Source organism: Actinophytocola sp., assembly GCF_035634895.1.
Taxonomy (GTDB): Bacteria; Actinomycetota; Actinomycetes; order Mycobacteriales; family Pseudonocardiaceae; genus Actinophytocola.
Map to the genome: position 1 here is coordinate 1 of NZ_DASQCC010000194.1, position 57671 is coordinate 57671.

At 70.6% G+C, this 57671-nt stretch carries 50 protein-coding genes (1 of these 50 running past the window's edge); 13 read left to right on the plus strand and 37 right to left on the minus strand.

All coding sequences use genetic code 11. The annotated features are described in order from the left end of the window. The 7 genes from VET29_RS29310 to VET29_RS29340 form a co-directional block, all read right to left on the minus strand. On the minus strand, positions 1 to 679 hold a 679-nt coding region (locus VET29_RS29310; RefSeq protein ID WP_324926335.1), incomplete at its 3' end, for a hypothetical protein. Further along, on the minus strand, positions 676 to 1038 hold the full coding sequence (locus VET29_RS29315; RefSeq protein WP_324926337.1) for a hypothetical protein: 363 nt from the start codon (positions 1036 to 1038) through the stop codon (positions 676 to 678). The genes VET29_RS29310 and VET29_RS29315, both read right to left, overlap by 4 nt. A gap of 67 nt (positions 1039 to 1105) precedes the next feature. Then, complete coding sequence (locus tag VET29_RS29320) at positions 1106 to 1972, minus strand: aldehyde dehydrogenase family protein (protein ID WP_324926339.1); 867 nt, start codon at positions 1970 to 1972, stop codon at positions 1106 to 1108. Then, positions 1965 to 3392 (minus strand): aldehyde dehydrogenase family protein, encoded by a 1428-nt coding sequence (locus tag VET29_RS29325; protein ID WP_324926342.1) that lies wholly within the window; start codon positions 3390 to 3392, stop codon positions 1965 to 1967. Before VET29_RS29325 ends, VET29_RS29320 begins: the two co-directional genes overlap by 8 nt. Continuing rightward, positions 3393 to 4361 carry a deoxyribose-phosphate aldolase gene (gene deoC / locus VET29_RS29330; RefSeq protein WP_324926344.1) on the minus strand — a complete coding sequence of 323 codons (969 nt, stop codon included), beginning with the start codon at positions 4359 to 4361 and terminating at the stop codon, positions 3393 to 3395. 354 nt (positions 4362 to 4715) lie between these two features. After that, complete coding sequence (locus VET29_RS29335; protein ID WP_324926469.1) at positions 4716 to 5561, minus strand: alpha/beta fold hydrolase; 846 nt, start codon at positions 5559 to 5561, stop codon at positions 4716 to 4718. Between the two features lie 85 nt (positions 5562 to 5646). Then, the gene (locus VET29_RS29340; RefSeq protein ID WP_324926346.1) at positions 5647 to 6306 is read right to left on the minus strand and encodes a DUF1707 SHOCT-like domain-containing protein; all 660 of its coding nucleotides are present in this window, start codon (positions 6304 to 6306) and stop codon (positions 5647 to 5649) included. Positions 6307 to 6329: 23 nt separating this feature from the next. Between VET29_RS29340 and VET29_RS29345 the strand changes: the two genes are divergently transcribed. The 5 genes from VET29_RS29345 to VET29_RS29365 all read left to right on the plus strand — a co-directional run bounded on the left by VET29_RS29345 (position 6330) and on the right by VET29_RS29365 (position 8945). Continuing rightward, on the plus strand, positions 6330 to 7130 hold the full coding sequence (locus VET29_RS29345; protein WP_324926348.1) for a methyltransferase domain-containing protein: 801 nt from the start codon (positions 6330 to 6332) through the stop codon (positions 7128 to 7130). 14 nt (positions 7131 to 7144) lie between these two features. After that, on the plus strand, positions 7145 to 7768 hold the full coding sequence (gene upp, locus VET29_RS29350; protein WP_324926350.1) for a uracil phosphoribosyltransferase: 624 nt from the start codon (positions 7145 to 7147) through the stop codon (positions 7766 to 7768). Between the two features lie 45 nt (positions 7769 to 7813). Then, positions 7814 to 8020, plus strand: coding sequence for a CopG family transcriptional regulator (locus tag VET29_RS29355; protein WP_324926352.1), 207 nt, complete (start codon positions 7814 to 7816; stop codon positions 8018 to 8020). 78 nt (positions 8021 to 8098) lie between these two features. Then, entirely contained in the window at positions 8099 to 8488 is a 390-nt protein-coding gene (locus VET29_RS29360; RefSeq protein WP_414636651.1) for a type II toxin-antitoxin system death-on-curing family toxin, read from the plus strand. A gap of 55 nt (positions 8489 to 8543) precedes the next feature. Then, positions 8544 to 8945 carry a MerR family transcriptional regulator gene (locus VET29_RS29365; protein WP_324926354.1) on the plus strand — a complete coding sequence of 134 codons (402 nt, stop codon included), beginning with the start codon at positions 8544 to 8546 and terminating at the stop codon, positions 8943 to 8945. Here the strand turns inward: VET29_RS29365 and VET29_RS29370 are convergent. From VET29_RS29370 to VET29_RS29385, 4 genes are read right to left on the minus strand one after another with little or no spacing between them, the layout of a single operon-like run. Further along, complete coding sequence (locus tag VET29_RS29370; protein ID WP_324926356.1) at positions 8942 to 9394, minus strand: flavodoxin family protein; 453 nt, start codon at positions 9392 to 9394, stop codon at positions 8942 to 8944. The two genes, VET29_RS29365 and VET29_RS29370, sit on opposite strands and share 4 nt — an antisense overlap. A gap of 19 nt (positions 9395 to 9413) precedes the next feature. Continuing rightward, positions 9414 to 11027, minus strand: a complete 1614-nt coding sequence (locus VET29_RS29375; RefSeq protein ID WP_324926358.1) for a phospho-sugar mutase — start codon at positions 11025 to 11027, stop codon at positions 9414 to 9416. Beyond that, positions 11024 to 11812: a purine-nucleoside phosphorylase gene (locus tag VET29_RS29380; protein ID WP_324926360.1), complete on the minus strand. Its 789-nt coding sequence runs from the start codon at positions 11810 to 11812 to the stop codon at positions 11024 to 11026. Before VET29_RS29380 ends, VET29_RS29375 begins: the two co-directional genes overlap by 4 nt. A 44-nt stretch (positions 11813 to 11856) precedes the next feature. Then, on the minus strand, positions 11857 to 13707 hold the full coding sequence (locus VET29_RS29385; protein WP_324926362.1) for a serine/threonine-protein kinase: 1851 nt from the start codon (positions 13705 to 13707) through the stop codon (positions 11857 to 11859). A gap of 83 nt (positions 13708 to 13790) precedes the next feature. Between VET29_RS29385 and VET29_RS29390 the strand changes: the two genes are divergently transcribed. From VET29_RS29390 to VET29_RS29415, 6 genes are all read left to right on the plus strand, one after another. Next, positions 13791 to 15239 (plus strand): methylmalonyl-CoA mutase subunit beta, encoded by a 1449-nt coding sequence (locus tag VET29_RS29390; protein ID WP_324926364.1) that lies wholly within the window; start codon positions 13791 to 13793, stop codon positions 15237 to 15239. 3 nt (positions 15240 to 15242) lie between these two features. Beyond that, complete coding sequence (scpA, locus tag VET29_RS29395; RefSeq protein ID WP_324926366.1) at positions 15243 to 17417, plus strand: methylmalonyl-CoA mutase; 2175 nt, start codon at positions 15243 to 15245, stop codon at positions 17415 to 17417. Next, the gene (gene meaB, locus VET29_RS29400) at positions 17417 to 18400 is read left to right on the plus strand and encodes a methylmalonyl Co-A mutase-associated GTPase MeaB (RefSeq protein WP_324926368.1); all 984 of its coding nucleotides are present in this window, start codon (positions 17417 to 17419) and stop codon (positions 18398 to 18400) included. Before scpA ends, meaB begins: the two co-directional genes overlap by 1 nt. 89 nt (positions 18401 to 18489) lie before the next feature. Next, a complete protein-coding gene (locus VET29_RS29405; protein ID WP_324926473.1) occupies positions 18490 to 19413 on the plus strand; it encodes a DUF6183 family protein in 924 nt (307 codons plus the stop codon). Positions 19414 to 19440: 27 nt separating this feature from the next. After that, positions 19441 to 19755 carry a hypothetical protein gene (locus VET29_RS29410; RefSeq protein ID WP_324926370.1) on the plus strand — a complete coding sequence of 105 codons (315 nt, stop codon included), beginning with the start codon at positions 19441 to 19443 and terminating at the stop codon, positions 19753 to 19755. 169 nt (positions 19756 to 19924) lie between these two features. Next, positions 19925 to 21196: a M20 family metallopeptidase gene (locus tag VET29_RS29415; RefSeq protein WP_324926372.1), complete on the plus strand. Its 1272-nt coding sequence runs from the start codon at positions 19925 to 19927 to the stop codon at positions 21194 to 21196. A 48-nt stretch (positions 21197 to 21244) separates the two neighbouring features. Here VET29_RS29415 and VET29_RS29420 read toward each other — a convergent pair whose 3' ends face one another. From VET29_RS29420 to VET29_RS29540, 25 genes are all read right to left on the minus strand, one after another. Continuing rightward, positions 21245 to 22513 (minus strand): thymidine phosphorylase, encoded by a 1269-nt coding sequence (locus VET29_RS29420; protein ID WP_324926374.1) that lies wholly within the window; start codon positions 22511 to 22513, stop codon positions 21245 to 21247. A 4-nt stretch (positions 22514 to 22517) separates the two neighbouring features. Beyond that, entirely contained in the window at positions 22518 to 22901 is a 384-nt protein-coding gene (locus tag VET29_RS29425) for a cytidine deaminase (protein WP_324926376.1), read from the minus strand. Between the two features lie 91 nt (positions 22902 to 22992). Continuing rightward, the gene (locus tag VET29_RS29430; protein WP_324926475.1) at positions 22993 to 24261 is read right to left on the minus strand and encodes an ABC transporter permease; all 1269 of its coding nucleotides are present in this window, start codon (positions 24259 to 24261) and stop codon (positions 22993 to 22995) included. A 79-nt stretch (positions 24262 to 24340) separates the two neighbouring features. After that, positions 24341 to 25426 carry an ABC transporter permease gene (locus VET29_RS29435; protein ID WP_324926378.1) on the minus strand — a complete coding sequence of 362 codons (1086 nt, stop codon included), beginning with the start codon at positions 25424 to 25426 and terminating at the stop codon, positions 24341 to 24343. Beyond that, on the minus strand, positions 25423 to 26982 hold the full coding sequence (locus VET29_RS29440) for an ABC transporter ATP-binding protein (RefSeq protein ID WP_324926380.1): 1560 nt from the start codon (positions 26980 to 26982) through the stop codon (positions 25423 to 25425). The genes VET29_RS29435 and VET29_RS29440 overlap by 4 nt, the downstream gene beginning before the upstream one ends. Before the next feature lie 73 nt (positions 26983 to 27055). After that, on the minus strand, positions 27056 to 28210 hold the full coding sequence (locus VET29_RS29445; RefSeq protein ID WP_324926382.1) for a BMP family ABC transporter substrate-binding protein: 1155 nt from the start codon (positions 28208 to 28210) through the stop codon (positions 27056 to 27058). Positions 28211 to 28648: 438 nt separating this feature from the next. After that, the gene (locus VET29_RS29450; RefSeq protein WP_324926384.1) at positions 28649 to 29821 is read right to left on the minus strand and encodes a saccharopine dehydrogenase family protein; all 1173 of its coding nucleotides are present in this window, start codon (positions 29819 to 29821) and stop codon (positions 28649 to 28651) included. A gap of 555 nt (positions 29822 to 30376) precedes the next feature. Continuing rightward, positions 30377 to 30727, minus strand: a complete 351-nt coding sequence (locus tag VET29_RS29455; protein WP_324926386.1) for a hypothetical protein — start codon at positions 30725 to 30727, stop codon at positions 30377 to 30379. Positions 30728 to 31114: 387 nt separating this feature from the next. Beyond that, on the minus strand, positions 31115 to 32512 hold the full coding sequence (gene xylB / locus VET29_RS29460; protein ID WP_324926388.1) for a xylulokinase: 1398 nt from the start codon (positions 32510 to 32512) through the stop codon (positions 31115 to 31117). Between the two features lie 63 nt (positions 32513 to 32575). Beyond that, positions 32576 to 33454 carry a sugar phosphate isomerase/epimerase family protein gene (locus tag VET29_RS29465; protein ID WP_414636652.1) on the minus strand — a complete coding sequence of 293 codons (879 nt, stop codon included), beginning with the start codon at positions 33452 to 33454 and terminating at the stop codon, positions 32576 to 32578. A 388-nt stretch (positions 33455 to 33842) separates the two neighbouring features. After that, the gene (locus VET29_RS29470) at positions 33843 to 34847 is read right to left on the minus strand and encodes a sugar phosphate isomerase/epimerase family protein (protein ID WP_324926390.1); all 1005 of its coding nucleotides are present in this window, start codon (positions 34845 to 34847) and stop codon (positions 33843 to 33845) included. Beyond that, a complete protein-coding gene (locus tag VET29_RS29475) occupies positions 34844 to 36247 on the minus strand; it encodes an alkaline phosphatase family protein (protein WP_324926392.1) in 1404 nt (467 codons plus the stop codon). Before VET29_RS29475 ends, VET29_RS29470 begins: the two co-directional genes overlap by 4 nt. Positions 36248 to 36305: 58 nt before the next feature. Next, the gene (gene eboE / locus VET29_RS29480; RefSeq protein ID WP_324926394.1) at positions 36306 to 37439 is read right to left on the minus strand and encodes a metabolite traffic protein EboE; all 1134 of its coding nucleotides are present in this window, start codon (positions 37437 to 37439) and stop codon (positions 36306 to 36308) included. Continuing rightward, the gene (locus tag VET29_RS29485; protein WP_324926396.1) at positions 37436 to 38302 is read right to left on the minus strand and encodes a TatD family hydrolase; all 867 of its coding nucleotides are present in this window, start codon (positions 38300 to 38302) and stop codon (positions 37436 to 37438) included. The genes eboE and VET29_RS29485 overlap by 4 nt, the downstream gene beginning before the upstream one ends. After that, positions 38299 to 39783 (minus strand): EboA domain-containing protein, encoded by a 1485-nt coding sequence (locus VET29_RS29490; protein ID WP_324926398.1) that lies wholly within the window; start codon positions 39781 to 39783, stop codon positions 38299 to 38301. Before VET29_RS29490 ends, VET29_RS29485 begins: the two co-directional genes overlap by 4 nt. Beyond that, a complete protein-coding gene (locus VET29_RS29495; RefSeq protein WP_324926401.1) occupies positions 39780 to 40622 on the minus strand; it encodes an SCO3242 family prenyltransferase in 843 nt (280 codons plus the stop codon). Before VET29_RS29495 ends, VET29_RS29490 begins: the two co-directional genes overlap by 4 nt. Continuing rightward, entirely contained in the window at positions 40619 to 41920 is a 1302-nt protein-coding gene (locus VET29_RS29500) for an inositol-3-phosphate synthase (protein ID WP_324926402.1), read from the minus strand. Before VET29_RS29500 ends, VET29_RS29495 begins: the two co-directional genes overlap by 4 nt. A gap of 80 nt (positions 41921 to 42000) precedes the next feature. Continuing rightward, positions 42001 to 46506, minus strand: coding sequence for a ThuA domain-containing protein (locus VET29_RS29505; protein WP_324926479.1), 4506 nt, complete (start codon positions 46504 to 46506; stop codon positions 42001 to 42003). 228 nt (positions 46507 to 46734) lie between these two features. Next, positions 46735 to 47892, minus strand: coding sequence for a xylose isomerase (gene xylA / locus VET29_RS29510; protein WP_324926404.1), 1158 nt, complete (start codon positions 47890 to 47892; stop codon positions 46735 to 46737). Continuing rightward, positions 47889 to 49043, minus strand: a complete 1155-nt coding sequence (locus tag VET29_RS29515; RefSeq protein WP_324926406.1) for a Gfo/Idh/MocA family oxidoreductase — start codon at positions 49041 to 49043, stop codon at positions 47889 to 47891. Before VET29_RS29515 ends, xylA begins: the two co-directional genes overlap by 4 nt. 57 nt (positions 49044 to 49100) lie before the next feature. Continuing rightward, positions 49101 to 50150: a substrate-binding domain-containing protein gene (locus VET29_RS29520; RefSeq protein ID WP_324926409.1), complete on the minus strand. Its 1050-nt coding sequence runs from the start codon at positions 50148 to 50150 to the stop codon at positions 49101 to 49103. Positions 50151 to 50212: 62 nt separating this feature from the next. After that, entirely contained in the window at positions 50213 to 51178 is a 966-nt protein-coding gene (locus tag VET29_RS29525; RefSeq protein WP_324926481.1) for an ABC transporter permease, read from the minus strand. A gap of 50 nt (positions 51179 to 51228) precedes the next feature. Then, positions 51229 to 52761 carry a sugar ABC transporter ATP-binding protein gene (locus tag VET29_RS29530; RefSeq protein WP_324926411.1) on the minus strand — a complete coding sequence of 511 codons (1533 nt, stop codon included), beginning with the start codon at positions 52759 to 52761 and terminating at the stop codon, positions 51229 to 51231. Positions 52762 to 52775: 14 nt separating this feature from the next. Then, positions 52776 to 54002, minus strand: coding sequence for an ROK family protein (locus VET29_RS29535; protein WP_324926413.1), 1227 nt, complete (start codon positions 54000 to 54002; stop codon positions 52776 to 52778). Between the two features lie 453 nt (positions 54003 to 54455). Then, entirely contained in the window at positions 54456 to 55571 is a 1116-nt protein-coding gene (locus tag VET29_RS29540) for an ROK family transcriptional regulator (protein ID WP_324926483.1), read from the minus strand. A gap of 205 nt (positions 55572 to 55776) precedes the next feature. Here VET29_RS29540 and VET29_RS29545 point away from each other — a divergent pair, with 205 nt between their 5' ends. Together VET29_RS29545 and VET29_RS29550 are read left to right on the plus strand one after the other, a co-directional pair. After that, positions 55777 to 55974 carry a YegP family protein gene (locus VET29_RS29545; protein ID WP_324926415.1) on the plus strand — a complete coding sequence of 66 codons (198 nt, stop codon included), beginning with the start codon at positions 55777 to 55779 and terminating at the stop codon, positions 55972 to 55974. A 396-nt stretch (positions 55975 to 56370) separates the two neighbouring features. Continuing rightward, positions 56371 to 57408, plus strand: coding sequence for a D-alanyl-D-alanine carboxypeptidase family protein (locus VET29_RS29550; protein ID WP_324926417.1), 1038 nt, complete (start codon positions 56371 to 56373; stop codon positions 57406 to 57408). Positions 57409 to 57445: 37 nt separating this feature from the next. Here VET29_RS29550 and yhjD read toward each other — a convergent pair whose 3' ends face one another. Beyond that, positions 57446 to 57671, minus strand: the 3' end of a protein-coding gene (gene yhjD, locus VET29_RS29555; RefSeq protein ID WP_324926419.1) for an inner membrane protein YhjD. It continues 770 nt past the right edge of the window; the window shows 226 of its 996 coding nt (coding positions 771-996); its start codon lies beyond the right edge, outside the window; the stop codon is at positions 57446 to 57448.

Sequence of the window (57671 nt, forward strand, 5' to 3'; positions counted from 1 at the left end):
TCTTCGTGACGGCACCACCACCGCCGCCGCCCCCGCTGTAGCCGCCGCCCCCGCCACCACCGCCGTGGCCACCACCGCCGCCGCCGGAGTTGTACGCGGCGGGTGGGGCGTCGTGGCTGGGCTGGGCGCCGGCCGGCGTGGTCGCGCCACTGCTGTTGATCTTGTCGACGACCCCGGTCAGCTGGGTCATCACGGCCTCGAGGTTGGTGCTGCTCTCGCCGCTGACCTGTGCGCCCAGCCGGATCAGCTCGGAGATCTTGGCCTGTGCGCCCGCGTTGTCACCGGCCGCCCGCAGCGCCGAGGCGGCCGACAGCAGCTCGGCCGCCTTGTCCATGAAGTTGTCGATCAGCTGCTGGTTGCTGTTCTGGCCGACCTTCAGGATGCCGGCGGCCTCGGTCACCGCGGACTGCACCTGGGCGCTGTACTCGCTGATGTCCTTGGCGGAGTTGGTCATCGCCTGCGCGTCGGCGGCCTGCCGGTCGGCCGAGCCGCCGGTCCAGCCCTCCTGCAGGTTGCGGTTCTGCGCGCCGCTGTCGGTCTGGTAGGTGTACAGCGCGTTCTGGACGTTGCCGTGCGCCTGGCCGACGTCGTAGATCGCGCCGTCGTCGGTCGCGAGCTGGTACTGCGCGTCGGCGGCGGGCTGGACGAGCGGCGTGACCAGCGAGGCGGTCGTGGTCATGTGATCTCACCCAGCGCCCGGCGCAGGTTGCGGTCGTGGTCGTCCTCGAGGTTCTTGTAGTTCGTCCACGTGTTGGCGACCGCGTCGGTCATGTCGGCCGTGTTGCCGGCGAGGCCGTGGACCCGGTCGAGCTGGCTCCGCGACGCGTTGCGGATGGCCGAGGACAACCCGACGTCGTTGCCCACGCGGGAGAACGCGTGGTCGTGCAGCGTCGTGTGCCCGCCGAGGTTCGTGCGCGTCACGGTGTGCAGGTCGTCGGCGAGCGGCCGGTGTCCCCTGGTGAAGCTCGCGAACGAGGTCTCGTCCGCGTCGTAGCCAGGTGGCGGTGGCGGCAACGATGGCTCGTCGTGCTTGGTCATCCGTATCCCCTCCTGCTTAGAGCAAAGGGTAGGTCAAGCAAACCGGACCTGGGGCGAATTCGGCAGATCAGACCCCTATCGGATGCCAGACCGTCTTGGTTTCCAGGAAGGCACGCAGCCGGGACACGTCCGGCTGAACGGTCCAGTCCGGCTCGGCGCCCTTCGCCCGCAGGACCCGCTTGACCGTGTCCGCGGCGGCGCCCTCCAGCTCGGCACGCATGGACTCGGGCGCGCCGGCCAGGTCCAGCGCGTTGACGTCGGCGTGTGAGGCCAGCCACGGAGCCAGCTCGGCGGTGCGGCCGGTGACGATGTTGACGACACCGCCCGGCACGTCGGAGGTCGCGAGCACCTCGGACAGCGTGATCGCCGGCAGCGGCCGGTCCTGGCTCGTGACGACCACCGCCGTGTTGCCGGTCGCGATCACCGGCGCCAGCACGCTCACCAGGCCCAGCAAGGAAGAGGCCTGCGGCGCGAGCACACCGACCACACCCGTCGGCTCCGGCACGGAGAACGAGAAGTACGGCCCCGCGACGGGGTTCGAGGCGCCCAGCACCGAGGCGACCTTGTCCGGCCAGCCCGCGTACCAGACCCAGCGGTCGATCGCGGCGTCCACTGTGGACTGTGCCTTCTTGGCCGCGACCCCTTCACTGGCCGCGGTTTCGGCGACGAACTGCTCGCGCCGGCCCTCCAGCAGCTCCGCCACCCGGTACAGCACCTGGCCGCGGTTGTAGGCGGTCGCGCCGGACCAGCCGGGAAAAGCCTTGCGTGCGGCCACGACCGCGTCCCGGACGTCCTTGCGGGAGCCCTGCGCGGCGTTGGCGAGGAACGTGCCCCTGGCGTCCTTCACCGGGTAGCTGCGGCCGGACTCCGAACGCGGGAACGCGCCGCCGATGTAGAGCTTGTAGGTCTTGGCGACGGAGAGTCGGTCAGACATCGAGGTATGCCTCCAGTCCCGCGCGGCCACCCTCGCGGCCGAAGCCGGACTCCTGGTAGCCGCCGAACGGCGCGGTCGGGTCGAACCGGTTGAAAGTGTTGGCCCACACCACGCCCGCGCGGAGCTTGTCGGCCATCCAGAGAATCCGCGAGCCCTTGTCGGTCCAGATGCCCGCGGACAGCCCGTAGGGCGTGTTGTTGGCCTTGGCGACGGCCTCGTCCGGCGTGCGGAACGTGAGCACGGACAGCACCGGCCCGAAGATCTCCTCGCGGGCGATCCGCATGGCCTGGCTGACACCGGAGAAGACGGTCGGCGCGAAGTAGAAACCCTTCTCCGGCAACGGACACGGGCTCACCCACTTCTCGGCGCCCTCCTGCTCGCCCGCCTCGACCAGCGACGTGATCCTGGCGAGCTGCTCACCCGAGTTGATGGCGCCGACGTCGGTGTTCTTGTCGAGCGGGTCGCCGACGCGCAGGGTCGAGATCCGCGCGTGCAGCTTCTCGACCACCTCGTCGGCAACGGACTCCTGGACCAGCAGCCGCGAGCCGGCACAGCAGACGTGGCCCTGGTTGAAGAAGATGCCGTTGACGATGCCCTCGACGGCCTGGTCGAGCGGCGCGTCGTCGAACACCACGTTGGCGGCCTTGCCACCCAGCTCCAGCGTCAGCTTCCTGCCCCGCCCCGCGAGTGAGCGCTGGATGAGCTTGCCGACCTCGGTCGAGCCGGTGAACGCGACCTTGTCGATGCCGTTGTGGCTCACCAGCTCCGCGCCCACATCGCCGGCGCCGGGCAGGATGTTGACCACACCGGGCGGCAGCTCGGCCTGCTGGATGATTTCGGCCAGCACCAGCGCGGTCAGCGGGGTCGTCTCCGCCGGCTTCAGTACGACCGTGTTGCCGCAGGCCAGGGCCGGCGCGATCTTCCAGGCGGCCATGAGCAGCGGGAAGTTCCACGGGATGACCTGGCCGGCCACACCCAGCGGCCTGGGGTCCGGGCCGAGGCCGGCGTAGGCGAGCTTGTCGGCCCAACCCGCGTGGTAGAAGAAGTGCGCCGAGGCGGTCGGCACGTCGACGTCGCGGGACTCCTTGATCGGCTTGCCGTTGTCGAGGCTCTCCAGGACGGCCAGCTCACGCGCGCGCTCGGCGATCATGCGGGCGATCCGGTAGATGTACTTGGCGCGCTCGGCGCCCGGCATCCTGCCCCACACGCGGTCGTAGGCGCGCCGGGCGGCCTTGACGGCGGCGTCGACGTCCTCCCTACCGGCCGTGCTGACCTCGGCCAGCACCTCCTCGGTGGCCGGGTTGACGGTCTTCAGCGGCTCACCGGCGCCCTCGACGAACTCACCGTCGACGAACATCCGGTAGCTGGGCTTGAGGTTCGCGATGTCCCGGGACTCCGGCGCCGGGGCGTACTCCCACATTCAGTCCACCGTCACATAGTCAGGGCCGCTGTAGTGGCCGTCGAGCTGGGCGCGGCGCTGCATGAGCAGGTCGTTGAGCAGGCTGGACGCGCCGAAGCGGAACAGTGAGTTGGTGAGCCAGTCCTCACCGGCGACCTCGTGCACGGCGACCAGGTAGCGGATGGCGTCCTTGGTGTTGCGGATGCCGCCGGCCGGTTTGACGCCGCGGTGCTCGCCGGTCTGGGTGTGCCAGTCGCGGACCGCCTGGAGCATCACGTGTGTGACGGGCAGCGTGGCGGCGGGGCTGACCTTGCCGGTCGAGGTCTTGATGAAGTCGCCGCCGGCCAGCAGGGCGAGCCAGGAGGCGCGGCGGACGTTGTCGTAGGTGGACAGCTCGCCGGTCTCCAGGATGACCTTGAGGTGGGTGTCGCCGCAGGCCTGCTTGATCGTGACGATCTCGTCGAACACCCGGCCGTACTGCCCGGAGAGGAACGCGCCGCGGTCGATGACCATGTCGACCTCGGTGGCGCCGCTCTCGACGGCCAGCTCGGTGTCGGCGATCTTGATCTTGATACTGGACCGCCCGCTGGGGAACGCCGTGGCCACGCTGGCGATGCCGACGCCCGTCCCCCGCAGTTCCTCGGCGGCCGTCGCCACCATGTCCGGGTAGACACAGACGGCGGCGACCCTGGGTACCTCGGGCCGCTCGGGGTCGGGGCGGCGGGCCTTGGCACAGAGGGACCGGACCTTGCCGGCGGTGTCCGCGCCTTCGAGCGTGGTGAGGTCCACCATGCTGACCGCGGTGTCGATGGCCCACAGCTTGGCGGCCTTCTTGATGCTCCGGGTGGCCAGGCCGGCCGCCCGCTGCTCGACGCCGACCTGGTCGACACCGGGCAGGCCGTGGAGGAACCGCCGCAGGGCGGACTCGTCCCTGGTCGCGTCGGCGAGCGCGGGCGGTAACCCGGTGCTCGTCGTTGAGGGTGCTGCCATGCGCCCGAGTCTAGGGACCTCACAAGCCCCACGTTCAACCATCGCGAGTCGCGCGTTCACACATACCGAGTCCCGCGTTCGCACATACCGAGTTGCGGTTTCGTGCAGACGGGACATGCACGAAACCGCAACTCACTGTGTTTGAACGCAGGACTCAGTGTGTTGAACGCAGGGTTCGGTGTGTTGAACGCAGGGTTCGGTGTGTTGAACCGCGACTCGGTGTGTTTGAACGTGCGGTTCGGTGTGGTTGAACGCGGGACTCGCACTGTTTGAGCGCGGGGTTCGGTGTGGTTGAACGCGGGACTCGCGGTGGTTGAACGCGGGACTCGCGCGGGGGGTGCGGGTGGGGGTGGGTTAGGAGCCTGAGGAGGTGGGGACCTCGGTTGGGCCGGTGCGGAGGAGGGTGCGCCAGTGGTCTGGGTCGTGTTCGGCGGGTGGGGTGGTGGTGATGAAGTCGTTCAGCAGGGTGATGAAGCGGGGTGGGTCGGTTTGGTGGGGGAAGTGGCCGGCGCCGTCGAAGATCTCCAGTCGGCTGCCGGGCATCGCTTCGTGGGCCTTGTGGGCGTGGGCGGGTGGGACGATCCGGTCGGCGGAGCCCCAGACCAGCAGTGTCGGGATGGCGCGGGTCAGGTAGCAGCGGTCGAGCATGGTCACCACCTGGCCGCGGACGTCGACGACGGACCGCAGCGTCCGGAGGAACGCCGTCCGGGCCGCGGGGTCCCGCAGGGCGGCGTACCGCTCCCGGGCGTACCTCGCGTCCGGGCCGAAGTCCAGCATCGGCAGCAGCGACGGCACGCCGGGCAGGTGGGTGAGCAGCGACAGCGCGAGGTCGGCGCCGGGTACGGACGCCATCCGCAGCAACGGGTGCACGTCGCGGCCGATACCGCCGCTCGCCACCAGCACCAGCCGCGCGCAGCGCTCGGGGAACTGGTAGGCGAACTGCATGGCCACGCCGCCGCCGAGTGAGTGACCGACGACTGTCACCCGGTCGATGTCGAGGACGCCGAGGAGGTCACGCATCCCGCACGCGTACGCCGCCGCGGCGTAGTCGGCGCGGGGCTTGTCCGAGCCGCCGTGGCCGAGCAGGTCCGGCGCGATGACTGTGTACCGCTTCGCCAGCTCCGGCAGCAGGTGCGCCCAGGTGCCGGAGTGGTCGCTGATCCCGTGCACGAGCAGCAACGCTGGACCGCTGCCGAGCATCCGGTACGCCCGGCGGTAGCCGTGGATGACGCGGTACCGCAGCTCTGCCACCCACGCATTCTGACGTGGGCAGATGACGCTGGCGTTACTCTTCCAGCTCCTTGGCTTTCCTCTTGCGGTGCTTGACGTCGACGCCGCCCCACACGGCGAGGCCGGTGATCCGCACGAGTGGCGCGCCCGGGATCGGCTGGCCCTGGTTGCGCGCGTGGTTCTCGAAGGCGCCCATGAAGCCGACGCCGTTGACCTGGACGGTGATGTCGTCCGGCACGTAGATGTCGATGCCACCCATGAAGGCGAACGCCTGGATGGTCGTCTCGGCCTCCTCGAACCGGGCCTGCGTGAGGTCGATCTCGATGCCACCCATCAGGGCGAACGACGTGAACGTCGGCGGGACCGTCCAGATGCCCTTGCGCTCCGTGCCCGCCATGATCGCGACCGCGCCGGTCGACGTGCCGCGGCCGCCGATCCGGTTGGACGGCGCGGGCAGGGGCGCCGGTGCGCTGCCCGCCGGCGGCGGCGCGAGTGGCAACCGCATGATCTGGTTGCCGACCGGCAGGTCCCGCAGCAGCGGCTCGAGGTCGCCGAACGTCTTCGCGGCGTAGACCTTGTCGAGCCGTTCCTCCAGCTCGTTGACCGTGAGCCGGCCCTCCGCCATGGCGGTGTTCAACACCTGCGCGACACGCTCGCGGTCGTCGTTGGACACCCGCATCTCCCGCGGGTCTGGCACGGCTGGCGGTTCACTCACGCGGGTGAGGTTATCGTGCGCACATGCCTGACGGTCCCCGGCACGACCATTTGTCCACCGGCGACCTCGCCAAGGCCGACGTGGAAATCCAAATCGCCGCGCTGGACCGCCAGTCGCGGTTGCCCGGAATTCCCCGGTTGCGCGCGTGGTCGCTCGCGGTGCTCGGATTGAAGCCCGGCGAACGGGTTCTCGACATCGGTTCAGGGACCGGTGAACACGCACGGTTACTGGCCGAGGCGGTCGGCGAGACCGGTGAGGCCACCGGCGTCGACCCGAACGAGGGCATGCGCGCGGAGGCGGCCCGGCGTGCACCCCGTGCCCGGTTCGTCCCCGGCGACGCCTACGAACTGCCGTTTCCCGATGGTTCACTGGACGCGGTGACCTGCGAGCGCCTGTTCCAGCACCTGCACGACCCCGACCGGGCGGCCCGCGAGATTGGCCGGGTGCTGCGCCCCGGTGGACGGACAGTGATCACCGACACCGACTGGGGCACCGCGATCATCCATCCCGGCGATCCGGACATCGCACGCGTCGTCACCGAGGCCATGCGGGGCGGCATCGCCAACCCGTTCGCCGCGCGGCGGCTGGCCGGTCACGTCAAGCGGGCCGGGCTGACCATCGACGACGTCGGATCGCAGGCGCTGGTCCAGTCCCCCTCGGCGGCGACCGGGCCGCTGGTGCGGATGCTGGGCCGGATGGCCGTGGACCGCGGGGTGGTCGACGCCGAGGGGTGCGAGCAGTTCCTCGCCGACCTGGCGGCCGCCGCGGAGAGCGGTGACTTTCACATGTCGGTGACGATGTTCGCGGTACTGGCCCACAGGTAATACCGTTCGGGCCCATGGATGTGCTGACCGTCGATCACCCGCTCGCCAAGTCGCGGTTGACCGTCATGCGGGACGCCCGCACCGACAACGCCGTGTTCCGCGCGGCGCTGCACGAGCTGACCGTCATGCTGATCTACGAGGCGACGCGGAACGCGCCGGTGCGCACGGAGCGCATCCACACGCCGGTCGCGCGCACCGAGGGCTACTGGCTGGCGAACCCGCCGCTGCTGGTGCCGGTGCTGCGTGCCGGGCTGGGCATGGCCGACCAGGCGCACAAGCTGATCCCCGAGGCGCAGATGGGATTCGTCGGCCTGGCCCGCAACGAGGAGACGCTGGAGCCGACGCCGTACATGGAGTCGCTGCCGGCCGACCTCGCCGGGCGCCCGGTGTTCGTGCTCGACCCGATGCTCGCGACCGGCGGGTCCATGGAGTACACGATCCGGCTGCTCACCGGCCGGGGCGCGACGGACGTGACCGCGGTGTGCGCGCTTGCGGCGCCCGAGGGCATCAAGCACCTTGCCGAGTCCGGCCTGCCGGTACGGCTGGTGACGGCCGCCGTGGACGAACGGCTGAACGACTCCGGCTACATCGTGCCCGGGTTGGGTGATGCCGGTGACCGGCAGTACGGCGCCGTGTGAGTGCGACGCTACCGATCTTTGGTATCAGAATGGTACCGTCGATTCATGGCGATGACTCTGCGGCTGACCGACGAGGAAAACGATCATCTCTCCGCGCTCGCCGAGGCGGAGGGCCGATCAAAACAGGACATCATGAAACTGGCACTCGCCGACCGGTGGTCGCGCCTGCAGAAGGAGCAGCAACTGGGTGAGGTGCTGTCCCGGGTTCTGCCGCGCTACCAAGGATTGCTGAAGCGGATCGGCACCGCCTGAATTGGTCGTCCGTAATTCTCTCGGCTTGCAATCTGTAATTTGACGAAAACCGTCGCTGCCGTCTGGCATGATTCTGCGGTGATCATGTACTTGGACGCCAGCGACCTGCTCGTGCTCGCTGCTGCCGTCACCGGTGGTGATCTGGTGGTGCGTGATCTCGGGCTGCTCGACGCCGCGGCGCACCGGCCGCGGGCGACGGTACTCGGCGTGCAGGCGTACGAGACCCTGTGGCTGAAGGCTGCCGCGCTGCTCGACTCCATCGTGTGCACCCGCCCCCTGGTCGAGGGAAACTGGCGACTCGGTTGGGTGGCGGCCGTCACCATCTGCGACATGAACGGCTGGTGGATCGACGCCGACGAGGACGAGGCGTTGGAGCTGGTCCGCGAGGTGGGACGGGGCAACGTCGGCGTGCCGGAGATGGCCCAGCATCTCGAGGAGTGGGCTCACCCCAAAGAGAGCGACATGTGAGCGACCGGTCGACACGGCTTGACCTGGAGTGCGCTCCAGCTTCTACGGTCGAGGGGTGACTTATGCGATCGCCGAGGCAGCCCATCGCAGTGGGTTGTCGATCGACACACTCCGTTACTACGAGCGAATCCAACTGATCGACCCACCGGCCCGCGACTCCGGCGGCCGCCGCGCGTACTCCGACGACGACCTGACCTGGCTGGGGTTCCTGACCAAGCTGCGCATGACCGGGATGCCCATCCGGATGATGCGGGAGTACGCGAAGCTGCGGCACCAGGGCATGGCCAGCGCCGGGCGGCGTAAGCAGATCCTGGTGGAGCAGCGGACGGAGGTACTCAGCCGGATCACCGAGCTGAACTCCTGCCTGGAGGTGCTGAACTACAAGATCGCCAACTACGAGCAGTGCGAGCGGAACATCGTCACCGAGGACCACGTGGTAGCCGCGGCCACGGCCTAGGCCATGAGGCCGGCGGCGACCGTGGCGCCGAGCTCCCAGCAGGCCTGGAGGTCCGGCCTGCTCGGCTCGCCCGTCACCGACACCACCCCGGTCGCCTTCACCCAGCCGAGCCCGGTGGTGACCGACTCGATGCCGCGGACCGCGCCGGCCGTGTCGTCGTTGCCGTGCACGTACAGGCCGAACGGGCGGCCGCGCGTCGCGTCCAGGCACGGGTAGTACGCGAGGTCGAAGAACACCTTCAGCGCCCCGGACATCATGCCCAGGTTGGCCGGGGTGCCGAGGAGGTAGCCGTCCGCCGCCAGGGCGTCCGGCACCGTGGCGGCCAACGCCGGGCGGCGCACGACCTCGACGCCGTGGATCTCGGGATCGGTCGCGCCGGCCAGCACCGCCTCGAACATGGCCTGGCAGGACGGGGACGGGGTGTGATGCACGATCAACAACCTGGGCACGGTGGGACACTAATGGGCCCTACAACAGGGCCAGCACCTCGTCGCGCAGTGCGGAAAGCCGGGTCTGCGCCTCCGCGCGTGCCGGGGCCAGGTCGCCCGTCACCGGGGTGACCACCTCCAGGTACGCCTTCACCTTCGGTTCCGTGCCCGACGGGCGGACCACCACCCGCACCCCCTCGCCACGCAGGCGGACGATGTCCGGGGCCGGGTTGTCCTGCGTCACCGCCACGCCCGCCAGCGTCGCCGGGGGCGCGGAACGCAGCCTGGCCACCACCGGCGCCGCCGCCGAGGCGTCGTCGAACCGCAGGGACACCTGGTCGGTCAGGTGCACGCCGTGTGCCACCGACAGCTCGTCCAGCACGTCGAGCAGCGTGCGGCCCGCCGCCTTCAGCGTCGCCGCCAGGTCGCAGGCCAGTACCGCCGCGGAGATGCCGTCCTTGTCCCGCACGAAGTCCGGATCCACCGACAGGCCCAGCGCCTCCTCGTACGCGAACACCAGCCCCTCGCCCGCCCGCATCAGCCACTTGAAGCCCGTCAGCGTCTCCACGTGCCGAGCGCCGTGCGCGGCCGCCACGAGCGACAGCAGCGACGACGACACGACCGTCGACGCCACCAAGGAGTTCACCTTGTCCACAGTGGACAGGATGTGGTTGCCGAGCAGCACACCGGTCTCGTCGCCGCGGAGCATGCGCCAGCCGCCGGAGTCGCGCACGCCCACCGCGCAGCGGTCCGCGTCGGGGTCCAGGGCGATGGCCAGGTCGGCGTCCACCTCGGCCGCCAGCGCGAGCAGCAGGTCCGCCGCGCCGGGCTCCTCCGGGTTGGGGAACGCGACCGTCGGGAAGCCGGGGTCCGGCTCGGCCTGTTCGGGGACCAGCCGCACATCGGTGAAACCCGCGGCCCGCAACGCTTCCAGCGCCGTCTCGCCGCCGACGCCGTGCATCGGGGTCAGCACGACGCGGAGGTCGCGTGCGGTCCCGCGGGGCAGGGTCGCGATCCGCGTCACGTAGTCGGACACGACGTCCAGCGGCAGCGCGCCCGGCGCCACCGGCACCGACAGTGCCGGTGGCGCCGCCCGGATCGCCGTCTCGATCAGGCCGTCGTCCGGCGGCACGATCTGGGCGCCGTCCGCCGCGTAGACCTTGTAGCCGTTGTCGGCCGGCGGGTTGTGCGACGCCGTGATCTGGATGCCCGCGACCGCGTCGAGCGCGCGGACGTGGAACGCCGTCACGGGGGTCGGCAGCGGGCCGGGCATCGTGCGGACGACGAACCCCGCGGCGGTCAGCACCTCGGCGGCGGCCTTCGCGAACTCCGCCGAGCCGTGCCGGGCGTCGCGGCCCACGATCACCGTGCCGCCCGCGTGGCCGGTGAACCTCAGCCACTCGGCGACACCGTGCGTGGCACGGACGACCACCGCGCGGTTCATGCCGTTGGACCCCGCGCGGACCGGGCCACGCAGGCCGGCGGTGCCGAACGTGAGCGTGCCGTTCATCCGGTCGGTCAGCTCGTCGACCGCGGCCGGGTCACCCCCCATGGCACGGGCGGTGATCTGCTGTAACTCGGTCCGCGTCGCCGTGTCCGGGTCGTCGGCGATCCAGCGGAACGCGCGGTCACGCAGCTCGGAGGACAGGCTCACAGGCGCTCCACCAGAGCCCGGAGGAGCACGCCCATGCGGGACGCGGACGCGCGGCCTGCCTCGAGGACCTCCTCGTGGTTCAGCGGCTCGCCCGTGACCCCGGCCGCCAGGTTCGTGACCAGGGACAGGCCGAACACCTCGACCCCGGCCGCCCGGGCGGCGATCGCCTCCAGGACCGTCGACATGCCGACCAGGTCGGCACCCATGGTCCGGAGCATGCGGATCTCGGCGGGGGTCTCGAAGTGCGGGCCGGGCAGCCCGGCGTACACGCCCTCGACCAGGGTCGGGTCGATCTCCCGCGCCAGCGTGCGCAGGCGCGGCGAGTACAGGTCGGTCAGGTCGACGAACTGCGCGCCGACCAGCGGTGACGTCGCGGTGAGGTTCAGGTGGTCGCTGATCAGGACCGGCTGGCCGACCGACACCCCGTCACGCAGGCAGCCGGCGGCGTTGGTGAGCACGACCGTGCGGCAGCCGGCCGCGGCGGCCGTCCGCACGCCGTGCACGACCGCGCCGACGCCGCGGCCCTCGTACAGGTGCGTGCGGCCGAGCAGGACCAGCGCGCGCTTGTCGCCGACCAGGAGCGACCGGGCCGTGCCGCCGTGCCCGGCGACGGTCGGCGTGGTGAACCCCGGCAGGTCGGCCACCGGCAGCTCGAACTCCGCCGCGCCCAGCTCGTCCGCGGCCGGTCGCCAGCCCGACCCGAGCACGACCGCGACATCGTGCGAGTCGACGCCGGTCTGCTTCGCGATGAGCGCGGCCGCGTCGACGGCTTGATCCTGAGTCACGCCGCGAGCTTACGTCCCACCCCCGACAGCGGACGCTCCCGTGGTCAGCCGGTGACCTGGAAGCCCCCGGCGATGCGGTTGAACAGGGTCTCGCCGGAGTCCTGCTGTTCGATGGGCACGGTCACCGACACCACCCACAGGTCGTTGGCGTACGGGATCAGGTGCGCGAACGTCGCGCGGCTCAGGTCGTGGGCGGCCGGGTCGTCCGGCGCGACGTCGTGCGCGGGGACCGTGGTGCGGTAGCTCACCTCCAGCGCCGGCTCCTTCGGCGCGACGGGGACGTTCGCGAGGTCCGCGATCTGCCGCTCGTACACGACCTCGGTCCCGCGCGACGACCTGAGCCGGGCGACGTACTCCCGGATGTCGTGGCCCATGTAGTAGTTGGCCAGCCGCTCCACGGTCAGCACCTGGGTGCCGTTCTGCGACAGGTAGTAGGCCCGCGTGCTGTTCGCGAAGTCCGTGTCGTGGACCAGCTCGACGAAGTGCTGCCAGCTCTCCGGCACTGGGATCGTGAAGCCGCCGGACTGGTCGCCCTCGGCGGTCTCCGCGCTGCCGGTCCTGGGGATCAGCTCCTCGCTCGTCTCCTCCGTCGTCTCGTTGGTCTGCGAGCTGACCGGCCGTGTGGACGGCGGCAGCAGCGGCTTCCCGCCGACGTACCGGGCCAGCGCGAACCCGCCACCCGCGGCCGCGAAGAAGAACAGCACCGCCAGGAACGCCACGGTCCCGGTGACCACCGCACCCCGCCCGCGCCTGACCTTCGGCTGGACGGGAGCGTCGAACGGCAGCGGGCCGGGCGTCTGCGCGAGCGCCGGACCGGACGACCCGGTGCCGGACGGCGGCGCCGTGCCCAGTGCCGCGGCCAGTCCCGGCGGCAGGGAGCCCGGGCCGGCGGCGAGTGGCGCGCCCGGCCCCGACGGCAGCGAACCCGGGTCGGCCGAGAACGGGGCCGGTTCACGCTCGTCCTCGGTCAGGTCCGGGGCGTCGTCGGTGACCTCCGCGCCGTGGGCGTTCGCGGCGGCGCCGACCGCGGCGTCCACCCTGGCCAGCTCCTCCTCGGAGAAGAGCGGCGTGTGCGGCGGTGGCAGCAGGTGGTGCACCCGGCCACGCACCTCCTGGAGCGTGACCCGCTCGGCCGGCTCCTTGACCATCAGCGCGGCCACGACCTCGCCGAGCGAGCCGCCCCTCGACGTTCGCGGTACCTCGCCGTTGACGACCTGGTTGACCGTCGCGAGCACGGTCCCGTTCACGTCGTACGGCGGCCGGCCCTCGATCGCCGCGAACAGCGTCGCGCCGAGGCCCCACAGGTCGGCGGCCGGGGTGACCTCGCGGCCCGCGGCGACCTCCGGTGCGATGTAGGCGGGTGAGCCGAGCATGATGCCGGTGCTGGTCAGCGTCCGCTCGGCCACGTTCCTGGCGATGCCGAAGTCGGTGAGCTTGACGCGCCCGTCCGCGCCGATGAGCACGTTGCCGGGCTTGACGTCACGGTGCGTGATGCCGACGTGGTGCGCGGCCGCCAGCCCGGCGGCGACCGCGTCGGCGATGGCCGCGACCTTGGCCTCGGGCAGCGGGCCGAGCACGTCGATGTACACGGCCAGGCTGTGCGCCAGCATGTACTCCATGACGACGAACGGCTCGCCGTCCATGCGGGCGACGTCGTGCAGGGTTACCACGTTCGGGTGCGAGAGGGCGGCGATGGCGCGGGCCTCGCGCAGGGTCCGCTCCCGCAGCTCGGCCGCCTGGTCGTCGGGCATGCCGGGCGGGAGGAGGACCTCCTTCACCGCGACCGGCCGGCGCAGGAACTCGTCGAACGCCTCCCAGACCGTGCCCATGGCGCCCTGGCCGAGCCGCCGGCGCAACCGGTAGCGCCCGGCGACTACCCGCTCCCCACTGGACACCCGGCCATTGTGCCGGTCCAGGCGACCAGCCTCACACTCGCGTGCCCTGGCGATCAGGTGCGGCCGCCGTAGCATCGATGGGTATGACTTCTGCGGACCAGCTGAAGCTGGCATCGGATTTCGATCCGGCGACCCGAAACCGCTGGCAGACGCTGGTGGAGAAGGTACTGCGCCGGTCAGGGGCCGACGTGGACGGCCACGACGGTCCGGTCGAGGAGATGCTCGCGAGCCCGACGTACGACGGATTCTCGGTAGAGCCGCTCTACACCGCCGACGACACCGTAACCGACGCCGGCTTCCCCGGGGTGTCGCCGTTCATCCGTGGCTCGCGGGCGGACGGCGCCATCGCGGGCGGCTGGGACATCCGGCAGCGGCACGCCCATCCCGACCCCGCCGTCACGCGGCAGGCCGTGCTCACCGACCTGGAGCACGGCGTCACGTCGCTGTGGCTCGTGGTCGGTGAGCACGGTGTGCCACTCGACGCCCTGCCGGACGTGCTGACGGAGGTGTACCTCGACCTGGCCCCGGTCACGCTCGACGCGGGCGCGGACACCGCCGCCGCGGCCCGCGTGCTCCTGGACCTCCACGAGGACAAGGGAATCCAGGCCAGCGCGGTACGCGGCAACCTCGGCGCCGACCCGCTCGGGCTGCGGGCCAGGACCGGCAGGCCCCACGAGGTCGACGGCGTCGTCGAGCCGGCCAGGATGGCCGAGCGGTACGAGAAGCTGCGCTCGGTCGTCGTGGACGCCCTGCCCTACCACGAGGCCGGCTCGTCGGACGGGCAGGAGCTCGGCTTCGCACTGGCGACCGCGGTCGCGTACCTGCGTGCGTTGACCGCCGCCGGGTTCTCGGTCGAGGACGCCGCACGGCAGCTGGAGTTCCGCTTCGCCGCGACGGCCGACCAGTTCGGCACGATCGCGAAGCTCCGGGCGGCGCGCCGGTTGTGGGCGCGGGTCGCGGAGGTCTCCGGTGCCGCCACCCCCGTGCCGCAGCACGCCGTCACGTCCTCGACGATGCTGACCCGCCGGGACCCGTGGAACAACATGCTGCGCACCACGCTCGCCTGCTTCTCCGCCGGGGTGGGCGGGGCGGACTCGGTGACCGTGCAGCCGTTCGACGCGGCCATCGGCCTGCCGGACGCCTTCGCGCGCCGCATCGCCCGCAACACGCAGACGATCCTGATCGAGGAGTCGCGGGTCGCCGGGGTGATCGACCCGGCGGGCGGCTCCTGGTACGTCGAGCGGCACACCGACGGGCTGGCCAGGGCCGGCTGGGCGGTGTTCCAGGAGGTCGAGCGGGCCGGCGGGCTCGCCGCCGCGCTCGACTCCGGCCTGGTCGCCGAGCGCGTCGCGGCCGTCCGCGACGCCCGCACCGCGCGGCTCGACGCGGGCGACGAGGCCATCACCGGGGTGACCGTGTTCCCCAACAAGGACGAGAAACCACTGACCCGCGCACCGGAGCCGGCCCAGCCCTCGGGTGGGCTGCCGAGGGTGCGTTACGCCGAACCGTTCGAAGCCGCGCTGGAAGGGTGACCGATGTCGATCCCCGATTTTTCCGAGATCCCCCTGGGGGAGCCGAGTTCCGGCACGGCCGCGGACTGGCAGGCCGCCGTGCAGGAGGCGACGGGCAAGGGCCCGGACGCGATGGTGTGGGAGACACCCGAGGGCATCGGCGTGAAACCCCTGTACACGGCCGAGGACACGGCCGGACTGGACTTCCTGGACACCTACCCGGGCATGGTGCCGTTCCTGCGCGGGCCGTACCCGACGATGTATGTCAACCAGCCGTGGACCATCCGCCAGTACGCGGGTTTCTCGACCGCCGAGGAGTCGAACGCCTTCTACCGCCGCAACATCGCGGCCGGGCAGAAGGGCCTGTCGGTCGCCTTCGACCTCGCGACACACCGCGGCTACGACTCCGACCACCCGCGTGTGGCCGGTGACGTCGGCATGGCGGGCGTCGCGATCGACTCCATCTACGACATGCGGCATCTGTTCGACGGCATCCCGCTCGACACGATGTCCGTGTCGATGACCATGAACGGCGCGGTGCTGCCCATCCTCGCGCTGTACGTTGTGGCCGCCGAGGAGCAGGGCGTGCCGCAGGAAAAGCTGTCCGGGACCATCCAGAACGACATCCTCAAGGAGTTCATGGTCCGCAACACCTACATCTACCCGCCCCAGCCGTCGATGCGGATCATCTCCGACATCTTCGCGCACACCTCCCGGCACATGCCGAAGTTCAACTCGATCTCCATTTCCGGCTACCACATGCAGGAGGCCGGGGCCACCGCCGACCTCGAGCTGGCGTACACCCTGGCCGACGGGGTGGAGTACATCAGGGCGGGTGTCGACGCCGGGCTGAACGTCGACTCGTTCGCGCCGCGGCTGTCGTTCTTCTGGGCCGTGGGCATGAACTTCTTCATGGAGGTCGCGAAGCTGCGGGCCGCGCGGCTGCTGTGGGCCAAGCTCGTGAAGCAGTTCGAGCCCTCGTCGGACAAGTCGCTGTCGTTGCGCACGCACTGCCAGACCTCCGGCTGGTCGCTGACCGCGCAGGACGTCTACAACAACGTGATCCGCACGTGCGTCGAGGCCATGGCGGCCACGCAGGGACACACGCAGTCCCTGCACACCAACGCGTTGGACGAGGCGCTCGCGCTGCCGACCGACTTCTCGGCTCGCATCGCGCGCAACACGCAGTTGTTGCTGCAGAAGGAGTCCGGCACCACGCGGGTCATCGATCCGTGGGGTGGCAGTGCTTTCGTCGAGCGGCTCACCTACGAGCTGGCCGTCAAGGCGTGGGGCCACATCCAGGAGGTCGAGTCGGCGGGCGGCATGGCCCGCGCGATCGACGCCGGCATCCCGAAGCTTCGCATCGAGGAGGCGGCCGCGCGCACGCAGGCCCGCATCGACTCCGGCCGCCAGCCCGTGATCGGCGTGAACAAGTACCGGCTCGCGGACGCGGACGAGGCCATCGACGTGCTCAAGGTCGACAACGCGGGGGTGCGGACGCAGCAGCTGGAGAAGCTGCGGCGGCTGCGTGCCGAGCGGGACCAGTCCGCTGTGGACCGTGCGCTGGACGCGTTGTCCGCCGCCGCCGACGGAACCGGGAACCTGCTCGCGCTCGCGATCGACGCGGCACGGGTAAAGGCGACGGTCGGCGAGATCTCCGACGCGCTCGGCAAGGTCTGGGGGCGGCACTCCGCGCAGATCCGTACGATCTCCGGTGTCTACTCCGAGGAGGTCGGCGGCGTGTCCAATGTGGAGGAAGCACGCCGGGTCGTCGACGAGTTCGCCGAGGCCGAGGGGCGGCGGCCCCGTATCCTCGTCGCCAAGATGGGACAGGACGGCCATGACCGCGGGCAGAAGGTGATCGCGACCGCGTTCGCCGACCTCGGCTTCGACGTCGACGTGGGCCCGCTGTTCCAGACCCCGGCGGAGGTCGCGCGGCAGGCGGTCGAGGCGGACGTGCACATCGTGGGCGTCAACTCGCTGGCCGCCGGACACCTCACGCTCGTGCCCAACCTGCGTGACGAGCTCGCCGCGCTGGACCGCGACGACATCATGATCGTCGTCGGTGGCGTCATCCCACCCCAGGACTACGAGGAGCTGCACAGGGCGGGCGCGGCCGCGATCTTCGGCCCGGGCACGGTGATCGCCGACGCCGCGACGGAGCTGCTCGGCAAGCTGTCGAAGCTGCACGGGCACTGATGGCACGGAAAATCGACCTGGAGGCGTACGCGAAGGGTGTGCTCGCCGGCGAGCGCGGGCCACTGTCCAAGGCCATCACGCTGGTCGAGTCGCGCAGGCCCGACCACCGTGCGCTCGCCCAGGAGCTGTTGGTCGAGCTCCTGCCCCACGCGGGGGGCGCGCACCGGGTCGGCATCACGGGCGTGCCCGGCGCGGGCAAGTCGACGTTCATCGACGCGCTGGGCACGATGCTGACCGAGTCGGGACACCGGGTCGCGGTACTCGCCGTCGACCCGTCGTCCACCCGCACGGGCGGCTCGATCCTCGGCGACAAGACGCGGATGGCGCGGCTGGCCACGGATCCGGCCGCGTTCATCCGGCCGTCCCCCACCTCGGGGACGCTGGGCGGGGTGACCCGCGCGACCCGCGAGACGATCGTGCTGATGGAGGCCGCCGGCTACGACGTGGTGCTGGTGGAGACGGTCGGCGTCGGGCAGTCGGAGGTCGCGGTCGCCAACATGGTCGACTGCTTCCTGCTGCTGACCCTGGCCCGGACGGGCGACCAGCTGCAGGGCATCAAGAAGGGCGTGCTGGAGCTGGCCGACGTGATCGCCGTCAACAAGGCGGACGGCGACCACGAGATCCTGGCCCGCAAGGCCGCGCGGGAGCTGTCCGGCGCGCTGCGACTGCTGCGGGGCCACGGCGACCGGTGGACGCCACCCGTGCTGACCTGCAGTGGGCTGTCCGGCACGGGGCTGGACACGGTGTGGGAGCAGGTCCGGCGCCACCACGACACGCTGTCCTCGTCGGGTGAGCTGGCGGCGAAGCGGCGGCGGCAGCAGGTCGACTGGACGTGGACCATGGTCCGGGACACGTTGCTGACGCGGCTGTCCGAGCATCCCGGGGTGCGCGCGCTGACGGCCGACCTGGAGCGGCAGGTGGCCGACGGCGAGCTGACGCCGACGCTCGCGGCGGAACGCATCCTGAAGGAGTTCACGGACTGAGCCGGATCGAGGAGCTGCTGTCCGAGCTGCGCGACAGCTCGGACGTCCGGCCGTACTGGGCGGAGCTGGACGGCTGGCCCACCGACCGGCTGGCGGCGCTCGGGGAGGCACTCGCACCCTTCTTCGGCCAGTGCTGGCCGTACGACAGCGTGCTCGGTCACGTGCTGCGGCTCCTGACGCGGTCGGCCGGTGACGCGGCCGCGGCGGTGCGGGTCGCGGCCCTGCTGCCGGCGGCGTCGATGCGGAACGTGGCGGCGCAGCTCGCGGCCTCCCAGCGGACGCCCGTGCTGCGGTCGCTGCTGGCCGGCGAGCTGCCGACCGAGCTGGGTGCGTGCCTGCTGCACGAGATGATCCTGCGGCGGAAGTCGGTGGCGGGGGTCGCGGACGCGTGGGCGCCGCGGCTGGCCGGACATCCGCTCGGGGCGCTGCCACTGCACCCGCTGCCCGGCGAGACCCGGATGCCACTGGCTGGTTTCGGCCACGGCACGGAGTCGGCCGGCTTCCCGTTCGGACCGAGCAGGGTGGACCCGATCACCGTCGCGGGGACGGTCCCCGAGGTCGTGCGGGAGCCTGCGCCGGCCGAGCTGACCGCGGCCGTCACCACGTGGCTGACCCAGTCGAACGGCCGGGCGGAGGCGGCGGTGTACACGGTCTCGGCGGCCCTGGACGCCGAGACCGTCGGCGTCCGGACGGTCGAGGCGCTCGGCCTGGACTGCCTGGCGGGCGGCGGCCTCGCGCTGCGCCGCGCGAGCCTGGACGAGGTCGTGGCCATCCTGTTCTTCGCCGCGGCGTACGGCGGCGCGTACGACCACGGACTCGGCGGTGCCCATGGCCGAGCGGCGGCGTGGCGGTCACTGACCGCGCTCGCGGACGGCTCGCACGTCGGTTGCGCGTGGTGGACCTTCGACGCCGCCAACGACTGGTTCCACCGGGTCGCGTGGGACCTGGGCGTGCTCTGCCTCCGCCAGGGTGGTCACGTTATGGCAGTACTCGCGGCGACGGATAGTGACTAGTTGGGTGCCTTCGCTACGCTTGTTCACATGCGTAGCGCCACTCGACTGCTCGTCGTGACCCTCACGGGCCTCATCGTGGCGCTGCTTCCGGTTCACGCGTTCGCGGAGTCACACCCGTCGAACAGCGAGTACGGCCTCGTCGCCGGGCAACAGCCCACGCCGCCGCCCACCGGACCGACGACCGTGACGACCGCGCCGTCCATCGAGCTCACGCCCGCCGAGACCGAGGAGAAGCAGGCGGAGCAGCGACGGAAGCTCGTCATGGGAATCACCTCCATTGTGCTGGTAGGCATCGTGATCTGGGGCCGCAGCATCAAGCGGAAGAAGGCCAAGGCCGGCTGACCGCTGGCCGACAGAGATCATTTAGCGAGGCTGAAGGACCGCGAGCCGCTCGGCGCTCTGGTCGTACCGGCAACCGGTTCACCAGGGAATCTCGCCCGGTCCTCCAGACCCGATGGTGCAGGATTGGCAAAATCATGGCGAACACAGGGGATCTTCCTGGGAGGATGGCGTGACCGTGCTCGACTCACGCTCCGACACTCCCAAGGAACACAGGGCCGGGGTGCTGATAACCGACGAGGGCGTCAGTATGCCCAGTGTGGATGACATCGGAGCCGGCCGAGGGCCGGCATGGCTCGACGACTGGCTCACACGCAACGCGCTCGACGTCGTCGCGTGGTACCGCCACATCCACCAGCATCCCGAGCTGTCCAGGCGTGAGTACAACACCACAGAGCTGGTCGCCGGCATCCTCTCGGCCGCGGGGCTGCGGCCGAAGGCGTTCGACGCCGGCACCGGTCTGATCTGCGACATCGGGGTCGGCGACAAGTGCGTCGCCCTGCGCGGGGACATGGACGCGCTGCCGGTCACCGAGCTGACCGGCCTGCCGTACGCGTCGACGGTGCCGGGTGTCGCACACGCGTGCGGGCACGACGCGCACACGTCGATGCTGCTCGGCGCGGGTCTCGCGCTCGCGTCGGCGCCGGAGCTGCCCGGTCGCGTGCGGCTGGTGTTCCAGCCGGCCGAGGAGGTCATGCCGGGCGGCGCGCTGGACGTCATCGCGTCCGGCGGGCTCGACGGGGTCGACTCGATCTTCGGCCTGCACTGCGACCCGCGACTCGAGGTCGGCAACGTGGGCACGCGCGTCGGCGCCATCACGTCGGCGACGGACCTGCTGGAGCTGCGGTTGACCTCGCCAGGCGGCCACACGTCCCGGCCACACCTGACGGCCGACCTGGTACACGCGCTCGGCACGGTCATCACCGGCCTGCCCGCGCTGCTGTCCCGCCGGGTCGACCCCCGCTCGGGGACCGTCCTGGTCTGGGGCGCGGTGCACGCGGGTGAGGCGCCGAACGCCGTGCCACAGGACGGTGTGCTGCGCGGCACGCTGCGGACGGGCGACCACGAGGTGTGGGCCGACCTGGAGCCGTTGGTGGCGGGCCTGGTGCAGTCCCTGCTCGCGCCGACCGGCGTCGGTTTCGAGCTGGAACACCGGCGCGGCGTGCCCCCGGTGGTGAACGACGTGGAGTCCGAGGCCGTGCTGCGTGCCGGCGTCGAGGCGGCACTGGGCGAACGCGCGGTGACCAGCACCAAGCAGTCGTCCGGCGGCGAGGACTTCGGCTGGTACCTGGAACACATCTCCGGCTCGTTCGCCCGCCTCGGCGTCTGGTCCGGAGAGGGCGCCCAGCCCGACATCCACCAGCCGACGTTCCGTCTCGACGAGCGCGCCCTCCTGACCGGCGTCCGCGTGCTGACCCACACCGCATTGGCCGCCCTCGCCTGAAACCGCGAGTCCCGCGTTCAGCCATGTGCGAACGCGGGACTCGCGGATCTAGCCTCGAATCGTCTCGATGATCAGCGGGTTGCCCGCGGCCGGCTCGTCCGTGATCTCGTACGCGCCGGCCAGTGCCGCCAGCGCGCCCGCCACCGCGTCCGGGGTGTCGGTGTGCAGCTCCAGCAAAGGGGCCCCGGTGACCACGGCTTCTCCTGGTTTCACGTGGCACACGACGCCCGCGGCGGCCTGCACGGGGTCCTCCTTGCGAGCCCGGCCGGCACCCAGCCGCCACGCGGCCACGCCGACGCCCAGCGCGTCCAGGCGGGAGAGGAAACCGTCCCGCGGCGCCTCGACCACGTGGACATGCCGGGGCCTGGGCAGTTCCGCGGCCGGATCTCCACCCTGTGCCGCGATCATCCGCGCCCACGTCTCGTACGCCTCGCCCGACGCGAGCACCGCGGCCGGGTCCGCCGGCATTCCCGCCAGCGACAGCATCTCCGTGGCCAGCGCGACCGTCAGCGCGATCACGTCCGCCGGCCCGCCACCCTTCAGCACCTCGACCGCCTCGGCCACCTCGACGGCGTTGCCCACCGCGCGCCCCAGCGGCACCGACATGTCCGTGAGCAGGGCCGTCACCTTCTGCCCGTGCGCGGTCCCGATCGCCACCAGTGCCGACGCGAGAGAACGCGCGTCGGACAAGGACTTCATGAACGCCCCGGAGCCGACCTTCACGTCCAGCACCAGCGCGCCGGCGCCCTCCGCGATCTTCTTCGACATGATCGACGACGCGATCAGCGGCACGCACTCGACCGTCGCCGTCACGTCCCGCAGCGCGTACAGCTTCCGGTCGGCGGGCGCCAGACCGTCGGTCGGCGCGCACACCACCGCACCGACCGACTCGAGCTGCGCGCGGATCTCCGCCGAGGTCAACGAGGCCCGCCAGCCCGGGATCGACTCCAGCTTGTCGAGCGTGCCGCCGGTGTGCCCGAGCCCACGCCCGGACAGCTGCGGCACCGCGACCCCGCACGCCGCCACCAGCGGCGCCAGCGGCAGCGTGATCTTGTCGCCGACCCCGCCCGTCGAGTGGTTGTCGACCGTCGGCACCGGCCACGACAGCCGCTCACCCGAGTCGATCATCGCCTGGGTCCAGCGGGACGTCTCCGCGAACGTCATCCCGTTCAGGAACACCGCCATCGCCAGCGCCGACATCTGCTCGTCGGCGACGTCGCCTCGTGTGTAGGCGGAGATGACCCAGTCGATCTGGTCGTCGGTGAGTACCCCGCCGTCCCGCTTGGTCCGGATGACGTCGACAGCCGTGTGGTTCACACGCTCACGGTAGATCGGCGGGCCCGAACGCGTACGGCAGGACCTCCGACATCGGCGCCGGCCCGGCCGGCGTGTCCACCAGACACTCCGGCCCGCCCAGCTCGTACAGGATCTGGCGGCATCTCCCGCACGGCATCAGCAGGTCGCCCGACCCGCTCCGGCACGCCACCGCCACCAACCGGCCGCCACCCGTCAACCGCAGCTGCCCGGCCATGGTGCACTCCGCGCACAGTGCCACCCCGTACGCGGCGTTCTCCACGTTGCACCCGGTGACCAGCCGCCCGTCGTCCACCACCGCGGCCGCGCCGACCTGCAGCCCCGAGTACGGGCAGTAAGCCAGCTGAGCCGCCTCGACAGCGGCGGCCCGCAGCTTGTCCCAGTCAGTCACGCCGCTTCGCTCCACAAGCTCCGGCTCCGCCAATCACACCGTTCGCTCCGCAAGCTCCGCTCAGACACGATGTTCGCTCCGCAAGCTCCGCTCAGTCACCTTCACCCCGTCGGTATGGCACACCGTCCGCGGCGGGCGGACGTAGTCGTTGCGCGGCCAGTGCCAGCACCACGAGCGTGATGATGTGCGGCGCGTACGGCAGGAACTCCTGTGGCAGCTCGTCCGTGAAGTAGTACAGCGCGTACACGGCCACGGCGCCGACCGCCGCGAGCATGGCCGTCGTCCACTTCCTGCGGTACAGCTGCCAGATCACCAGCAGCCCGACCACGATGACCGCCGAGTACAGCAGCGCGTGCACGGCCTCGGGCGTCGCGGACAGCCGCAACCCGTCCGCGTAGCCGAACAGCGCCGAGCCGGCCAGCGTGCCACCCGGCCGCCAGTTGCCGAAGATCATCGCGGCGAGGCCGATGAAGCCGCGGTTCGCGGTCTGCCCCTCCTGGTAGATCGGCACGCCGGAGCCGAGCACCAGCGCCGCGCCCGCGATCCCCGCGAGGGCACCGGACGCGATGACGGCCAGGTACTTGTACAGGTAGACGTTGACGCCCAACGACTCGGCGGCCACCGGGTTCTCCCCGCACGACCGCAGCCGCAGGCCGAACCGGGTGCGCCACAGCACCACGTACGTCGCGACGACCAACAGGATCCCGATGATCAGCAGCGGCGACACCCCGGTCACCAGCCCGCGCACCAGGCCGGCGACGTCGGAGATGATCACCCGCTGGTCCTTCTCCAGGCCGGCGAGCCAGTCCCCGAGACCGGACACGGAGAACGTGTCGAACTGCTGGATCGGCGGCGACTCACGCGGGTTGTCCGACAGCGGCTGGAAGATCAGCGTCGTCAGGTACTTCGTCACGCCGGCGCCCAGCAGGTTGATCGCCACGCCGGAGACGATGTGGTTGACCCCGAAGGTCACCGTCGCGACCGCGTGCAGGGCCCCGCCCAGCGCGCCGAAGACCATCCCGGACACCACGGCCATCCATGGACCCCAGTGGTAGCCGCCGAACGCCGCGCCCCAGGTACCGAGGATCATCATGCCCTCGAGGCCGATGTTGATCATGCCGGACCGCTCGGCCCAGATGCCGCCGAGGCCACAGAGCAGGATCGGCAGGCCGAGCGAGACGGTGTTCTTCATCGTCGACGACGACGTCAGCGCCGGTTCCCCGGTCAGGTACGACGTCATCGCCAGCACGAAGACCACGCCGAGCACACCGATCGTGAACACCAGCGAGCCGGGCAGCTTCTGCCTGCGCGGCGGCGGCGTCATCGTCACGCCGGAGGCTCCCGGCTGCACGTCCACCATGCTCACGACCGCACCTCGCCCTCTGCTCGCAGGGTCCGCCCGGGCCGCTGCTGGTCGTGGTTCGCGCCGCGAGTCCCGCTCACTTGGCCGCCTCCGGTTCGACTGCGGTACCCGTGGCCTGGCCTACGCGACGCTGCTCGGCGGCCAGCTCCATCCGCTTGACGATCTCGTACGCGACAACCACGGACAGCACGATCGCGCCCTGCATGATCGTCGCGATCTCCTTCGGCACGCCCACGTTGTCGAGCGCGCCCTTGGACTTCTCCAGGAACGCCCACAGGAGCGACCCGAACGCGATGCCGACCGGGTGGTTACGCCCGAGCAGCGCGATGCCGATGCCCGCGAACCCGTAGCCGGACGCGAAGTTCAGCGTGTACGCGTGGTCGCGGCCGAGGATCTCCGGCATGCCGACCAGCCCGGCGACCGCACCGGACACCAGCAGCGAGACCACGATCATCTTCTTGGCGTTGACCCCGCCCGCCGCGGCCGCGGTCGGCGACAGCCCGGACGCCTTCAGCTCGAAGCCGAACCGGGTCCGGTTCAACACCACCCCGTACACCGCGGCCGCGACGACCGACAGGAACACCAGGCCGAAGACGGTGCCGCGGTCACCGAGGTCGATGCCGGGCACCTGGCCGGAGGACGGGATCGGCTTCGTGGTGACGTTGTTGCCGACCAGGATGCCGAACTGGTCGCGCCGGATCAGGAACGCGGCGAGCCCGAAGGCGATCGCGTTCATCATGATCGTGGAGAGCACCTCGTGCACCCCGCGCGTGACCTTCAGGATCGCCGGCAGCGTGGCCCACGCCGCGCCGGCGGCCGCCGCAACCAGCAGGATCACCAGCCAGTGCAGCACGGGCGGCAGCACGAGCGCGCCGCCGACGATGGCCGCGACCAGGGCGCCCACCCGGTACTGGCCCTCGATCCCGATGTTCAGCAGGTTCATGTGGAACCCGATGGCGGCGGCCAGTGCGGCCAGCATGTAGATCGCGGTCGAGTTGACGATGTCGACCGCGATCTGGCCCTCGCCGACCTGACCGATCATCGCGCCGAGCGCCTCGCCCGGGTTCGCCCCGGACAGGATCAGCACGATCGCGCACAGCACGGCCGCGAAGACGACCGCGAGGACGGGCGCCAGCAGCGACGAGCGCAGCCGCGACGTCATTGCTCACCTCCAGTGACCAGAAGACCCGACTCGTCCACCTGCGCGGCGCCGGTCATCGCGCTGCCGAGGTCCTCCGGCGTGACCGTCGCCGGATCGGCGTCCGCGACGAACTTCCCACGCAGCATGACCTTGATCGAGTCGGAGAGGCCGATCAGCTCGTCGAGGTCTGCGGACACCAGCAGCACCGCGAGGCCGTTGTGCCGGGCGGCGCGGATGTGGTCCCAGATGGCGGCCTGCGCGCCGACGTCGACGCCGCGGGTCGGGTGCGAGGCGATCAGCAGCTTCGGCTCGCCGGACAGCTCCCGGCCGATCACGAGCTTCTGCTGGTTGCCGCCGGACAGCGAGGCCGCCGCGACCTCGATGCCGGGGGTGCGGACGTCGAACTGCTCGACGATCCGCTGGGTGTCCCTGCGTGCGCCCGCGATGTCGATGAACGCGCCACGCGCGGTCGGGCGCCTGGTCTGGTAGCCGAGGATCCGGTTCGCCCACAGCGGCTCGGTGAGCAGCAGACCGTGGCGGGTGCGGTCCTCGGGGATGTAGCCGATGCCGGCCTCGCGGCGGGCCAGCGTGCCGGCCCTCGTCAGGTTCTGGCCGTCGAGCGTGACCTTGCCGGCGGCCGCCCGGCGGATGCCCATGATCGTCTCGACCAGCTCGGTCTGGCCGTTGCCCTCGACGCCCGCGATGCCGAGCACCTCACCGGAGTGGACGGTCAGGTCCAGCGCGTCGAGCAGCCGCCGGCCGTCGGGCGTCTCCAGGACTAGGCCCTCGACCTGCAGGACCACCTTGTCGGTGACCGTCGACTCGCGGGTCTCGGGGCTCGGCAGCTCGGAGCCGACCATCATCTCGGCGAGCTGCCGGGTGGTGACCGTCCTCGGGTCGACCGTGCCGACCGTGGTGCCGCGGCGGATCACGGTGATCGAGTCCGCGATGGCGCGGACCTCGTCGAGCTTGTGGGAGATGAACAGGAAGGTGTAGCCGTCCGCGCGCATGGTGCGCAGCGTGTTGAACAGCTCGTCGACCTCCTGCGGGACGAGCACGGCGGTCGGCTCGTCGAGGATGATGATCTTCGCGCCCCGGTAGAGGACCTTGAGGATCTCCACCCGCTGCCGGTCGGCGACGCCGAGGCGTTCGACCAGCGTGTCGGGGTCGAGGTCGAGGCCGACCGACCCCGTCAGGCCACGGATCCGGTTCCTGGCCTTCTTGCCGATGCCGTGGAGACCCTCGGCGCCGAGCACCACGTTCTCGAGCACGGTCAGGTTGTCGGCGAGCATGAAGTGCTGGTGGACCATGCCGATGCCGGCCTTGATCGCGTCCGACGGGGATCTGAAGCTGACCCGCTCGCCGTTCACCTCGATGTCGCCCTCGTCCGGGGACTGCATCCCGTAGAGGATCTTCATCAGGGTGGACTTGCCCGCGCCGTTCTCGCCGCACAGGGCGTGCACCTCGCCGGTGCGGACCGTCAGGTGCACGTCGCTGTTGGCGACGACGCCGGGGAACCGCTTGGTGATCCCGGTCAGGACCACCGCGGCCTCGGTATCGACCTCGGTGTCGGTCATTTGGGACTTCCTTCACAGGAAAGACCCGTGGGTGCGTGGCTGAGCCACACACCCACGGGCATCACACCTGGTGTCAGCTGCTCGGCGTGGTGTCGACCTTGATCTTGCCGTCGATGATCTGCTGCTTGTACGCCTCGACCCAGCCCTTGGTCTCGTCGTCGATCTTGCCGCCGGAGGTGGCGTAGCCGACGCCGTCCACCTTCAGGTCGAAGACCTGCGGCAGGGTGGAGAGGTCCTTCGACGCGACCGCGGAGATGTAGTCGAACACCGCGACGTCGACCCGCTTGAGCATGGACGTCAGGATGATGTCCTTGTCCGCGGCGACCGTCTTCTGGTTGTACTGGTCGGAGTCGACGCCGATGGCCAGCACGTTGGCGTCCTTGGCGGCGGCGAACACACCCTTACCGGAGGCGCCCGCGGCGTGGTAGACGACGTCCGCGCCCTGGTCGATCAGGCCCTTCGCGGCGACCTGGCCCTTGGGCGGGTCGGCGAAGCCGGTCAGGTCGCCCGCCTCGGTGATGTACTTCGAGACGATCTTGGCCTTCGGCGCGACGGCCTTCACACCCTGCTCGAAGCCGGCCTGGAACTTCTGGATCAGCGGCACGTTGACGCCGCCGACGAAGCCGATGGTGCAGGACTTGCTCTTCAGCGCGGCGATGACGCCGACGAGGAAGGAGCCCTCCTGCTCGGCGAAGCCCAGCCAGGTGATGTTCTTCGGCGCGTTCTCGGCGAAGCCGTCGACCACCGCGAAGTGGATGTTCGGGAACTCGGCCGCGACCTTGACCGTGGCGTCGGTGTACCCGAAGCCGATGGCGACCACCGGGTCGTCACCGCCCTGCGCCAGCTGACGCAGACGGGTGAGCTTCGAGTCCTCGCTCTCCTGGTCGGTGGCGGCGAGCTCCTTGGTGTTCTCCTTCTTGACGCCGATGTCCGAGATGGCCTTGTCCAGGCCGGCAGCGGCGGAGTCGTTGAACGACGCGTCGCCACGGCCGCCGATGTCGTAGGCCATCCCGACCTTCAGGGCACTACCGTCCACCTTGGTGCCGCTCGCGGACGACGACGTCTGTCCGGACGCCGCCGCCGGCTTGTCCACGGTCTTGCAACCCGCGGCACCGCTGTCGCCACCCGAAGAGTTGTTCGAGGATCCCGAGTCCTTCGCACAACCAACCACGGACAGCACGCTGGTCAGCGCGATCGCGGTGACCGCGACTCCCCGCTTGAAGCGCAAGGCTTTCTCCCTCCGCGTTCATTCTCAGGCGCCCGGCCACGCGCCGAACGCCCAACCAATGGCGAGACCGTACTCTGCGCTCGGCGAAGTGCTACCGCCGCGTAGTGGCGCGTGACCCAATCGTTCCTTGGGCGGACCGGTGTTGGCACTCAACGTGATCGAACACGTGCGTTGTGGTCAATTGTGACGGCCTTGTTTCCTGCTTCGCGCGGCGAGCGGAGGTCCTCCTGAGTAGACGCTTCCGCTGTCCGCCGGTGGCGGCGGCGGCCTCGTCGTCGCAGCTCAGCCGGCCCATTACCACGGCACCCCGACAACCGGCGGACTCGTCCGGGCACGTCCGGGGCACTTGTCCACAGCCCGACCAGTTGTCCACATTTCGCCGCCGCCGCCAGCCGCACCGCGCCCATCCCAGGCACGATCAACCCATGCACAACGCCGCTACTCCACCACCCGAAACGTCAGCCCGGCCCGCCCGAGCCGGTCGACCAGCCGACTCCCCATGGCGACGGCGGGCGTCACCTGCCCAGCCGTCTTCGGCAGATCGTCGAAGGCGAGGCACAACGCCGACTCGCCGAGCATCTTGGCCGTCTCGCCATACCCGGGGTCACCCCCGGACACCTCCGTGACCACCCGCCGGCCACCCCCTTCACCGACGAACCGCACCCGGAACCAGGCCTTGTCGCGCCGCTCCGCGGTGGGGCCATCCCCTGCCGCCATGCGTCCGAGCAGCCAGTTCCGCGTGAACGGCACCTGCGCGAGCACAACGGCCGCCCCGACGGCGCCGGCGATCCCGGCCGCCGCGGGCAGCTTCCTGACCGCGAGGTAGTGCCCGTAGGTGAAGGCCGGCCCGTACCGGTCGAGCGCGCGCGCCGACCGCAACACCACCTGCGGATCGATCGTGGGCGCGGGCAACAACCACGCGCCGACGGCCTCCTCGAACCGCGGCCGCCCCTTGACGCCCTTCACCGAGCGTCCGTCCGGCCGTGGCTCGGCTCGCCGCCGCCGCTTGGCGACCGCGCTCATCTCCCGCAACCGGGAGAAGGCGTTGATCGCGGAGTGGTAGGTGCCGGCCGAGAAGGCCCCGGAGAGGGACAGGTACCCCTCGACGGCCAGCGGGACGTCCTCGGGCAACTGCTGGACCGTGAACAGGACCCCAAGGTCATGAGGAACGGAGTCGAACCCGGCCGCATGCACGATCCGCGCCCTGCTGGCCACCGCGACGTCGTGGTACGCGAGGTACATCCGATCGACGAACTCGGGCTCACCGCTGAGGTCGAGGTAGTCGGTCCCCGTCTCCGCACACACGGCGACCAGCGGTTCGCCGTGATGGAGATAGGGCCCGACGGTGGTGGCGATCACCCGTGCCCGCGAAGCGACGGCACGCAGGGAGTCGCGGTCGGTCACGTCCGCGATGAGGAGGTCCAGATCAGCACACGACGGGTTGATCTCGGCAAGCCGCTCCCGCACCGCCAGCAGCTTCTCCCGGGACCGCCCGGCGAGCGCCCACCGGCAGGCGTTGGGCGCGTGCTCGGCCAGGTACTCGGCTGTGAGCTGCCCGGTGAAGCCGGTGGCCCCGAAGAGCACGACGTCGAACTCCCGCCCCACTGACATGCGCGAACACCTTTCTCACGACCAGGGCTTTCCCACGACCAGGGCCTACTCGCCAGTAACCACTCTACCCACCACGACTCGAAGGACCGGTAGACATTGGACTCGAAGTTCAACGCGCCCAAAACCAGGGCCACCACACAGTTCAACCCACCCGAAGCCAGGTCCGACGACGACCTCGGCACCCAAACGGACCCAACCGAAACGACGCCCAACCACCTCGGCGACCAGGTGCCTGGCGTGCCCGGCGTGCCCGGCGTGCCCGGAATCCTGTGCCCACAACCCGAACACCGAACGCGGGGCCAACCACGTCGCCGGCCATGTTCGCCAGCCACATAGCCGGCCCACGTTCGCCAGCTCCGTCGTGAGCACGTCACCGGCCAGGTCGCCGGCCCCGCATGACAGAGACCGACGGAGCCACTTCCGGCGGGCTCGCGGCGTGAGGGCACGTTCACGACATCCGCGTCCCGAACCGCCTTTCGGGGCACGGCCCGAACAGCACCTACGGTCTTCACCGACCCCGGCGCCGCACGGTCCCGTCAGTGCCGGTCCATCTCGTTAGGTCCAGAAGACCGCGATGCCCACGTTCACGACGACCAACCCCACCAACGAAGGAGGCAACCACTTCGGCGCGGGCACCTTGCGGATCACGTACACGAGGGCCAACGCGCCGATCACCAGCAGGACCAACGTCTTGATGCCGAGCTTCGCACCGTTGTAGTGCTGGTCCGTGGCCGGGGCCAGCAGCTGTAGCGCGAGACCCGTGATCAGCTGCAGGGCCGCGATGTGCAGCCATCCCTGGTTCAGCGGCGCGTCGGCCGGCGCGCGGCGCTGGACCAGGAACATGCCCACCAGCAGCGCCATGCCGAGCAGGTGCAGGAACACCAGAAGGAGGCGAACGAACTCCACGAGAACGAACTCCCTTGCGTCGGGCAGGCCGGGATCAGCCCGTTGGTGCGACCAGTTCTAGCAGGGCCTGACACCCCAACTCATCCGGCACCCGGTGCTCAACCGGCACCCGGTGCCAGGGCAAGGCCGCTCCGGCGGCGGTCGACGCCCGCAGGACGGTCGGGCCGTCCGAGGTCGAGCTGCGGCTGCCCGGCTGGCTGCCCGGCGCCACCCTCACGCAGGCCGACCTAGAACGGGATGCTGCACGCCGACCTCGACCGGATCACCGCGTTCACACCGGTCCGGCAAGTCGCATGCCCAAGCTCATGCCGGGCGGTCGAGGATCTTGTCCCGAGCCTCCGCGTAGCGCTCACGGAGTCCGAGGTCAGATCGGTCGCATGCCCAAGCTCATGCCGGACGGTCGAGGATCTTGTCCCGAGCCTCCGCGTAGCGCCCACGGAGTCCCGGGGTCGCGTCGCCCGACACGCGCTGCATGGCGCCGAGGCGCCAGTTCGGTGGGGAGTCGCCACCCGCGAGGGTCCATGCCGCCTGGCGGGCCGCGCCGTCGGCGACGTACTCGCCCGGCTCCGGCACCAGGACCGGGCGGCCGAGCACGGTCGGGGCGATGCGGCGGACAGCGGCGGACCGGGCGCCACCACCGACGAGCAGCACGCGGTCGGTGCGGACTCCTTGTGCCACAAGGGCGTCCAGGGCGTCGGCCAGGCCGCACAGCATGCCCTCGACGGCGGCGCGGGCCTGGTGGGCCGGGGTCGCGTTCGCGAGGCGGAGGCCGTGCAGGGCACCGGTCGCGGCCGGGAGGTTCGGGGTGCGCTCGCCCTCCAGGTACGGGACGAGCGTCAGGCCGTCGGCGCCGGGTGGGGCGGACAGCGCGAGCTCCGCGAACTGCTCGTGGTCGACCCCGAGCATGCGTGCGACCGCGTCCAGCACGCGGGCGGCGTTCAGGGTGCACACCAGCGGGAGGAACCTGCCGGTGGCGTCGGCGAAGCCGGCGACCAGGCCGCCGGCGTCGGCGCTCGGCTTGTCGGCGACGGCGAACGCGGTGCCGGACGTGCCGATCGACACCACGACGTCGCCCGGCTCGGCGCCGACGCCCAGGGCGGCGGCCATGTTGTCGCCCGTGCCGGCGCCGAGCAGGGCGCCTGCCGGGGTTCGGCCGGAGTCGTCGGACGGGCCGAGCACCCTGGGCAGCCGCGGGGTGGCGCCGAGCGCCAGCTCGAGAAGATCGATGCGGTAGGTGCTGGTCGCGGCGGAGAAGTACGCCGTGCCGGAGGCGTCGCCGCGGTCGGTGGTCAGGCGGTCCAGGGAGCCGCCGGACAGGCGCCACGTGAGGTAGTCGTGGGGCAGGCACACGGCTGCCGTGCGGGCGACCGACTCCGGCTCGTGGTCGCGCAGCCAGCGCAGCTTGGCGACGGTCATCGACGCGACCGGGACCACGCCGACCGCGTCGGCCCAGGCCGCGCCGCCGCCCAGCTCGTCGACGAGGTCGGCGGCGGCCTGTGCGGAACGGGTGTCGTTCCACAGCAGCGCGGGCCGGACGACCTCGCCGTCCTCGGTGAGGCACACCATGCCGTGCTGCTGCCCGGCGACCGCCACGGCCGCGACGTCGTCGATGCCGCCGGCCTGGTCGACGGCCGACCGCAGCGCGGTCCACCAGGCGACCGGGTCCACCTCCGTCCCGTCCGGGTGTGGCGCGGATCCGCTGCGCACGAGGGCGCCGGACTCGGCGTCACGCACAACCACCTTGCAGGACTGGGTCGACGAGTCGACCCCGGCCACCAGCGGCATGGTCAACACCTCCGAGATCGAGTGTAGGGCGCGGCCGGGGCGGTACGACCGCGCCCAGGTCCGCTAGAACCGCAGGTTGGCGAGATAGTTGTAACCGGTCGCGGCGAACTTCAGCGGGTCCACCGGCTCGTCGTTCTCGATGATGTACTCCTCGACCTCGAGCTGGTGGTTGGCGCGGAAGATCCGCCGGAAGTCGATGGTTCCCTCACCCGGGTCGGCGAAGCCGCCGTCCGGGTTGCGGTCCTTGACGTGGTACTGCTTGACCCGGCCGGCGATCCGGTGGAACTCCGTCACCGGATCGGCACCGCCCGTGACCACCCAGAACAGGTCCATCTCGAAGTCGACGTTGCGGCGGGTGGTCCGACCCGTGAGCACGTCGTAGGGCCGCACCCCGCCGATGGCCAGGAACTCCTGGTTGTGGTTGTGGTAGCCGAACTTGATCCCGGCCTGCCGGTAGACCTTGCCGGCCGCCTCCAGCCGGTCGGCGAACGCCTCCCACTCGGCGATCGTCGCGAAGTTGGCGTAGGGATGGTTGCTCCGCCGGTTGCCGAGCACCTTGGCGTCGGCGATGGCCTGGTTGAGATCGGTCCCGTCGATGCCGACGTGGGTGGAGGTCGCCTTCAGGTGCCGTCGGTCGAGGAGCTTCCGGAACTCCGTGGCGGTGCGGCCGTAGGTTCCGGCCAGCTCGACCTTGCGGAACCCGATGTCGGCGAGCGCGTCGAGCGTGCCCTCCAGATCGGTCTCGAGGATGGACCGCAGGCTGTAGAGCTGAATGCTGATCTTGTCCCGAGGCACCCGGAAGCACCCGTGCCCACCGCCGTGCCCGGCCCCCTCCGCGGACGCGACCGCGGGCAACGCGCCGGCAGCACCGACCGCGAGCGCCGCACCGGCGGCACCGCGAAGCATCGACCTTCTGGAAATAGCCACGACAAATCCCTCCATTGGGTTTGAGAGTGGAGCAGGGTTGCGGATCGGTCACCGGGCGGAGCGGGATCGAAATCGATTCGGAAAGATCAACGGGCTGGCGAGCCAGGCTGGACGGGAACGAACTCTGGACGGGAACGAGCTCTGGACGCGGACCACGACGGAGGCGCGTGTTCGGGACGCCGCCGATGCCCCGAAGAACAGGTCCCGAGAAGGGCCTCCAGGGCATCGTGGATGTCGTGCACGTGCCTGACACGGCCTGCCCGTTCACCCACGGAACCCACACCGCCGACCCCCTGGCGGGGCTCGCCGGGCGTGGGACCCCCCTTGGCGCCGAACTCGGCATGTCGCTCGTCCTGGGCCGGGGGTGGGCGGGCTCCGCGGGTGAGCCCGCCCACCGGCGGGGTCAGTCCTTTGTGGAGAAGGCCGCGTCGAAGGCCGCGTCTGGCTTGTCGAACAGGCGGGACCTGATGAAGCCGACCGCCTCCTCGGCGCCGCGCAGGCGGTCCATGCCGGCGTCCTCCCACTCCACGGAGATCGGGCCGTCGTAGCCGATCGCGTTCAGCGCGCGGAACGACTCCTCCCACGGCACGTCACCATGGCCCGTGGACACGAAGTCCCAGCCGCGGCGGGGGTCGGCCCAGGCCAGGTGGGAGCCCATGCGGCCGTTGCGGCCGTCGAACCTCTTCTTCGCGTCCTTGCAGTCCACGTGGTAGATGCGGTCCGCGAAGTCGAGGATGAAGCCCACCGGGTCCAGGTCCTGCCACACGAAGTGTGACGGGTCCCAGTTCAGGCCGAACGCCTCGCGGTTGTCCACCGCCGCCAGTGTTCGCTTGGTGGTCCAGTAGTCGTATGCGATCTCCGACGGGTGGACCTCGTGCGCGAAGCGGACGCCGACCTCGTCGAACACGTCCAGGATCGGGTTCCAGCGGGCCGCGAAGTCGGCGTAGCCGTCGTCGATGACGTCCTGGCCGACGGGCGGGAACATGGCCACGTACTTCCAGATCTTCGACCCGGTGAAGCCCACCACCGTGTTCACGCCGAGCTTCGCCGCGGCGCGGGCGGTGTCGGCCATCTCGGCCGCGGCCCGCTGGCGGACGCCCTCGGGGTCACCGTCGCCCCAGATGCGGGACGGGAGGATGTCCTGGTGGCGCTGGTCGATCGGGTCGTCGCAGACCGCCTGGCCGACCAGGTGGTTGGAGATCGTCCACACCTTCAGGCCGTGCGAGGCCAGCTGGTCCAGCTTGTTCTGGACGTAGTCGTCCTCGGCCAGGGCCCGGTCCACCTCGAAGTGGTCACCCCAGCAAGCGATCTCCAGCCCGTCGTAGCCCCACTGCGCGGCCAGCTTGCACACCTCCTCGAACGGGAGGTCGGCCCACTGGCCGGTGAACAACGTGACTGGTCGACTCATCGTCGAGCTCCTTCCGAGACTCCCTGCAACTGCAGCAGAAGATTGCGTACATCAGTGGCGGCCAACGCGCCGGCGGGTTCCCCGTCCGGAACCGAGCACACGATCACCGGGCCGTCCGCCGGGTCCGCCGGCAGCCGCCCGTGTGAACCCCGCACGTACGTCGGGTCCAGTGGCACCACCTGCATTGCATACCGCAGGCCCGCCTTCTTGCGCACCAGGTTCAGCCCCGCCTTCGCCTTCGCGAGCTTGTCGGCCGGGTTGAAGAACAGCTCGGCCGGGTCGTAGCCGGGCTTGCGGTGGATCTCCACGCCGCGGGCGAAGTCGGGGGCCCGGTCGTCGTCGAGCCAGTAGTAGTACGTGAACCACGCGTCCGGGTCCGCGACCACCACCAGCTCGCCGGAGCGGGCGTGGTCCAGGCCGTAACGGGCCTGGGCGGCGCGGTCCAGCACCTCGTCCACCCCCGACAGCTCGCTCAGCAGCGCCGTGACGCGCGGGATGTCCGACTCGTCCGCGACGTACACGTGCGCCACCTGGTGGTCGGCCACCGCGAACGCCCTGGACACCCACGGGTCCAGGTACTCCATCCCGTCCTGCGTGTACACCTCGAGCAGGCCCTCGCGGCGCAGCAGCCGGTTGATGTCCACCGGACGACGCACCGACGTGATGCCGTACTCCGACAGCGCGACCACCCGCGCGCCCGCGTTGCGGGCGTCGTCCAGCAGCGGCTTCAGCGCCGCGTCCACCTCGCGGGCGGCACGCGCGGCCTCGGGCGCGTCCGGGCCGAAGCGCTGCAGGTCGTAGTCCAGGTGCGGGACGTAGGCCAGCAGCAGGTCGGGGTGCTGCTCACGCAGGATCTTGCGGGACGCGCCGATGATCCACTCGCTCGACGCCAGCGACGCCGTCGGGCCCCAGTACTGGAACAGCGGGAAGTCGCCCAGCGCGCCGACCAGGTCGTCGTGCAGGGCCGGTGGGCGGATGTACGCGTCGGGTGACTTGCGGCCGTCGGCGTGGTAGATCGGCCGCGGCGTCACCGTGATGTCCGTGGTCGCGCCCATCGCGTACCACCAGCACACGTTCGCCGTCTGGAAGTCCGGGTTCGCCGCGCGGGCGGTCTCCCACAGCTTCTCGCCCTGGACCAGCCGGTTGTGCTGGCGCCACAGGAAGACCTCGCCCAGCTCCCGGAAGTACCAGCCGTTGCCGACGATCCCGTGCTCGTTCGGCATCCTGCCCGTCAGGAACGTCGACTGCACACTGCACGTCACGGCCGGCAGCACCGTGCCGAGGCCGGCCTGCCAGCCCTCCCGCGCGAGCGCGGAGATGTTCGGCATGTGCCGCAACAGCTTCGGTGTCATGCCGACCACGTCGAGCACCAACAGTGGCGACTCGGTCACCGCGCTCATCCGCGGGGACCTCCTTCCGTCGGTCCGGCGGCGGTTTCCTCGCCCCGCTCCAGCGGTGTCATCGAACTCCTCCAAGCTCGAACAGGTTGGCCGCGGCCCAGCGGAGCTCCGCGGCGATGCCCCTGATCAGTGCCGTGTCGCCGCCGTTGCCGGCGGTTTCCGGCAGGACGCTCCACGTGTAGGTCTCTACCTCAACGTGCGGCATGTTGTCCACAGTGGATCTCAAGGTCTCGATCGCGGTGCGCAGCACGTCGGTCGTCGCCGACAGCGGCGCGGCCGGGCGGGCGTGCAGCGGCACGTGGAAGTGCACGCGCCACGGACTGGCGCCCGGCAGCTCTTCGTGTGCCTGGGGCAGGTCGTCGGCCGCGAGCACGGTGCCGGTCGGCGTCAGCTCCCGCACCTGGTGCAGGTACCGCGGCTCGGTGAAGTCGGCGAGCGCGAGCCGTGCCGCCTCGCCGGCCGGGTCCTCGACCTGCAGGGCCGCGGACGCCTGCACCTTCACGACCTCCAGCCCCGCCGCGTAGATCGACGCGACCGTCGCGACCGGATCGGCGTAGGACACCGCGAGGTGGCAGGTGTCCAGGCACACCCCGATGTACCGCGGGTCGACGCGCGGCGCCAGCCACGCCACCGCGTCGGCGACCGTGTCCAGCACGCAGCCCGGTTCCGGCTCGACCGCCAGCCGGATGGGACGGCCGGTGGCGGTGGCCATCCCATCCAGCACCCCGGTCAGCTCCGTGAGTGCGGCGGTCGCGGCGACGTCGTCGGCCTCGGACCACGGTGTGCGCCAGGCGAGCGGCAACGTCGAGATCGAGCCGTAGGTGGCCGAGTCCGGCAGCAGGTCGCCGAGCACCAGCGCGCAGTCGGCGGTGTACCGGAGCCGGATGCGGTCCGTCCACTCGGGACGGTAGACCGAGTGTTTGACGACCTCGTCGTGGAAACCGCCGTACGGGAAGGCGTTGAGTGTGTAGACCTCTAGCCCGCGGGCGTCCAGCTCGGCCCGCAGTTTCGCGCGCAGCCGCGGGGACGCGGCCAGCTCGTGCGCCAGCACGGCCGGCAGCCACAGCCCGAGGCCGAGCACGTCCACGCCGACCAGCCTGCGCACCGGCTCGGCGTAGCGGTCGAGCTGCGCCAGCACCCCCGGCAGGTCCTCCGCCGGGTGCACGTTGGTGCAGTAGGAAAGCGGGCTCATGTGTTCCCGCCGCCACGCAGTACCGAGTTGCCCGCGAACGTCTCCGCCGACGCCGCGAAGCCGGGCAGCTCGTCGAGCACCAGCCGGTCGCTCTGCCCGTAGAACGCCACGGGATTCTGCCACAACACCTTGTCCACATCGGACTCGCCGAAGCCGGCGTCGAGCATCGCGAGGCCGGTCCGGTAGGTCTTCAGCGGGTCCGAGCGACCCCAGTCGGCGGCGGAGTTCACGATCATCCGGTCCGTGCCGTACCGCTGGAGGATCGCGACCATCCGCTGCTCGTCCATCTTCGTGTCCGGGTAGATGGAGAAACCCATCCAGCAGCCGGACTCCGCGACCACGCCGACGGTCGGCTCGTTGAGGTGGTCGACAATCACACGGCCCGGGTCGATGCCCGACTCCTTGACCACGTCGAGCGTCCGCCGGGTGCCGGCGAGCTTGTCGCGGTGCGGGGTGTGGACGAGTGCCGGTAACTCGTGGGAGATCGCGAGCTGCAACTGGCGTGCGAAGACCTCGTCCTCCTCCGGCGTCATCGAGTCGTAGCCGACCTCGCCGACCGCGACCACACCGTCCTTCGCGAGGTAGCGCGGCAGCACGTCGAGCACCTCGCGGCAGCGGGGATCGTTGGCCTCCTTGGGGTTCAGCGCGATCGTGCAGTGGTGGCGGATGCCGAACTGCGCGGCGCGGAACCGTTCCCAGCCGATCAGCGAGTCGAAGTAGTCGGTGAACGAGGCGACGCTCGTGCGTGGCTGCCCGAGCCAGAAGGCCGGCTCGACCAGCGCGCGGACCCCGGCGGCGAACATGGCCTCGTAGTCGTCGGTGGTCCGCGAGGACATGTGGATGTGCGGGTCGAAGATCCTCATGCCCTGGCCTCCAGCAGTGTGACGGCGTCCGCCGGCACCGTGCGGCCGGCGGCCCTGCGTTCCTCGGCGTAGTCGCCGACCATCCGCAGCAGCTCCGCGTCGGCCCGTTCGTCCACATCGGACACCGCGGCGAGCGGAACGCCGACGAACAGGCACTTCAGCACGCCGTGCCGCCAGTTGTGGTCGTCGAGGTGACGGCCGGCGAACTCACCCATCGCGGCCGCGACGAGCCGGATGTCGTTGGTACGCAACGCGTCCTTGACCAGCTCGAGCCCGGCGGGCACTGAGGTGAGCACCGTGAGACCACGCAGCACGCCGCGGCGCTCCGCGTCGTCGCCGTACCGGTAGAGCTTGGAGAGCTCCTCGGCCAGCGGCTCCGGCTCGAGCACCTCGGCGAGCACGGACAGCAGGCGCATGCGGGCGAGGTCGTCGACGGTGCCGTGGACGAGGCCCTGGGGATCGGTCTCCGGCCGCAGCGGCTCACGGCCGACCTTGCGGCCGACGGCGGGGAACAACGACGCGATAGACGCCGGATCGCGGCGCACCTTCTGCTCGGCCTCGACCAGCCAGGGATGGTCCACGTCACTCACCCATTCCGAGTCGGATGCCGGTTCGGCACGCACGACCGGCTCGGTCGCCACGTGCTCACGAGCCACGCACGCGCCGCGCAACGCCGCGAACGCGCGCGAGGCCACCACCGGCGCCGCGTGGCTGTGCCGTGGCAGTTCAACCGCCGCGACGCCGGTGTAGCCGACCTCGCTCAACGCCGCGAGGGTGGCGGGCAGATCGAGCTCGCCCTCGCCGAACTCAAGATGCTCGTGCACCCCGGTGCGCATGTCGTCGAGCTGGACGTTCACGAGGAGGTCGGCGGCCCGCCGGATACACGTGGCGGCGTCGACCGGCTCGACGGCGACGCAGTGGCCGACGTCGAGCGTGATGCCGAAAAGCCTTGGTGCGCCGAGCTCCTCACGCAGGCGCAGCGCGTCGGACAGGTGCTGGACGAACATGCCCGGCTCGGGTTCGAGCCCCAGGGGGACGCCGCGGACCTCCGCCTCGTCGAGCACCAGTGCGATGCCGTCGAGCATCCGCCGCCACGCGACCGAGTCGTCCACATCGGACGGTTTGATGCCGGACCAGAACGACACGCAGTCCGCGCCGAGGCCCTCGGCGACGCGGAGGGCGCGGTTGAGGAAGTCGACGCGGCGGTCCGGTGAGTCGCAGACCAGCGTCGGGTAGTGCTTGCGGATCGGGTCGAGCAGGTACCTGGCGCCGGTCTCGACGACACTGCGCAGGCCGAGGCGGTCGAGCAGCCCCGCGACGTGGTCGACCCGTTTCGGCAGGTCGTCGGCGTACGGGTCGAGGTGGTCGTGGTCGAGCGTGAGCGCGACGGCCGTGTAGCCGAGGTCGGCGATGACGCGGAGGGCGTCGTCGAGGCGGTGGTTGGCGAAGCCGTTGGTGCCGTAGCCGAGGTGGAAGGTCATGTGGGGCTCACCTTCCTGGCGAGCGCCTTCGCGACGGGCAGCGCGGCGGCGACCGCGAACGCCCCGAGCAGGGAGCCGCGGCGGGCGGCGAGGGCGGCCTGGAGCGGGACCATGCCGTGGATGCCGGCCATGGTGGCCACGCGGACCCGCGTGGCGGACGGGTCCTGCGCGGCGTCGTACTGGGCCCGGCCGACCGTGTTCGCGTAGACGCCGGTGAAGGCGAGCGCGCCGAGGCGGTCCCGCCAGGTGCGTGCGCCGGTGGCGGCAGCGAGCGCGGTGATGCCGGTGCCGGCGAGCGCGGCGTTCGCGGTCTTCGTGGTCGCGCCGTGCACCTCGCCCCGGGACAGGGCGGTGACGCCGTACGTGTGGCCACCGACGGCGATGGCGGTGCGGACCGCCTGCCTGCCGGCGCCGCCCATGAGAACGTCGAGCGTGCGGCAGGCGGCCATGGCGGCCGGCCCGGCGGCGGTGTTCTTGAGGACGGTGTCGTAGGCCCATACGGCAGCCGCGAGCGGCAGCGCGATCCTGAGGGTGTCGCGGCCGCCGGCGGCGCGGGCCAGGCCCAGGCCCGCGGCGGTGAGCCCGCCGGCGACCGCGAGCGCTTGCTCGGGGCTGATCCGCCCCGAGGGGATGGGCCGTTCGGGGCGCTCGACGGCGTCGAGCGCGCGATCGGCCCAGTCGTTGAGCGCCATTCCGGCCCAGTAGAAGGAAACGGACGAAAGGGGAAGGAGGAGTCGCCTGCCGCGCAAGGGATTGCCCGCCGCCGCGGCCCCGGCGACAGTGTCGCCGAGGACCGTGAGCGCGGCGGGCGCGCGAACAAGCTGAAGATATGCCTTCACGGCGAGACCTGATCGGGATCGGCTTCCTCGCGCGCGTTACCCAACCCCCACCCGATCCCGGGGGCGTCCCGCCTTGCCATTCTATCGGTGGTGGGGGGTGGCGGGGGGTTGTTACCGGTCGGTTGTGGATTACTCGTCGGTTGTGGATTGATCAGCGCCCGCGCCCAACTGGAGAGCATCTCCGTCTGTTGGGCGAAGCGGTGCTCGTCGGTGGCCACCGGGTCCTTGAAGAAGAACGCCAGGGACGCCAGTGGGCCGGACTGGCCGGCCGCGTGTGCGGCGGACACCAGGCGCGTCAGGTCCAGGATCAGCGGCGCCGCCAGGGACGAGTCCAGGCCCGTCCATGTGAACTGCAGGTTCATCCTGGCGCCGAGGAAGCCCTCGAACGAGACGTGGTCCCAGGCCGTCTTCTGCTCGCCGAGGTCGGGGACGTTGTCGATGTGCAGTGGCGCCGTCACGCCCTCGCCGAGCAGGGCGGCCAGGCCGCGGGCCTTGGACTCGAGCTTGCCGCGGGCCTGGTCCGGGTCGCCGAGGTTGGCGCCGTCGCCGCCGCCAAGGAGGTTCGTGCCGGCCCAGGAGCGGACTCGCAGCGCGCGGGACGTGAACATCGGGGCCAGGACCGTGCGCAGCAGCGTCTCGCCCGTCTTGCCGTCCGAGCCCGCGTACGGCACGCCCTGGGCGATCGCCAGCTCGTGCAGTGCCGGCAGGCGCACCCCCGGCGACGGGGTGAAGTCGACGAACGCGCAGCCCGCGCTGAACGCGGCGTAGGCCATCAGCGAGCTGGGCGGCAGGACGGCCCTGGCCGGATCGGACAGCGCTTCTTCGAGCAGGGCCAGGGACTCGTGTTCTGGCACGGACGGGACCGGCGGCTCGGTGGAGGACACGTTGACCACCACCACGCGGTCCAGGCCGTGCGCGGCACGGAACGCCATGAGGTCGCCCATCAGGCGTTCGACGGCGGAGGACTGGCACCCGGAGTGGCTGGCCGGGTGGTAGCCGTCGCGGATGTGGGCGTCGACCGCGCGCAGGCCGCCCGCCACCGCGGACAGGACTCGGTGCGGCACCAGGCCCGCCCCGGCCAGCTGCTCGGCCCGCTTTTCCAGTGGGGTATGGACGATGTCATGCCCGCCGACGACGATCTCGTCCCATGTGGACAGTGGCACGCCCGCGAACTCGGGCCGCTCCGTCACGCAGCCGATCGGCTCGACCAGCTTCGCCCGTAACGCCAGTAAGCCAACCACTGCCGTGGTGGCCACGGAGCCCCTTGCTCCGATCAGCCACAAACCCGTTCCCGACATCAGTCCTCCTCCAGGGTGATCCCGGTGGGCCGGCAGCCGCTCCGCTGCGTCGCCGACCCACCGGGTGCCGCAACCCCCAGTTAACGGGCGCTCACCGAAAGGGGCAATACCGCAACCCCGTTGATCGAGTCGATGACCGCGCCCGCGTCACGCTCCAGGACCGTCCGCACATCCGCGTCGCCGACGAGGGTCTCGTCGATGGCGAGGGTGACGAAAGTGCCGAGGAACCGCACCGCCTTCTCGTCGTCGCCGCTCGCCTCGGCCTTGCGGGCCTTGGTGAGCAGCTGGTTCAACTGTTTGTACGCCGACGCCGACAACCGGTTGGTCGCGCGGAACCGGGTCAGCAGCTGACCGAGGTCCCGCATCGACGTCGTGGTGGCGAACGTGAGCGACTGGCTCGTCACGTTCCCCGCCGTGTCGGTCGCGCTCACCGCGAACCCGTGCGTGCCCAGGGGCAGCTGGTACAGCGCGAGCGCACGGCCCGAGGTGACCGACTCGCCGTCGAGCGCGCCGAAGACCGACGCGACACCGGAGGTGGCGTCCTCCGCGTGCCACGACAGGACCACGTCGGTCGCGTCACCGTAGATCTGGCCGTCCGCGACGCCGGCCACCATGAGCGTCGGCCTGGTGCCGTCGATCTTGATGGTCGCCGCCTTCAACGCCTCGGAGTTGCCGGCGTTGTCGATCGCGTGGTACTGCAGCGTGTGCTCGCCGTCGCCGGTCACGCTCACCGGGCCGGTGTAGCGAGCCCACTGTCCACCGTCCACTTTGTACTCGATGAACTGAACGCCCAACCCCTCGTCGGTGGCGGTCAGCGACACCGGGACGGTGCCCGGGTGCCAGCCGCCCGACGCAGGCGGGTCGAACGTGGCGGTCGTGACCGGCGCGGTCTCGTCCGCCAGCTCCTTGATCTGGACGTCGCGGAACCACACGTCGTCACCGTCGCCGTGGTTCTGGAGGCCGACGAACCCCTGTGTGAGGTCGCGGGCCGGGTCGTTGCTGACGAACGAGTTGATCAGCGACCCGTTCAGGTAGACCTTGATGGTCTGCCCGAGCACCACGATCTCGTAGGAGTTCCACTGCCCCGGCGGCTTCAGCGCGGCGTCCCGTGCCGGGAGGTCGGCCGACTGGAACGAGTAGATCGAACCCGTCGTCTTCTCCGGCGCGTCGGTCGCGTCGATCTGGATCTCGTAACCATGGTCGACCGCGACCCACGGGTCGTCGCCGGTCGCCGGGTAGCCGACGAAGACACCGGAGTTGTCGTCACCGGCGAGCTTCCAGTCCAGCTTCAGGCTGTAGGCGTTGAACTCGTCCTTGTACGACAGCAGGCCGAGGCCGCCGAAGGTCCGGAGAGTGCAGTCGTCCTGCAGCTCGACGCTGCCCGGGCCGGAGTGCGTCCAGTTCGCCAGGCTCGCCGCGGTGCCGTCGAACAGGGCGGTGTAGCCCGCCTCCGGCGTGAACGGCCGGCACTGGGCCGGATCGCCGCCGCCCACCACGCCGGGACCCTCGACCTGGATGTCGTCCACGTCGAACAGTCCGCCACCGTTCCCGTTGAACACCAGGTAGAGCGGGCCGGTGCCGCCCGGGTCGGTGACCGGGGCGGGCGCGAGGTCCACGTAGTTGTCCGGGCTGCCGGTCGGCGGCACGTTCACGGTCTGCACCACCGGGCCGTCCACCGCGTTCTTGTGCACGGTGATCGTGCCGCCCGGACCGCCGGCGCTGACGCGATAACCGATCGCGTCGACCCCGGTCAGGTTCACCGGGTCGAACTTGATCCAGTCGCCCGGGTCGATGTAGCCGACGCGCTTGCCGCCGCTCGCACCGTCCGCGTTGACGATCTGGATGCCGTTCTGCTCGGTGAAGAACTCGGCCTGCTTCAGCTTGGGCTGCAGCACCGCCTCGTCCTGGCCGAGCAGCGGCGGGGCACCGGTGGCGCCGGTGTCGGTGTAGCTCGCGTGGATGACACCGAACACGTTGGCGCTCGCGCCGTGGCCCTCGTCGGCCGGCGTCGGGATCGTGCCCTCGCACCCCGTCGCCCGCGACAGCGGGTGGCCGTGGTTGTCGTGGCCGAGGATGTACTCCACGGTCACCTTCGAGCAGTCGATCGTGCCGTCCTCGGGGTCGGACACGGTCACCTTGAACGGCACCGCGTCACCGAAGCCGAAGAACCCACCGTCGACCGGGGTGTCCAGCCGCACCGTCGGGGCGGTGTTGCCGGCCGTGACGACGACGCTCGCCGCGCCGGTCAGCCCGGTCGGGTCGGTCACCGAGAGCTTCGCCGAGAACTGGCCCGGCTCGGCGTAGGTGTGCGAGACCGGGCCCTCCTCGGTGGAGTCCGTGGTGCCGTCGCCGTCGAAGTCCCACGCGTAGGACAGGTCACCGCCGTCCTCGTCCGCGGTGCCGGCCGGGTCGAAGTTCACCGTCAGCGGCGCTGGGCCGGACGTCCTGTCCGCCTTCAGCGACACCTGCGGCGTCCGGTTGCCCTTGGTGTAGTCGATCCGGTACAGGGCGGAGTCCGCGGCGCCACCGAAGTAGCCGCTGCCGTAGTCGAGCACGTACAGCGAGCCGTCCGGGCCGAACTCGATGTTCATCGGCCTGGTCAGCGTCATCGAGTCGAAGAACGGCTCGATCGCGCCGCGCTCACCGTTCGGGCCGACCTCGATCGTGTGGATCCAGCCGCGGTCCCACTCGTAGGCGAAGGTCTTCCCGTCGTAGAACTCGGGGAACTTCGTCGTCGACTGGAGGTTCGGGTCGAAGTGGTACACCGGGCCACCCATCGGCGACTCGCCGCCGGTGCCGAACTCCGGTACCGAACCGCCGTCGTACGGGATCCACGCGGCGATCGCCGGCGGCAGGTCGACGAGGCCGGTGTTGTTGGGGCTCTCGTTCTTCGGCGCCGCACAGGAGAACGCCTGGCCCGACTGGCCGGTGGCGAAGTCGTAGTCGATGAACGGCTGGTTGGCGCCGACGCAGTACGGCCAACCGTAGTTGCCGGGTCCCTTGAGCAGGTCGAACTCGACGGTGCCGCCCGGACCGCGGGCCGGGTCGGCCGCACCGGCGTCCGGACCGTAGTTGCCGAGGTAGATCCATCCGGTCGTCCTGTCGACCGCCATCCGGAACGGGTTCCGGAAGCCCATCGCGTAGATCTCCGGGCGCGTCTTCTCGGTGCCCGGCGCAAACAGGTTGCCCTCGGGGATGGTGTAGCCGCCGTCCGCGCCCACGGTGATCCGCAGGACCTTGCCGCGCAGGTCGTTGGTGTTGCCCGAGGTGCGCTGGGCGTCGAACGCCGGGTTGCGGTCGGCCCGCTCGTCGATCGGCGTGTAGCCGTCCGACTCGAACGGGTCGGTGTCGTCACCGGTGGACATCAGCAGGTTGCCGGCGCCGTCGAAGTCGATCTCGCCGCCGACGTGGCAGCAGCGGCCGCGGTCGGTGTTCACCTGCATGATCCGCTGCTCGCTGGCGAGGTCGACCGTGCCGCCGCCGTTGCCGTCGTCGACGAACTTGAACCGGGACAGCTGGTTGTAGCCGTGGAACGGTGCGAAGTCCGCCGCCGTGCCGCCGGCCGGCGCGTCGCCGGGCGGCGTGTCGAGCGGTGGCGCGTAGTAGAAGTAGACCCAGTGGTTCTCGGCGAAGTTCGGGTCGATCGCGACGCCCTGCAGGCCGTCCTCGTCGTGGCTGTAGACGGGGATCTGGCCGGCGAGGCTGGTCGTGGCCTCCGCAGTGGTCAGCCAGATGCGGCCGTCACGCGAGGTGTGGATGACCCGGCGGTCCGGCAGCACGGCCAGCGCCATCGGCTCGCCGGTGACCTCCTCGCCCCTGGCCAGGGTGATCTGGTCGAAGTCCGCGTCGGTCGGCGGCTCGTCCGGGTTCGTCGACGCCGGCGAGCAGTCGCCCTGCGCGAGCCCGGCCGCGTACTCGATGCCGCCGGTCAGCTGGGCCAGGAAGTTCGGCTCCGTGTAGGACTGCTTGGTGTGGCCGAGGCCCGTGTACCAGGACCGGCCCTGCTCCTGGGTGTGACACCAGGTGATCGGGTGGTCGCCCATGGCGTCGCCGCCGGGGCCGTAGCTGGTCTCGTCCAGCTGTGCCAGCACCTTCACGTTGGCGCGCGGGTTGGTCCGGTAGTTGTACCACTCGTCCGTGCGCGTCCACCGGTCCGGCAGGTTCGCCGTGGACGGGTGGGTGTGGTCGACCACGTCGACCGTGGCCTGCTGGATCGCCGGGTGCGACTTGAACCACGCACCGACGAGCTGGCCGTAGAAGGGCCAGTCGTACTCGGTGTCGGCCGCCGCGTGGACGCCCGCGTACCCGCCGCCCGAGTCGATGTAGTTCTCGAAGGCGGTCTGCTGGTCCGCGTCGAGGACGTCACCGGTCGTGGACAGGAACACCACCGCGGCGAACCGGGACAGGTTGGCGGGCGTGAAGGCGGCCGCGTCCTCGGTCGCCTCGACGTGGAAGCCGTTCTGCTCCCCGATGGCCTGGATGGCGGCGATGCCGTCCGGAATGGAGTCGTGCCGGAAGCCGGCGGTCTTGGAGAACACCAGGACGGTGGTGTCGTGTCGCACGGACACCGGCTCCGCCGACGCCATGCCGGCCCCGGTGAGCAGTGCGAGCGCCGCGACGGCGACACGGGCAGCGCCCCGTAACCCTCGACTCACCCCGGGTGGTTTAACCGCCTTCTTACTCGTGCCGTGGGCTAGCACTGGTATTTTCTCCTTGTCTCACCGAAATGGGGACCGCGAGAAGGGGTTGCACTCCTTTCCGTGTTCGCGGCGTCGCCTGACGTGCCGGTCGGGCGACGCCGCTATCTTTTTGTGTCAGCGAGTACCGAAAAGGTGCTCAAGGGCGAGCTGGTCGAGCTTTTCCACGTGCGCGCCGCGCAGGGCCGCCGCCTCCGCGTCGAACTCCTCCGCCCGCAGGTCCGCGAGGCTCTCGCCGTCGGCAAGCGTCGGCTTCGACAGCTCACCCGCACGGGCCTCGTCGAACGCCGCCGAGACCTCCGGGTCGGCCCGGAACGCACGCGCCTTCTCCGCGAAGATCAGGTAGTTGCGCATGCAGGCCTTGGCCGACTCCCACACACCGGACTCGTCCTCGATCCGGCCCGGCTTGAAGTCGAAGTGGCGCGGACCGTCGTAGTCGCTGTTCTCCAGCAGGTCGACCAGCAGGAACGCCGTCTTGACGTCGCCGTTGCCGAACCGCAGGTCCTGGTCGTACCGGGGCCCGTTCTGGCCGTTCAGGTCGATGTGGAACAGCTTGTTGTGCCACAGCGCCTGGGCATACCCGTGCACGACGGACATACCGGCCATCTGCTCGTGGCCGACCTCGGGGTTGAGGCCGACCCGGTCCGGCTCCTCCAGCTCGTTGATGAAGGCGAGCGCGTGCCCGATCGTCGGCAGGAAGATGTTCCCGCGCGGCTCGTTCGGCTTGGGCTCCAACGCGAAGCGGAGGTCGTAGCCCTGCTCCCGCACGTACGCGCACAGGATGTCGAGCGACTCCTTGTACCGGTCGAGGGAGGCACGGACGTCCTTCGCCACGTCCGACTCGGCGCCCTCTCGGCCGCCCCACAGGACGTAGGTCTTGGCGCCCAGCTCGGCCGCCAGGTCCAGGTTGCGCAGGACCTTGCGCAGTGCGTAGCGACGAACGTCACGGTCGTTCGCCGTGAGGGCGCCCTCCTTGAACACCGGGTGGCTGAACAGGTTGGTGGTGGCGGTCGTCACGATCAGCCCGGTGGCGTCGAGCGCCTTGCGGAAGCTCGCGATCTTGGCGGCCCGGTCGGCGTCCGGCGAGCCCAACCCGAACAGGTCGTCGTCGTGGAAGTTCACGCCGTACGCGCCCAGCTCGGCGAGCTTCTCGACCGCGTGGGCGGGGTCCATCGGCTCGCGGGTGGCGACGCCGAACGGGTCGACGCCCGGCCAGCCCACGGTCCAAAGACCGAAGCTGAACTTGTGTTCCGGGCGAGGGGTGAAGTCAGTCATACAGGAATCTCCGTCCACTGTGAACCGTTCTCGGCACTCCTTTCTACCGCGCCGAGCACCCGCTGCACCTGGAGTCCGTCCTTGAAGGACGGACTGGGGTTCACCCCGTCGTGTATCGCCCGCAGGAAATCCACCACTTCGTGGGTGAATGTGTGTTCGTAGCCGAGAATGTGCCCCGGTGGCCACCACGCGCCGACGTACGGGTGCGTGGGCTCGGTCACGAGGATCCGCCGGAAGCCGGCCTCGTCACCGGGGTTCGCGCCGTCGTAGAACCACAGCTCGTTCATGTCCTCGAAGCCGAACCGCAACGAGCCGAGCGAGCCGTTGATCTCCAGCGACATGCCGTTCTTGCGCCCGAGCGCGAAGCGCGTCGCCTCGTACGTGGCGAGGGCGCCGCCCGCGAACCGTCCGAAGAAGACAGCGGCGTCGTCGACGGTCACGTCGTCCAGCTTGCCGCCGCTCTCGTCCGGTCGCTTGTGGACGAACGTCTTCGTGAGCGCGGAGACGCCGGTCAGCAAATCACCCACGAGATACTGCGTCGCGTCGATGATGTGCGCGCCGAGGTCGCCGAGCGCGCCGGAGCCGGCCTTGTCCTTGCGCAGCCGCCAGGTCATTGGCGCGTCGGCGTCGGACAGCCAGTCCTGCAGGTAGAGCGCGCGGACGTGGCGGACCTCGCCGAGCCGGCCCTCCTCGATCAGCTTGCGGGCGAAGGCGATCGCGGGCACGCGACGGTAGTTGAACGCCACCATCGAGCGCACACCGCGCTCCCTGGCCGCCTCCGCGGCGGCCACCATCGTCTCCGCCTCCTCGACGGTGTTGGCGAGCGGCTTCTCGCACAGCACGTGCTTGCCGGCCTCCAGCGCCGCCACCGCTATCTCACAGTGCGAGTCGCCCGGCGTGCAGATGTCCACGATCTGCACGTCGGGCGAGCGGACCAGCTCGCGCCAGTCCGTCTGCACGCTGTGCCACCCGAACTTCGCCGCGGCCGCCTTGGTGCGCGCGAGGTCACGCCCACCGAGCACGGCGAGTTCCGGTGTCACCGGCAGGTCGAAGAACCGGTGCGCGGTCCGCCACGCGTGTGAGTGCACCGCACCCATGAACGCGTGGCCGACCATGCCGACCCCGATCCGTCCCCCGCTGCCCTCTGTCATCTCACCCTCCGTTGGTCATCAAGAAGTACGCACTGACACACCCGCTCTGTTGGTGGATCAGGAGTCGAAGCCGACGTCCAGGTAGTCGTCGACGTTCTCCTTGGTGACCACGGCCGAGTACGTGGTGATGAACGCCGGGATCTCGTGCTCCGCCATGTCCGCGATGCCCTTCGACTGGCCGAGCAGCCGGGCCAGCGAGATGGCCGACGACGCCATCGACGGGCTGTAGAGCACGGTCGCCTTGATGACCTTGTTGTCCGCCTTGATGATGTCCATCATGTTCTTCGAGCCGGCGCCGCCGACCATGATGAACTCGCTGCGGCCCGCGGAGTCGATCGCCGCCATGACGCCGATGCCCTGGTCGTCGTCGTGGTTCCACAGCGCGTCGAGCTTGCTGGCGCCCTGCAGCAGGTTCGCCGTCTGCTTCTCGCCGGACTCCGCCGTGAACTCCGCCGCCACGCGCGGGCCGACCGAGAAACCGTTCTTGGCGAGCGCGTCCTTGTAGCCCTTGCTGCGTTCCTGGGTCAGCGGCAGCGAGTCGATGCCCGCGACCTCGCCGATGATCGGGCTCGAGACGTTCTTGGCCTTCATCTGCTCGGCGATGTAGAGGCCCGCGTTGTAGCCCATGCGGTAGTTGTCGCCGCCGATCCACGTGCGGTACGCGGTCGGGGTGTCGAAGACGCGGTCCAGGTTGACCACCGGGATGCCCGCGTCCATCGCCTCCTGACCGGCGGAGGTGAGCGCCTTGCCGTCCTGCGGCAGGATCACGAGGACGTCGACCTTCTCGTTGACCAGGGACTCGACCTGCGCGATCTGCTGGTCGACGTTGCTCGTGCCCTCGGTGGCCTTGAAGGTGACGTCCTTGAACACGTCGGCCTGCGCCTTGGCGTTCTTGGTGATCGCCGCGATCCAGCCGTGGTCCGCGGCCGGCGCGGCGAAGCCGATCGTGACCTGCTTGCCCTGCTTGGCGTTGTCCTCGCCGCCCTGCGCCACCTGCTGCGGCGTGTCACCGCTCGAGTCGTTGGAGGTGCAGGCGACGGCGAACGCGCTCGCGCCGAGCGCGCCGGCGCCGAGGAGGAATCGACGGCGGGCCAGGGACGGGTCCATAGGTACTCCCTTGTACTGAGGTCGGACGGGGGGATCTTTCGTGGCGGGAAACAGGAATGGTCCTAGGTTTTCGCACGGCGGGAGGTCAGCGTCTGCAGCAGCACGGCGCCGACGATGATCACACCCTTGGCGATGTTCTGGATGTCGGTCTCGAGGTTGTTCTGGGTGAAGATGCTGTTCACCACGGTGAAGATCAGCACGCCGATGAGCGTGCCGATCAGCGTGCCGCGGCCGCCGGTGAGCAGCGTGCCGCCGATGACGACGGCGGCGATGGCGTCCAGTTCGTAGAACATGCCGTTGGTCGATGCGCCCGATGTGGTGCGGGCGACCACCATGATCGCGGCGATGCCGCAGCACAGGCCGGCGATCGCGTAGACCATCGCCGTGTGCAGCTTGACGTTGATGCCGGCGAGGCGCGCGGCTTCGGTGTTGCCGCCGATCGCGAAGGTGCGGCGGCCGAACGTCGTGCGGTTCAACAGGATCCAGCCGACCACGAACACGACGGCGAGCATCCAGATCAGCACGGGGATGCCGAGGAGGTCACCGCGGAAGAAGTCGAGGAAGCCCTGCTCCCGCACGACCTGCGTCTGCCGTTCGGACAGCCGCTCGGCGAGGCCGCGGGCCGACGCGTACATGGCGAGCGTCGCGATGAAGGGCACGACCTTGCCGTAGGAGATGAGCACGCCGTTGATGAGCCCCGCACCGAGACCCACCAGCAGTGCGCACAGGACCATCACCCACGGGCCGTACTCCTGGGTCGCCAGCGTCGTCATCCACACGCTCGACAGCGCGACCATCGAGCCGACCGACAGGTCGATGCCGCCCGAGATGATGACGAACGTCATACCGACCGAGACGACGCCGATGGCCGCGGCCAGCCGCAGCATGATGGAGACGTTGTTCTCGCCGAGGAAGGTTGAGTTGAGTGCGTACCCGACGATGCACAGCGCGACGAGCACGCCGATGAGGATCGTCAGCCGGATGTCCAGCGGGAACCCACCGGACTTCTTCGGCGGAGCCGTCTGCACGGCGGGCGGCCGATTGTCCACAGTGGATGGTGACTTCTCAGACACGTCGCTCACACCACTACCTCGCTACCTTCCATCACCATGTCCAGAATGGACGCTTCGGTGAGCTCCTTGGCCGGCGCCTCGGTGAGCACCCGGCCTTCCCGCATGACCAGCACGCGGTCGGACAGCCCGAGCACCTCGGGCACCTCGCTCGAGACCAGCACCACGGCCACCCCGGCGGCCGCGAGCTCGTGGATCAGCCGGTACAGCTCGGCGCGCGCGCCGACGTCGACGCCGCGCGTCGGCTCGTCGAGCAGCAAAACCTTGCAGTCGCGCACGAGCCACCGTGCGACGACCGCCTTCTGTTGGTTGCCACCGGAGAACGTGCGCACGAGCCGCCGGGGGTCGGCCGGGCGCATGTCGAGCCGTTCCAGCGTGGCGCGGGAGTCCCGCAGTTCCCTGCCACGGTCGGCGAAGCCGAACCGGCTGTACTCCGGCAGGCTCGCGAGCGTCACGTTGTTGGCCACCGACTGGTCCAGCAGCAGCGCCTGGCTCTTGCGCTCCTCGGGCGCGAGCCCGATGCCGGCCGCGACCGCGGCGGAGACACTGCCCGGCCGCAGGCGCCGCCCGCCGATCGTCACCATGCCGGCGTCGGACTTCCTTGCCCCGTAGACGGTTTCGAGCACCTCGCTGCGGCCGGCGCCGACCAGGCCGGCGATGCCGAGGATCTCCCCGGCCCGCACGGTGAAGCTGACGTCGGAGAACTCGCCCTTCCGCGAGAGCCCGGTGACCGTGAGGACCTCGTTGCCCTCGTCAACGGTGGTCACCTCGCGGAGCGGGAACACCGTCTCCACCATGCGGCCGGACATGAGGTTCACGAGGTCGGCCGTCGGGGTGTCGGCCGGCAGGTTCGTCCCGACCGTGCGGCCGTCCTTGAGGACGGTGACCCGGTCGCCGATGCGGCGGATCTCGTCGAGCCGGTGGGAGATGTAGACGACCGCGACGCCGTCGTCGGTGAGGTCCTCGACGACGCGGAACAGGTTGTCCACCTCGTCGGCGGCGAGCGCGGCGGTCGGCTCGTCCATGATGATCAGCTTCGCGTCATGCGCGAGCGCGCGGGCCATTGACACGAGCTGCTGGCCGGCCGCCGACAGCAGCCCGACCTCGCGGCCCGGCGGGATCTCGGGGTGGCCGAGCCGGCGCATGAGCTCGCGGGCCTGGCGGCGGGCCGAGCCCCGGTTCGAGAAGCCGAACCTCGACGGCTCGTGGCCGAGGAAGATGTTCTCCGCGACCGAGAGCCCCTCGACGAGGTCCAGCTCCTGGTACATGGTCGCCACGCCGAGCCGCAGCGCGGCGTCCGGTGAGGTCAGCCGGGCCGGCGTGCTCCGCCAGAGGATGGCGCCCTCGTCGGGCTGGTGCGCGCCGGACAGGACCTTGATCAGCGTCGACTTGCCGGCGCCGTTCTGGCCGAGCAGGCAGTGCACCTCCCCGGCGCGGACCTCCAGGTCCACGCCGTCCAGCGCACGCACGCCGGGGAAGGTCTTGACGATGCCGGACATCGTCAGGAGCACTTCGTCCGTCGGGTCACTCGCAGTGCTCATTGGTTCGCTCCCGCTCACGCCGGCGCCTCCTGTTCCTGTGCCTGGACGACGGGCACGACCGTGGGGTCCTCCAGCACCCGGCGCAGCGACGCCAACGCGCCGCCGGTGGTCGCCGCGGTGAAGCCGAGCCGCGAGCCGACCACTCTCGCGCCGCCGGCGCCGGGTGCGAGGACATGGGCCACGACCTGGCTGCGAATCGGCTCGACCAGCCACTCGGGCAGCGCGGCGAAGTAGCCGCCGAGCACCACCACGGCCGGGTTGAGCATGTTCACCAGGTACGAGACCCCGAGACCCAGCGCGATCGCGATCTGGTGCAACGCGTCGAGCGTGCGCCGGTCATGCTGTTCCGCGCGGGAGCGGATCATGCGCATGCGCTGGTCGAGATCGAGTGCGGGGTCGCGGATCGGGTCGTCCGGGTCGGCACAGGCGTGCAGCAGCGCGCCGAGCCCGACCTGGGTCTCCCAGCAGCCGCGGCGCCCGCACGAGCAGTACGGGCCGAGCGGGTCCATGGCCATGTGCCCGATCTCGCCGGCGAACCCGCCCACGCCCCGGATGAGCCGGCCACCGGCGATCACGCCGCCGCCGATGCCGAAGTCGCCGGTCAGGTAGACGAGGTCGGCGACGTCCATGGCCGCCAACTCCGCCATGGCGCCGAGGTTCGCGTCGTTGTCGACGACGATCTGGTCGAGCGGGAGGTCCGTGCGGGCGGCGAGGCCGTCGACGACCGCGACGTCCCGCCAGCGCAGCCGCGGCGAGAAGGTGACCGTGCCGGCCTCCGTGTCCACCAGGCCGGGGACGGAGACGGTGACGCCGATGGCGTTCTTGAGGCCGGCCATGGCCTCGGTCACCAGCTGGGCGAGCTGGGCGAGCGTCTGCTCGGGCCCGGCCGCCGGCACGTCCACGGTGGCTCGCTTCTGGAACAGGACCTCGCCGCTGAGGTTGGTGACGAGCGCGCTGACGTGCCCGACATGCACGTCCAGGCCGATGCCGCACACGCTGTCGGGCCGCAGGTCGACCAGCTGGCCGGGGCGTCCCTGCCCGCCGGCGGACACCCCGGCGTCGTGCACGAGCCCCCGCGTCTCGAGGTCGGTGACGAGGCTGGAGACGGTCGCCTTGGAGAGCCCGGACCGCACCGCGAGCTGGGCCCGCGAGAGCGCCCCGTGCTCCCTGAGGGTGCGCACGAGCAGCGCGAGGTTCCCTCGGCGCAGACCCGCCTGGTCTGCGGGGCGGCTCTGGCCCACCGGCGCTCCCACTTCGTTGAGTGCCCGATCGAAGACCGGTGCTCTAACTCACAAAGAAGACTGTCTCAGGGGGACATAGGTCTGCAATAGTCCGATTGGCGCAACATCTTACCCGATCTTTCGTCCCGAATCGTCAAAAGAAGCGCTGCCCCAGCGAGAAGTCCCCCGCCCACCACCCCCCGTCCGCCCCCAAAAACCCGCGAGTCCCGCGTTCAACCATGGCGAGTCCCGCGTTCGCACATACCGAGTTGCGGTTTCGTGCAGACGGCGTGTGCACGAAACCGCAACTCAGGGTGTGTGAACGCGGGACTCGATGTGCTCGGACCCGGGACGGGACTCGGCGTGCTCGAACACCGGACTCGGTGTGCGTGAACGCGGGACTCTGGGTGGTTGAACGCGGGACTCGGTGTGCTTGAACGCGGGACTCGCGGTGTGTGAAGGCGGGACTCGCGGTTAGTTCATGGGGGCGAAGGCTCGGTCGGTTGCTGACCATGCCGCGCCGGTTACGCCGGCGATCTCGCCCAGCTCCGACAGGACTATCGGGAGGTTGCCGGTCGCCAGGGGGAGTGAGCGGCGGTAGACGGAGCTGCGGACCTCGGCGAGGAGTGGGTGGCCCAGGCGGGAGACGCCGCCGCCGATGACCACGATGCCCGGGTTGAGGAAGCTCACCAGCGACGCGACCACGTGGCCCAGGCGGCGGCCGCCTTCGCGGACCAGGTTCGCGGCGGCGAAGTCGCCGGCCGTGGCGGCCTCGCCCACGTCCTGGGCGGTCAGCTTGCCCCGGTCGGTCAGCTTCTCGGCCAGCATGGCCGAACGGCCGGAGCGGGCCAGGGTCAGCGCGTCGCGGGCCAGTGCCGAGCCGCCGAAGTACGCCTCCAGGCAGCCGACCTCGCCGCACGCGCAGGCGGGACCGTAGTCGTCGAGACGGATGTGGCCGATGTCGCCCGCCGTGCCCGCGACCCCGCGGTACACCTTGCCGCCGAGCACGATGCCGCAGCCGATGCCGGTGCCGACCTTCACGAAGATGAGGTCGTCGAGCGAGCGGGCCACGCCTGCGTGCCGCTCGCCCAGCGCCATGACGTTGACGTCATTGTCGACGGTGACCGGACAGTCCCACTTCCCGGCCAGCTCGTCACGTACCGGGTAGCGGTCCCAGCCGGGCATGATCGGCGGCGCGACCGGCATGCCGTCACGGAAGCTCACCGGGCCGGGCAGGCCGATGCCGGCGCCCATCAGGCGACCGGGCGCCTTCTGCAGCACGCGGGCGGCGAGGTCGACGATGCGGCCGAGCACGGGGGTGGGGCCGAGCCGGACCTCACAGTCCTCGCTCTCGATGGCCAGGACCTCGCACCGGCCGTCGGTGAGCGCGACGTTGATCGAGGTCGCACCCACGTCCGCGGCGATGAAGCGCAGGTCGTCGGCGAGATGCACGAGCGTCGAGCGGCGGCCGCCCCTGCTCGCGGCCGGGCCGCCGATCTCGACCAGTCCGGTGTCGACCAGCCGCGCGAGCTCGCCGGTCAGCTTGGCCCTGGGCAGGTCGAGCCGTTCCCCGAGGGCTACGCGGGACATCGGGCCCTCGTCGCGCAGCAACGCGAGCAGTCGCGACTGCTGCCGCGAGGACACCTTCACCTGCTGCCCCGTGGTCGGCGAGTTCACATGTTCAATCTAACCCCGAACGGGTACGCGCTAGTCGTAGACTGCGCGCCGCCGCGTCCCCGAGTCCCCACCGGATCGCGCGGCATGTCCACCCCAACAACCACCTGGAGTAACGAACATGGCCGCGAAGTTCGAGATCTACGAGGACGGCAAGGGCGAGTTCCGGTTCCGGCTGAAGGCCGGCAACGGTGAGATCGTGGCGACCGGCGAGAGCTACAAGTCCAAGGCCGGCGTGATCAACGGGGTCGACGCGGTCAAGCGCGCGGCGGCCGAAGCGGAGATCGACGACAAGACCGACGAGAAGGCGAAGGCCTGATCGTTTTTCACTCGAAAGAGGGCTTTGCGAGCGCCCGCTAGCAAAGCCCCTCTCTCGGGACTTCGAGAGGGTCACGGTTCCCATATGACTGAGAAGCCCTAGGCTGCCAACGTGCGCCTTGCAGCCACCAGGTTCGTGCCGGCCTTCATCTTGTCACTATGCGCCCTGGTCATCACCGCAATCGTCGCCGCCCCGGGTGCCGTTGCCGCACGCAACGCACGCCAGGGGCAGCCGAGCAACGGGGACAACGACGCCACGCAGGGGGCCTGCCAGCATCGGGAGCTTCCCCCGCCGCCGATCGACACGTCGGAGGAGCCGAAGCCGGGCACGCCGAGCCCACAACCACTCCCTGTTCCTGAGGACCCCGTCGGGGGAGCACGGATGGGTGAGTGCGGCATGGTTCAGCCCGAGAACGCCCCTGCGGCGCCCGCTGTGACGGCCGCCACATGGGTGATTTCCGACCTCGAGTCCGGCGACGTGCTCGCCGCCAAGGACCCGCACGCCCGCGAGCGTCCGGCGTCGCTGATCAAGGTCCTGCTGGCCATCGTCGTCATCCGCGAGCTGCGCCCGGACCAGGTCATCACGGGCACGCAGGAGGACGCGAACCAGGAGGGCACGCGGGTCGGCATCGGGGAGGGCGGCCAGTACACGGTCGACCAGCTGCTGCACGCCCTCGTGATGCGCTCGGGCAACGACGCCGCGTTCGCGCTGTCCCGCGCGCTCGGCGGCGCGGACGCCGCGACGGACAAGATGGACGCGCTGGCCAAGGAGATGGGCGCGCTCGACACGCGGGCCGCGACCCCGTCCGGCCTGGACGGTCCCGGCATGACGACGTCCGCGTACGACATGAGCCTGATCTTCCGCGCGGCGATGAAGCACGAGGAGTTCGCCGCCGCGGCGAAGACCCAGAAGATCGACTTCCCGGGTTACGGCGGCCGACCGGGCTTCCAGGTCAACAACGACAACCATCTGCTCCGCGAGTACGAGGGCTTCCTCGGCGGCAAGACCGGCTTCACCGACGACGCGCGGCACACCTACGTCGGCGCGGCGGAGCGCAACGGCCGGCGCCTGGCGGTCGTGCTGCTGCGTGGTGAGCGCGAGCAGGCGCCACTGTCGAAGCAGGGCGCGGCGCTCCTGGACTACGGCTTCACCCTGGCGACCGCGAAGACCAAGCCGGTCGGCGAGCTGGTGAGCAAGTCACCGGAGGCACAGCCCAAGCAGGACGGCAGCGCGGAGAAGGACGACGCGGCGAGCCGGCCCGTGAGCGGCGAGCCGACCTCGGACTCGGCGCGCGCGTCGGCCGATGCGGACCGCTCGGCCTTCGGCAACGTCGGCCTGCCGCTGGTCATCCTGGCCTCCGTCGGGATCCTCGCCGTCGCCGGCATGTGGTACCGACGCCGCAGGGCCCGCCTGGCCCGCGCGAACCGCGGCTAGCGCGGCGCCGAGGCTAGAGCGGTGTCGAGAGGCGGGCCTAGTCCGAGCGGCGCTTCCGGCCCCGCAGCAGCAGACCCAGCAGGGCGCCCGCGCCGAGGAGTCCCGCCGCGGCGCCCGGGGTCGGGCCCTTCTGGACGACCATCCGCGGGCTGATCACGGCCGGCGGCGGTGGCGGCGGTATCGGGGCGACGAAGTTCTCCCTGGCGGTGGCCGTCCACGCCGTGATGAACAGCAGGAAGCGCGACACCAGGTTCGCGAACACC

Coding starts and splice junctions, on each gene's coding strand:
- VET29_RS29315 (WP_324926337.1), bottom strand. CDS start 1,038: ATGACCAAGCACGACGAGCCATCGTTGCCGCCACCGCCACCTGGCTAC.
- VET29_RS29320 (WP_324926339.1), bottom strand. CDS start 1,972: ATGTCTGACCGACTCTCCGTCGCCAAGACCTACAAGCTCTACATCGGC.
- VET29_RS29325 (WP_324926342.1), bottom strand. CDS start 3,392: ATGTGGGAGTACGCCCCGGCGCCGGAGTCCCGGGACATCGCGAACCTC.
- deoC (WP_324926344.1), bottom strand. CDS start 4,361: ATGGCAGCACCCTCAACGACGAGCACCGGGTTACCGCCCGCGCTCGCC.
- VET29_RS29335 (WP_324926469.1), bottom strand. CDS start 5,561: ATGCTCGGCAGCGGTCCAGCGTTGCTGCTCGTGCACGGGATCAGCGAC.
- VET29_RS29345 (WP_324926348.1), top strand. CDS start 6,330: ATGCCTGACGGTCCCCGGCACGACCATTTGTCCACCGGCGACCTCGCC.
- upp (WP_324926350.1), top strand. CDS start 7,145: ATGGATGTGCTGACCGTCGATCACCCGCTCGCCAAGTCGCGGTTGACC.
- VET29_RS29355 (WP_324926352.1), top strand. CDS start 7,814: ATGGCGATGACTCTGCGGCTGACCGACGAGGAAAACGATCATCTCTCC.
- VET29_RS29390 (WP_324926364.1), top strand. CDS start 13,791: ATGACTTCTGCGGACCAGCTGAAGCTGGCATCGGATTTCGATCCGGCG.
- scpA (WP_324926366.1), top strand. CDS start 15,243: ATGTCGATCCCCGATTTTTCCGAGATCCCCCTGGGGGAGCCGAGTTCC.
- meaB (WP_324926368.1), top strand. CDS start 17,417: ATGGCACGGAAAATCGACCTGGAGGCGTACGCGAAGGGTGTGCTCGCC.
- VET29_RS29410 (WP_324926370.1), top strand. CDS start 19,441: ATGCGTAGCGCCACTCGACTGCTCGTCGTGACCCTCACGGGCCTCATC.
- VET29_RS29430 (WP_324926475.1), bottom strand. CDS start 24,261: ATGGTGGACGTGCAGCCGGGAGCCTCCGGCGTGACGATGACGCCGCCG.
- VET29_RS29435 (WP_324926378.1), bottom strand. CDS start 25,426: ATGACGTCGCGGCTGCGCTCGTCGCTGCTGGCGCCCGTCCTCGCGGTC.
- VET29_RS29440 (WP_324926380.1), bottom strand. CDS start 26,982: ATGACCGACACCGAGGTCGATACCGAGGCCGCGGTGGTCCTGACCGGG.
- VET29_RS29450 (WP_324926384.1), bottom strand. CDS start 29,821: ATGTCAGTGGGGCGGGAGTTCGACGTCGTGCTCTTCGGGGCCACCGGC.
- xylB (WP_324926388.1), bottom strand. CDS start 32,512: ATGCCGCTGGTGGCCGGGGTCGACTCGTCGACCCAGTCCTGCAAGGTG.
- VET29_RS29465 (WP_414636652.1), bottom strand. CDS start 33,454: ATGGAGGGATTTGTCGTGGCTATTTCCAGAAGGTCGATGCTTCGCGGT.
- VET29_RS29470 (WP_324926390.1), bottom strand. CDS start 34,847: ATGAGTCGACCAGTCACGTTGTTCACCGGCCAGTGGGCCGACCTCCCG.
- VET29_RS29475 (WP_324926392.1), bottom strand. CDS start 36,247: ATGAGCGCGGTGACCGAGTCGCCACTGTTGGTGCTCGACGTGGTCGGC.
- eboE (WP_324926394.1), bottom strand. CDS start 37,439: ATGAGCCCGCTTTCCTACTGCACCAACGTGCACCCGGCGGAGGACCTG.
- VET29_RS29485 (WP_324926396.1), bottom strand. CDS start 38,302: ATGAGGATCTTCGACCCGCACATCCACATGTCCTCGCGGACCACCGAC.
- VET29_RS29490 (WP_324926398.1), bottom strand. CDS start 39,783: ATGACCTTCCACCTCGGCTACGGCACCAACGGCTTCGCCAACCACCGC.
- VET29_RS29500 (WP_324926402.1), bottom strand. CDS start 41,920: ATGTCGGGAACGGGTTTGTGGCTGATCGGAGCAAGGGGCTCCGTGGCC.
- VET29_RS29505 (WP_324926479.1), bottom strand. CDS start 46,506: ATGGCGTCGGCGGAGCCGGTGTCCGTGCGACACGACACCACCGTCCTG.
- xylA (WP_324926404.1), bottom strand. CDS start 47,892: ATGACTGACTTCACCCCTCGCCCGGAACACAAGTTCAGCTTCGGTCTT.
- VET29_RS29515 (WP_324926406.1), bottom strand. CDS start 49,043: ATGACAGAGGGCAGCGGGGGACGGATCGGGGTCGGCATGGTCGGCCAC.
- VET29_RS29520 (WP_324926409.1), bottom strand. CDS start 50,150: ATGGACCCGTCCCTGGCCCGCCGTCGATTCCTCCTCGGCGCCGGCGCG.
- VET29_RS29530 (WP_324926411.1), bottom strand. CDS start 52,761: ATGAGCACTGCGAGTGACCCGACGGACGAAGTGCTCCTGACGATGTCC.
- VET29_RS29540 (WP_324926483.1), bottom strand. CDS start 55,571: ATGTCCCGCGTAGCCCTCGGGGAACGGCTCGACCTGCCCAGGGCCAAG.
- VET29_RS29545 (WP_324926415.1), top strand. CDS start 55,777: ATGGCCGCGAAGTTCGAGATCTACGAGGACGGCAAGGGCGAGTTCCGG.
- VET29_RS29550 (WP_324926417.1), top strand. CDS start 56,371: ATGGTTCAGCCCGAGAACGCCCCTGCGGCGCCCGCTGTGACGGCCGCC.